This is a genomic window from Bradyrhizobium sp. dw_411 (genome assembly GCF_018449695.1).
GTDB lineage: Bacteria > Pseudomonadota > Alphaproteobacteria > Rhizobiales > Xanthobacteraceae > Bradyrhizobium.
Window position 1 is genome coordinate 173015 of sequence record NZ_JAAVUY010000008.1, and the last position, 57671, is coordinate 230685.

Below are 57671 nucleotides of genomic sequence, written 5' to 3' on the forward strand. Positions count from 1 at the left end.
TCTGCGTGATGCCGAGGCTCAGAACGAAATAGGAAATATTCCGATTGGGCACATCATAGAAGCGGCGGATCAGCACGAATTCGAGAGCATACGACAGCGGGACGCTAAGCCCGATGACGAGCACCGCAGCGATCGCCGGATGCAGCCCCCAACTCACGGTCATGGTCCAACCGAACAAAGCCGCCAGCAGGAAGAACTGGCCGTTGGCGGCGTTCGGCATCCAGATACTGCCGTAGACGATCGTCACCCCCACCGCGACCAGCGAGAAAATCGCGCCGAGGATCAGGCCGGTGGAAATGGTGGACAGCAAGATGATGAGATTAGCGTTCGACAAGCAGCACTCCCGGAAAACAGGAAGCCCGCCGCGACTATTCGCAGCGGGCTTCGGCGCTCACTTAACCAGCGTGTAGACAGGAATCACTTCCGGGTCCCATTCGGTATAGAAAGTCTGCTTGGCCTTGTACGCCTTTCCGACAATGTCGGTGATCTGCATGATGTAGATGTATTCCTTGCGCGCGCCGTTCTTGTCGAATTCGATCGGAATGTTCGACGTCGTCTCCTTGGTCTTCAAGGCCGACATCGCGTCGCGAAATTTTTCACGGTCGTCGGCAGCCTCGGGATTCTTGTCGAGCACTTCCCGGATGACATGCGCGGTGACGTAGCAGAAATTCTCGCCATAGGACGGCGGCCGTTCATATTGCGCAATGAACTGCTCGACGAATGATTTTCCTTCATCGGTCAATGCGTCGAGATTGGAGTCAAAGAACGTCCCGTAATATGAGCCGATACTGCGCTTGCCCCAATTCATGACCTGGGTAGTAAGCCCGAACGGATGGATGATTTGGTTGGGCTTGATACCCAGATCAAGCAACTGATTGGTAATGGTATTGTCGAACCCACCGGCGCCGATCACGACGACGTAATCGGGCGTAGCCGCCAGGACCTGCGCGGCTTGCACGGTGGCGTCGTTCGAGCCCTGCGGAAACGCGATATCCGCCACGATCTTGAGGCCGGACAGCGGCGCCTGATATTTGAGCCCGGCGGTGATCGCCCGCATCAGCGCATAATCCGAGTAGATCAGCGCAATGGTTCCACCCGGCTTTTGCTTCTCCACAAATTTGGAGATCGCATAGCCCCAGCCCACTGCGTCGGGCTCCAGGCGGAAAGTGTAGCGGCTGCCGGGCTTGGTCAGTTGCGGAAACGCGGCAACCGGCACCACGAACGGCACCTTGTTCTGTTCCGCATAACCATACACGGCCAGACCGGTGTCGGAACTGGTCGGGCCGCTCAAGGCCAGCACTTTGTCTTGCACATCGAGGCTTCGGGCGGCGGCGACTGATTGAGCAGGGCTGGTCTGGTTGTCCGCGATGACGAATTCGATCTTGCGCTTGCCCGGAGTGTTGATCTGTTTCTCCGCGAATTTAAGACCGGCGACACAACTGGTGCCGAAGAACGTCCACGCGCCGGTCAATTCGGTCACGAAACCAATCTTGACCGGCGGCTTTTCCTGCGCGCCGCCGATACCCGTAGACAATAACATCGCCACCGAAATCATGGCGGCACAAACTAACGACCTCGTCATTGCAGCTTCCTCTCCCGATTTCATTTTGATTCAGGCTTGCGGGTCGTCTCGCCCGCTTAAACCTCCTGCATAGCTTTGTATCAGGCTGCCTCGCGCCGTTTTCCGGATGCATCGAGCAACCCTGCCGCCACAAGTGCCTCGCGAATGCGCGCGATCTCGGGCTGCCCGATCTTGACCAGCGGCGGCCGGACCACGGCGCGCGGCAGGCGGCCAAGAAGCACAAGCGCTTCTTTCATGCGGTTATGCATGTCGACAAACGGGTCGGCATAGAACACGCTCGCCATTGGATGAATTCGATCGTTCAGCCGGCGCGCTTCGGCAAGATCGTTGGCGGTAACTGCCCGAAACAAGCGGGCTTGCAAATCGGCGATCACGCTGCCGCTTCCCGACAGCAATCCGTCGCACCCGAGTACAAGGGAGCTCAACAGCCACGCGCTGTTCGTGGTCAACACGTTGACCGGACGGCTACGCGAGCGCAGCGACCGAATCTGCGCTTCGTGCTGCGGGACGTTCGGCGTCCAATCCTTGATGGCACGAATGGTCGGGACTTCGTTGAACAAGCGATCCAGTGTTGCCTGAGGATAGCCCTGCCCGGTCGCGAGTGGATACTGGAACACGATCAGCGGCAGATCGGACGCCGAAGCAATCGTCTTGAAGTGCGCTAACGCCATCTCAGCGCTTTGCCCGAGCGTAAATGGCGCGGGCGGAAACACCAGCAGCGCGGAGGCGCCGCCGGCTTGCGCGCGCCTGGCGATCCGCGCCGCCTCGAGGCTGCCATCGGCCCAAATTCCGTGGATTAACGGAAGACGATCACCGACTTCATCGGCGGCAATTTCCATCACCCGGCTTTGCTCCTCCGCGGTGCATGAGGCGACTTCCGTGGAATGTGCATTGACCGTGATGGCCGACAGGCCTTCGACCGCCGCGACGTCCCGCAAATGACTGCGAAAGCTCGGCTCGTCGATCGACAGATCATCATGAAACGGCAACAAGACCGCGGGGATGACGCCCTGAGGAACAAATTGATTAAAGCGAGCCATGGCTTTCTCCCGTTCTATTGGTCATCGATCAAGCTGGTCTTTGCAGTCTCACGGGCGCGCGCTCATCAAGCGGCCACATGAGGGCAAGGCGATTGGCTACTTCGGCGGCGAGCGGCCCGCAGTTTTCGATTTCGGCCCGCGTCATACGGTTGGTGGGCGCAGCTACAGAGATAACGCCGACACATTCGGTGCCTCCCGATAACCGCGGCGCCATGATGGGTGCCGCGACTGCCCCGACGCCGATTTCATTTTCTTCGTAGGTCGTCGCGAAACCGCGGCGGCTCGCGGCGTCAAGTTCCTTGCGTAGAACCTTCGTATCAACATTCGTGTGCCGCGTCAGCGCGGCCATTCCATCGCGCTCCAATAATTCCGCGACACGCTCGGGTTTGAGCGTCATCAGCCACGCCTTGCCGGTTGCATGGCTGTGAATGCTGACCTCGAAATTGAAATTCGGATCGATCCGCAGGGTACGGCGGGTGCCGACCACCGCGTAGATCCAGGTGATCTTTTCGCCGCGTTCGACCACGGAAAGCCGGACCAGTTCACCGGTGCGCTCCGCAAGGTCTTCCAGCAGACTTGTACATTGTCCAAGCAAGCCTGATTGCTGCAATTGCCGGAGTCCGAGATTACTGACCCTGTAGGTCAGGTGATAGCGTTGCGCGATGTTGTCGCGCCAAACGTAACCGGCATGCTCGAGCGTTTCGAGGAGACGCGAGGCGATCGCCTTGTTGATGATGAGTTCGCGGGAAATCTCCGCAAGGCTGAGACCGTCAGCCGCGCCGGAAAGCATTTCAATCGCCTGAAGCGCGCGCTCGACCGCCAGCACAGTGGTTTCCACCGGCTTTGCAGCACGTCGGGAGCCACTGCGGTTTTCGATCATTTTGCCGATCCCCGCTTCAACAACAACGCCAAGCCCCGACGCCGCTGGCCGCAGCCTCGATCGCCATCGCCCGTCCTTCCGGATGCGGCTGAATTAGCTTGGTGCAATATGGACATCCACCCCAACCCGAATGATCCTCCGTCGAAAACGGCCGGTCCTTTGGCAGGCCGCGCCGTCGCATATCCGTCCGTCGCAGCGCCGTCGCTTGCCTGTCGATGCGGCCCTGCCCGTCAAATACCACACCATAGAACTCGTGCGCAGCGGCTTTCGATACATATCCCTGACGGACGTCATTCTCGATGTCATCGAGCTTGCGATCGAGAGGACTGCCGTAGCCGCCCCCGCCGCCCGAGCAAACGGTATATGCATCCCCCGCCTCGATCTTCTGGGACAGCACCTTGCCGGTCGGAAAGCGCTCCAGTTCGCCCCCCCGCTCCAGCCGAACCTCGTTGCCGAGCGCACTCAGCCCCCCGAAAAGACCCCAGGGGCGGCAATCGACCCGCTCGATCTGAGCATTGAACATGATGGGATGCCGCGCCCGCACGACCTGCTCGGTGCCGAGGCCGCCGCGGAATTTTCCGGCACCGCCGGAATCCTCGCGCAACGCATAGCGTTCGACAATCAACGGGAATTTGGCTTCCACCTGCTCGCTCGGACCATTGTGGGTATCGCCGTCGTTGATCGCGACCGTGGCGCTCATGCCGTCCTCGCCATGCTTGGCGCCCCAGCCGCCGCCGATAAGCCCGCCAAGATAGAGGTACAGCTTGTTGTCACGCGGCTGGCGGCCGTTGATCGACGCAATCACCAGATCCGCATGGTGTGCTGCAATCACTCGCGTCGGAACAGCCGATGCCAGAGCCTTGAAAATCGTGTCCACGATCGTCATGGGATAGGTCATCCACCACCGCATCGGCGCCGGGCGCTCGGCGCTGACTACAGTGCCAGATGGCAACACGATTTTCAGATTGCGAAACGCGCCGTCGTTGACGGGCAGCTCAAGTCCGGCGGTCAGGCATTTGAACGCGACCTGCGCCGCGGAAAGCCCCGCTGTCTGGCCCGAATTGTAGAAGCCTTTGACCTGGGTGCTGACATCTGTGAGGTCGATCGTCATCTGATCGCCCGCGACGATAATCTTCACGCGAATAGGAATACGCCGGCCGATATCAATGCCGTCGTCGTCCATGAACGATTCCGCCTGATAGGTTCCGTCCGGAATTTGCGCGACGCTGTCGCGCGAGACCGCTTCGGCATGGTCGAAAATCGATTCAATCGCGGTCTCCAGCGCGAATCGGCCATATTTGCGAACCAGCTCGAGAAACCGCTTCTCGCCCGTCCGAACCGCGGCGACCTGCGCCTTCAAATCACCCATCGCGCGCTCGGGCAACCGGACGTTCATGCGAATGACGGAGAGAATATCCTCATTCGGAACACCCGCTCGCCAGGCCTTGACGATCGGCAGTTGCAGACCTTCGGAGAAGATATCCGTGGTCATGCCGTCCAGAGTGCCACCAATGTCCTGCCAATGCGCCATGCAGGCGGAGAAGCCGATCAAATCGGCGCCGTCGAAGATCGGCACCGAAAACGTCATGTGATTGAGATGACTCCCGGTCGTGTAGGCATCGTTGGTGAGCAGCACGTCGCCGGGATGGATGCCGTCCGGACCGAAATGCCGCAGCTTCGCCTTGATCGTCTCGCTCATCCCGCGGATGAACATAGGCAACCCGAGCCCGATCGAAATGGTGTTGCCATGCTGATCGAACAAACCGACCGTGAAATCGAGGGCCTCGTAGATGATCATATTATACGCGGTCCGCATCAGGTTGGTCTTCATCTCCTCGGTAGCGGCGATGAATCCATTGCGGATGATTTCGGTAGTGACGGGATCTTGCGACGTGCGGCCGTGGGTCATGGTTGGACCTCTATCTTGATGTCCAGATTACCCATTTGATCAACCGTCAGGACGTCGCCGGGCAACAGGACAGTGGTGGACGCGTATTCCTGGATCAACGCGGGACCCGTCAGACGATGGCCGCGAAGCAGCCGCGCGCGATCGTAGAGCGGCGTCTCCAGCCGCCCGCCCATGACGCCAAACTCGACGGGACGAACGCCGATCAACGCTTCGTCCGCCGAGGCGCTCGCTGCGGCGTCGAGCGGCGCAAGACGAGGCTTGGCAATGACGCCGATAACCGACAGCCGAAGGTTCACGATCTCCGCGGATTCGTCATTCGATGCGTAACCGTAACGCTGGTTGTGCACGGCATCGAACGCAGCCTTGATCGCATCGATATCCCGCGCCTCGAAAGCCCCGCTATCGATCTCGACGGTGACGGCGTGCTCCTGGCCGATGTAACGCATGTCGACCGCATGTTTCACGATGATATCGAGACGCTCGGGCGCTGCTTCATCGATATCGTCACGGCCCCGCTGCTCCAATTCGCGGAAGATTGCGTTGAAGCTGTCAAATGGAGCATCGGCCAGCCGCGCAAACAGCGTGCGCACATAATCGCGCCTGAGATCGCTGACCAGCATGCCATAGGCCGAGAAATGGCCGGGCGCGTTGGGGATGATGACCCGCGGAATCTGCAATTCTCTCGCCACCAGAACCGCGTGCAACGGTCCCGCACCGCCATAGGCGACCATGGCGAAATCGCGGGCATCGAGGCCGCGCGCCGTGGTCACGCGCTTCACAACGTTGGCCATCTGGGTGACCGCGATACGGATAATTCCATCGGCAGCTTCGGCGACCGATAGTCCCAGCGGCCCGCTGATTTGATCGGTCATCGCGCGCGCTGCGCCGTCGACGTCGAGTTTCATCTCGCCGCCCAGGAACAGATCGGGCGCGAGCCGGCCGAGCAGAAGATTGGCATCGGTCACGGTCGGCTCGGTGCCGCCATTGCCGTAACATACCGGGCCGGGCACCGCGCCCGCACTCTCCGGCCCCACACGCAGCGACTTGCCTTGCGCGAGACGCGCGATCGAGCCGCCGCCGGTTCCGACTTCCTCGATGTCGATCATCGGAATCTGGATGGGTAAGCCTTCGGCGTAGCCGCCGACCATGACCTGGTTTGCCGTCAACTCGACGCCATCGAGGATGACGCCGGCTTTCGCGGTCGTGCCGCCCATGTCAAAGGCGATCGCGTTGCGCAAGCCGATCACCGCGCAGAGTTCACGCGTCCCGATCACGCCAGCCGCGGGTCCGGATTCCAGCATTCGAATACATTCACGGCGGGCTTGTGCGGCATCATAGAGACCGCCGGTCGACTGCACGATCAGGAGTTTTCCGTGAAACTTGACGCCACTGAGCACGCGATCGGCTTCAGAGAGGTAGCGGGTGACATGCGGTCCGATATAGGCGTTCGCCGCGACCGTGGAGGAGCGCTCGAACTCGCGATACTCCTGACTGAGCTCGTGCGACGCCGTCACGAACGCATTCGGCATCATCCGGCTGATGATGTTGCGGGCGCGAATTTCATGATCCGGATTGCGATAGGAGTGCAGGAAGAGAATAGCCACGGCCTCGACGCCCTCTTCCAGGAGGCGGCGCGCGATGGCTTCCACTTCCGTGTCGATCAGCGGACGCAGCACTTCGCCTGCCGCATCCATGCGCTCGTCGACCTCGACACGGAGCGCGCGCTCGACCAGCGGCTGATGCTTGCGAAAGAAGAGATTATAGGCTTCCGGCCGGTTGATGCGGCCGATCTCGTAGATATCGCGAAAGCCCTTGGTCGTGACCAGGGCCGTCCTGGCGCCCTTGCGTTCAAGCAGCGCATTGATCGCGACCGTCGTGCCATGCAGGAACAGCCGGGCATCGGCGAAATCCGCACCGGCCTTGCCGACACCGTGATTCATTCCCTCGATCAGGCTGCTCGGCGTGGTCAGGGTCTTGCCCAGCCGGATTCCACCGGAATCTTCGTCGAAAACGGCGACATCGGTGAACGTGCCGCCCACGTCGGCGGCAATGCGCAATCCAGGAGACGACGAACTCAGCGACGCCGAACTCACGACAGGCGCTCGTCGACGATCCGGTTGCTCAACAGACCGATGCCTTCGACTTCCACCTCGCAGACGTCGCCATCCTTCATGAACAGTGGCGGCTTTCGCGCGAACCCGACACCGGCCGGCGTGCCCGTCACCAGCACATCGCCGGGCCGCAGCGTCATCGCTTCAGAGACGCGCGCAATCAATTCAGGGATCTGGAATATCAGATCGTTGGTGTTGGCATCCTGAACCACCTGGCCGTTCAGGCGCGTCGTGATCCGCAGGCCAAGACCGCCGGCAGGTACTTCGTCGGCAGACACGAGAAACGGCCCGAACGGTCCCGTGTTGTCGAAATTCTTGCCCAGAGTCCATTGCGGACCCTTGAACTGCCAGTCCCGGATCGATCCGTCATTGAACACGGAATAGGCGACGACGTGATCCAGCGCATGGTCCATCGAAATGCGCCGACCGGCCTTGCCAATCACGGCGACCATTTCGCCTTCGAAGTCGAGATGTTCGGAAATCTGCGGCCGCACGATCGGCGCGCCATGACCGATCACGCCTTCTTCGGTGCGAAGAAAATACACCGGGAATTTCGGCTTTTCGTAGGGGCTTTCAGCAGCATGGTCGGCGTAATTGAGACCGACGCAAATGATCTTTCCGATTGTCGCCATCGGCGGCAGGAATTTCAGTGTCGCCGCATCGATCGCGGAAGCCTTCGCAATGGCGTTCTCAGCCGTGCCGCGCAACGCCGGATCAAGCAGAATGGCAAGGGGGTCGCTCGGCAGCGACGTATCCGCCAGTGACACGATTTCTTGCTTGCGCTGCGCAATCAAGATCTGACGGCCCGCGGCCTCAGCCAATCCGAGTCGCATGAATTCCTCCCTTTTATATTGTTACGTTCTTGGCGTAACGTTGTTACCTAAGCTATTTCCGATCGGGAAAGGATGTCAAGAGCGCTTCATGAGCAGTGGCAGGACCGGTCATGAAAGCGAAATTCTTTCTCGCAGTCCGCGATCGTTACCGATGCGCTTTGCTCACCTGCAAACGACGACCGCGTCAGGATGTCGAAGACGTTCCCGACCCGACCGTGCGCTGGAGTTATGATAACTCCACGCTCGACCGGTAGGTATCCAGCGTCGCCTGAAAATGCTTCTTGATGAGCGCGCAGGCTTCGTCGGTATTGCGGGCAAGAACCGCGGTGCGCAGCAATTGATGCTCGAGCGAGCTGTCGCGCCTCATGGCCCCTGTCGACAGGCTATAGCTGCGATACCGGGTGGAGTGATCGTACAGCAGCGCCCGAAGCCGCATCAGCCATTGCGAATCGCAAGCCCCGACCAGCGCATCGTGAAAGTCGCGATTTCTTGCCTCCCAATCGATAGCGGCTTCGATCTCCTGTCTGGCAACTCTCTTTTCGGCGAGTTCGAGACGATAATAGGCGGCGACGATTTCCGCTTCCCAATCCTCACCACCCAGCATGATCGCGCTGCGGATCGCCTGCATTTCAAGCATGATACGCAAATCGGTGATTTCCTGGAATTCGCGCACCGACATCGGCGCCGCGCGAAAGCCTTTCTGCACCTCCAGCGTGACAAGGCTCTCGGACACCAGGCGGGACAGCGCTTCACGCACCGCGCTGGCGCTGGTGCCGTGACGCTGGCTGAGATCGATGATCTGCATCTTGTTTTCGGGCTGAATGGACCCGGACAAGATATCGCTTCGAATCAGCCGATACGTCGATTCCGTCAGGCTCCTTGTATCGTCCGGCTGGGCTGCTTTGATCATCGAGGCGGTTTCCGTGAAGTCAGTGATTCCTGCATCTCATTGTATCTCAAACTTTCGAACCACTTCGCGGTCAATCTCCACGCCAAGGCCCGGCGCTTCCGGAATTTTGGCGACGCCATCTACCGGCCGCAGTGCATCGGTCAGGAGCGCGTCACGGATGCCATGCTCGGTGCAATCCCATTCCAGCAAGGGCGGGATCGGGTACAGCGCCGATGTCGTATTCGGAAGCAACGCCAGCCAGTGTAGCGAGGCGGATATTGCAATCGCAGTCCCCCAGGTGTGCGGGCTGCACCTGATGCCGAAGGCGTGAGCCATGTCCGCAATCTTCTTGCATTCGGAGAAGCCGCCTGCGGCGCAGATATCAGGCTGAATGATATCCATCGCGCGCCGTGCGAGAATGTCGCGAAAGCCGAAGCGCGTAAACTCGGCCTCGCCGCCGGCGACAGGAATCGGTTGCCGTGCCTTGACCTCGAGATAACCCTCAATGTCTTCGGGTGGGACCGGCTCTTCAAACCAGGCAACGTCGCAATCGTCGATGCGATGCGCGAGGCGGATGGCATTGACCGCGTCGTAGGCGCCGTTGGCATCGATCATCAGTGAAATGTCGGAGCCGATGGTCTTGCGCACCGTCTTGACAGCCTTTGCGTCGGCCTCGACGCCGAAACCTACCTTCATTTTCATCGCGCGAAATCCGCGCGCCAGATGCCGCTCCGCCTCTTTGACGAGATTGGTTTCGATGTCGCCATCGCGATAACGAAACAATCCGCTCGCGTAAGCCGGCACGCTGGTGCGTAAAGGCCCTCCCATCAGCCGATGCACCGGCAGCTTGAAATGCTTGCCCTTGATGTCCCACAGCGCAATGTCGATCGCACTCAACGCATCGATCAGCGGTCCCTTCGAACCATGATCGCGAAAGCGGCCGTAGAGATCGTCCCATATTTTTTCGATCGCGAGCGGATCGGCTCCGATCAGAAGCGGTCGAACCAGTTTCAATGCGCCGATGGCCATGCGACCGGGGCCGAAGGCTTCGCCCCAACCGATCAAACCATCGTCGGTCGATATTTCGACAAGCACCGCGCTTCGCCGATCGGCCCACCCTCTTGAATAGGCGAACGGCCGCTGAAGCGGACTCTCGAGCAGATACGTCCTGACGTCGGTGATTTTCATCGCACGGCCCCGTAAACCAACATAATTGACATTTATCACAAAAATCGACAATCTTACAAAAAATAAATATTATGGGAGGAATTCATGGAGCGGCGAACACTCCTCAAATCGTCTGTGGCGGGTGCGGCCTCCCTGTTTTTGGCCGCGCCCGCCGTGGCACAATCCAGACCGGTCGTGAAATGGCGAATGGCGGCCAGTTTTCCCAAGAATCTGGACATCCTGTACGGCGCGACGGTTCGGGTTTCGGAAAGGGTCGCCGCGCTGACCGACAACAACTTCCAGATCATGCCATTCGCGGCCGGCGAGCTGGTCCCTGCCCTTCAGGTGCTGGATGCCGTCCAGAACGCCACCGTCGAATGCGGGTACACGCCGAGCTTTTTCTATGTCGGCAAGGATCCGACGTTTGCTTTCGATACCGCGATGCCGTTTGGGCTGAACGCGCGGCAACAGGCCGCCTGGGTCAACGAGGGCGGCGGCTTCGATTTGATGCGCAACTTCTACAAGAAATACGGCGTGCTGCATTTTCCGGCCGGCAACACCGGCGCGCAGATGGGCGGATGGTTTCGCAAAGAGATCAACACCGTCGACGACCTGCGCGGATTGAAGATGCGGGTCGGAGGCCTCGGCGCGCAAATTCTTGCCAAGCTCGGCGTCGTACCGCAGCAGATCGCTCCGGGCGACCTCTACCCGTCGCTCGAACGCGGCGTGATCGATGCCGCCGAATGGATCGGCCCTTATGACGACGAGCGTTTGGGCTTCGTGCGGGTCGCCAAATATTACTACTATCCGGGCTGGTGGGATCCCTGCGCGCAGACAAATGTTTTCATCAATCAGCAGCACTGGGACAATCTGCCCAAGGCCTATCAGGTCGCGCTGGAAACCGCATGCGCCGAAGCCAACAACTGGATGGTGTCCGCCTACGATGCGCGCAATCCAGTCGCCCTCAAGCGCCTTGTGGCGGCCGGCGCAATTCTCAAACCTTTTCCGCAGGAAATCCTGGCGATCTGCGAGAAGACGACGTTCGACCATTACGAAGAGATCGCCAAAACAAACGAAGCTTTCCGCACGGTCTACGAGCCATGGAAGAAATTCCGGTCGGACATTCTGCTTTGGTTCAATGTCGCGGAATTTTCGCTGGATAGCTTCATCCTCAGAAGCGAGCAGAAACGGCGCCAAGGTTAATCAGCCGGACGTCGGGTCTTTCACAGTTACACATATTCAAATCGGAGCGACATAATGAAAATTGCGGTGATGGGAGCCGGAGCCATCGGCTCTTATTTTGGTGGACGTTTGGTCGCCGCAGGCGAAGAAGTGCACTTCATCGGGCGAGGCAGCCCTCATCTTCAGGCGATGGGCGAGAAAGGCCTGAAGATCATCAGCCATCACGGTGACGCCTTCATTGAAAAGATTCATATCGCGACCGACCCGAAAGCGGTCGGGCCGGTCGATATGATCCTGTTCTGCGTCAAGCTTTGGGATCTCGATAAGGCTGCCGAACAGATCAAGCCGATGCTCAAGGCCGATACCGCCGTCTATTCTTTTCAGAACGGAATCTATGCCGAAGGACGTCTGGCCGAATTGCTCGGCCCGCAGCACGTCATCGGCGGCTATGCCGCGACGCCTGTCACCGTCGTCGAACCGGGCGTGATCCGGCAATTCGGCGAATGGTGTACGCTCGGGTTCGGCGAACTCGATAACCGGCGCACGCCCCGCATCGAGAATTTTCTGGCGGTATGCCAGCGCGCGAAAATCGACAGCCTGATCGAAAAAGACGTGCTCGCCGCGCTCTGGATGAAATTCATCTTCATCACGACCCATAGCGGCGCAACATCCTTTTGCCGCTCGACCGAGGGACCGATCCGCAGCGACCTGTGGGGACGGCAGATGCTGGTCGGGCTCGCCAGCGAAGGCACGGCGATCGCGCGCGCCAAGGGCATCAACATCGCCGCGAGCAATGCCGAGCATGTGCTGGAGCAGATCGACGAACTGCCCGTGGAGGCGCAGGGGTCGATGTACACCGACTTGCAACGTGGCAACCGGCTGGAACTCGAATGGCTCAACGGCCTCATGGTCAAGCTCGGCGAAGAAACCGGCGTTCCGACACCCTGCCATCGCGCTGTCATGATGGCGCTTAACCTGCATGCCGTGGGCAATGGCCGCTAAACGCCAACCGGGTGATCCGAAGCATGAAGGATGACCGCAAACATATCGCGGTCCTATGCACGCTCGACACCAAGAGCGAGCATGCGGCTTGCGTCAAGACGCTGATCGAGGGCCGCGGGCATCGGGTTATTCTGATCGATATTGGCGTGCTGGGAGAACCGGGTCTCCCGGCCGACAGGACCCGCGCCGAGCTCGCCCGTGCGGCGGGCTCGGAGATCGGCGAACTGGCACTGGCCGCAGATCGCGGCAAGGCGCTGGCGATCATGTCGACCGGCGCTGAAGCCGTCGTGATGCAGATGTATCGCGCCGGAGAGCTGGACGGCATTCTCGGCCTCGGCGGCGGATCTGGAACCGCCGTGGCGACAGCGGCGATGCGAGCCCTTCCCGTAGGCCTGCCCAAGGTCATGATTTCGACGATGGCTGCGACGCCAAAGGCCGCGAGCTATGTCGGCACCCGTGACATCACGATGGTCAACACCGTCACCGATCTGGTCGGGATGAATCCGATTATCCGCGGTGTCTTGGCCAACGGCGCGGGAGCCATTTGTGGCATGGTGGAAATTGGCGCCAGCCAGGAACATCGGCAGAACGACAAAAGCCGCCCCACGGTGGCCATCACCGCGTTCGGCGTGACGACCGAAGCAGCGATGCGCTGCCACGCCCTGCTCACGCAGCATGGCTGCGAGACGATGATTTTTCATGCCAACGGCACCGGCGGCCGCACGATGGAAGAACTGATCGCACAAGGCGCCATCGACGCCGTGCTGGACCTGACCATCACCGAGCTGGCTGACGAGCTCTGCGGCGGCTTTCTCAGCGCCGGTCCCGGGCGGCTTGAAGCAGCCGGCAAGTTCGGCATTCCGCAAGTAGTGCTGCCGGGCGCCATCGACATGGTCAATTTCACAACGTCCGATACGGTGCCGGAACGATATCGTCATCGCAGGCTTCATGCCCATAGCCCCAATACGACACTGATGCGGACCACCGCCGAAGAAAATGCCACGCTCGGTCGTTGGGTCGGCGAAAAGCTCTCCCGGGCAAAGCGCCGGGCCGTGCTTATCCTGCCGTTGCGCGGATTTTCCGAATACGATCGAACAGGCGGCGTGTTTTATGAACCCGACAGCGACCGCGCATTCATCGACGCGGCGGCGACGGCGTTGAACGGACACGCAGACATCCTGCGCCTCGACGCCAATATCAACGACCTGATTTGTGCCGAGACCGCCGTCGCACAATTGCTGACGTTACTGCAAGATGGCCGGTCTGAAGCGCTCGCATCGGATCAACCGTCTAACTAAGCACGAAACCGCATACAGGATATGAGGCAGCCCATGGGACATCAGTTCACGAGAGAGCAAGTCGAAGAAAGGCTGCGTGCGTCGTTGTCCAAGGGCAGCCCGATCATTGCCGGCGGAGCCGGCAATGGCCTGTCGGCCAAATGCGCCGAGCTTGGAGGCATCGATCTTATCATCATCTACAACAGCGGAAAATTTCGCATGGACGGATTGCCGTCCATCAGCGGGTTGATGCCGTATGGCAACGCCAACGACATCGTTCTCGAACTGGGCGAAAGGCATGTGCTGCCCGCCGTGGCACACACACCGGTGATCGCGGGTGTCTGTGGCACCGACCCGACCCGCGACATGCGGCGTTTTCTCGCGCAAATCAAGGATGTCGGGTTTTCCGGCGTGATCAACTATCCAACGGTTTCACGGTTCGATGGGGCTATTCGGCGCGATTTCGAGGCCGTTGGCCTCGGCTTTGCCCGTGAGGTCGAAATGATCGGAATGGCGCGCGAGGCAGGTCTCTACACCTGCTGTTACGTCCGCTCTGTTGACGAGAGCCGGGACATGGCAGCCGCCGGCGTCGATGTCGTCGTACCGCATGTGGGTCTCACCAGCGGTGGAACGATCGGCGCAGAGGCTGCCATGTCACTGGACGACGCCGCCCGGACGACGCAGGAGATCATCGACGCAGCACGGTCCGTGAACCCGCATGTCATCGCGCTCGCCCATGGCGGCCCGATGGAAAGTCCTGACGACGTCAACTACGTGATGGAACGCACCTCGGCGCAGGGTTTTGTGGGAGCGTCGAGCATCGAACGGCTGCCAGTGGAAACGGCTATCGCAGGCACCGTTCGCGCGTTCAAGGCGATTTCATTCCGAAACAAATAACCGCACCAAAACGGCCCTGCTCCCCATTAAGAGGCTCGCCCTTTCGCTTTCATCGACTGCGCGTGCTCGATGTCGTTTAATTCCGGCGTTACAGCAGGAACGAGAGAGCCTCCTCGCAGCGATCTTCCACCTTGAGCGCCAGCAGATCATCGGCTCGCGTCCTGCCCAAATTGACGGCCGCTATAGGTATGCCGCGGCGGGCGGCAGCCTGGGCGAAACGAAAGCCGGAATAGACCATGAGAGACGAACCCACGACGAGCATGGCGTCGGCGTTCTCGAGGTGCTCATGCGCCAGGGCGACCTGATCACGCGGGACGTTTTCGCCGAAGAAAACAACGTCCGGCTTCAAGACGCCACCGCAGAACGCGCAAGGCGGCACGACAAAGTCCGAGAAGTCCAGATGGTCCAGGTCGGCATCACCATCCGGCAACGCGATCGCGTCGAGGTCGCTCCAAGAGGCGTTGAGGCGGGTCAGCCGATCCTGGAAACGGGCACGTGGGTCGGCCGCCAAACATGCCATGCAACGGACAAGGTCGAGGCGCCCATGCAGGTCTATCACCTCCCTGCTCCCGGCCGACTGATGCAGCCGATCCACGTTTTGGGTAAGGAGGATCTCGCATTGACCCTTGGCCTCCAATCGGGCCAAGGCGTGATGCGCCCCGTTAGGTCGGGCTTGTCCGAACCGCCGCCAGCCGATCATGCTGCGCGCCCAATAACGGCGACGGGTCGCTTCGTCGGCGACGAATGCCTGGAAGCGGACAGGCGGCGTACGCTTCCACTCGCCGTGTGCATCGCGGTAGTCGGGAATACCTGAATTAACGCTGCAGCCGGCGCCGGTCAGGACGAACAGTCGCCGGTGCCGGTCGATGAAGGCTTTGAGTTCGTCGTACATGTTCGGAATTTAGTGTGTCTCTGAACCAGTTGCCACCATCGGCTGCGAGATGCAGGTATTCTGCGCAAGCACCACGATTCTAACAGCGTATTGCATACTGCATACTAATCAGGTGACTATCCATTTTAAGATAAAAGCCTTGACCCAAGCCAACGATAAAAGGCGAAAACGACATGCCTAACTTAGCAAGCGAGATAACGTCGATCGACTGCTATCCGGCCCGCCTGCCGCTTCGCAAGCCGCTGGTGATGTCAACCTACCGGATCGATGACGGGCCGGTGCTGTTTATACGCTTACGTTCCGCCAATGGCGAAGAGGGTTGGGGTGAGGCACCTGCGAATCCCATCATGTCCGGTGAAACGCTTCAGGGCATGCAAGCGATCATTGAAAACTATATAGAGCCGCGCCTGATCGGCCGCTCCGCGCTGGATCGGAAAGCAATTCTGCAGGAAATTCGCGCCGGCTTGTACGGCAATACGGGGGCGCTGACAGCCGTTGATCTTGCGCTGCTCGATCTCGCGGGCCGAATTCTCAACGTGAGCGCCGTCGATCTGCTCGGCGGGGCCATCAGGCGCCGCGTTCGTCCGCTCTGGCTGATCGGCGGTTCAGGCGACCCTGAACAGGACGTCGATGAAGCGACCAGGCTTCGCCAGCAGGGTTTTACCGCCTTCAAATTGAAAGTCGGTGTCGCGCCGCTCGAAGCTGAAATCAGGTGCTTGAAAATGCTGCGCGAGTCACTGGGGCCTGACGCATTGATCGCGGCCGACGCAAACATGGGTTGGGATGTCGAGACGTCGATTCGCTTTACACGATCGGTCGCGCCCTACGGCATCGCATTTCTCGAGCAACCGACCAGGAACGGCGACGTATCGCGGATCGCAGCCGTATCGGCGGCCTCCCCGATACCGATCGGAGCGGATGAAAGTATTCACAGTACCGGCGACCTGCTCGCCCATGTCAAAGCCAAGGCCATCGGCGGCGCCAGCCTGAAGTCCATCAAGCTCGGAGGCGTATCGGCGGTCGTCAATGCCGGCCATCTTTGCGACGCGCTGGGGCTTTCGGTCAATTTAGCGATGCTGATGGAGTCCAGCCTGGCAACGGCCGCCATGGTGCATGCCGCCTGCGCCATTCCCCAGGTCGATTGGGGCCTCAGCCTTGGGCATCTATGGCTGGCTGAAGATCCCGTGCATCATCCTCTGGTTTGCGTGGATGGCATGATCGACTGCCCGTCAGGCCCGGGCCTCGGCGTAACCGTCGACGAGCGCCGGATTGCGGCGCTCGCCTGCTGATGGTTACTTCGCAGCGGTGAAGGTGACGGAATCGGGACGGACCTGTTTGAGGTAATCGGAGTCGATGAACTGCTTGAAGTCGATCGGCTTGGCCAGCTTCCCGAGACCTTTCAATTGCTCCTGAATCGTCACAAAATTTGTCAGCGAGTCGTCATCGAGCCGAACGTCGAACCGCAGCTTTTTCATCAGGCTATCCGTTAGTTCCTTGTCCAGCTTGAGAAAGCTCGCGACCATCGCCGAGGCCTTGGCGGGATCCTTGTTGATGAGATCGGTTGCCTCCACCATCGAGCGCATGAACGCTTCCGCGGCAGCCGGATTCTTCTCGGCCCATCCCCGGTTCAGGTAGATATAAACCCGCGGGCTCATGATGCCTTCGTTGCTTTGCAGCAGCCTGGTATTTTGAATTGAATCGACAGCACGCGTAAGCCACGGTTCCCACGACGTAAATGCATCGATGTCATGGCGCTCCAGCGCGGCTACCATCTCGGGTGCCTCAACCTGAATGATCTTGAAATCACTGGGGTTGAGCTTGAGCTTCTCGACCATGGCCAGCCAGAATACTTCGCTGCCCGATCCCTTCGCCACTCCGATCTTCTTGCCTTTCAACTGATCCAGCGACGTATAATCCCGCGCGACCAGACCGTACCACTTCAACATCAGGACGCCTTCGGCAGCGACGACGACATTCGGATCGATGTTGTGATTTTGAATGCCGGCAGCCTCGGCACCGAAGGCAGACTGAACCTGGTTTTGAATCACATACGCGACCATGGCCGATCCGCTGGGCCCCGTATTCACCTGCACGTCGAGGCCGTTTTTCTCGAAAATGCCGGCACTCTTGGCGACGTAATAAGCGGAGAAACTGGGATCGACGCCGGTGGCGATCGTCATCTTGGTGGATGCAGCGAAACAGCCCTGCGTCTGCACGGCAATGGCGAGACAAAACGCCAGAAACGAAGTGTACCTCATTTGATCTCTCCTGTTTTCCGGCCAGCGCCGGTGTTAGCTGGAGGCAGGCAGCCCAGCGATAACCCCATCAAGCTGCCGGCGAAAACCGCCGCGCGAAACGAAAAATGCCCCACCGGAACAGGCGATCCGCGCCGAATCCCAGAAGGCCCAGACAAACCAGCGAGACAAATATCTCATCGACGAGCATATACATTCGCCCGTTCCAAAGCATGACGCCGAGTCCCTCATTCGCCGATATCATTTCGGCCGCGACGATCGTCGTAAAGGAATTTGCCATGGCGAGGCGCATGCCCGTTAAAATGAACGGCACGGTCGCAGGCAGGCCGACATAAGCGAAAATCTGCCAGCGGCTCGCGCCGAGAACCTGCGCGGCGCGAATCTTGTTTGGCGCGATTGCGCTGACGCCGGCCGCCGTGTTGAGAATGACGATGAATATCGTTGTGTAGATGATCAGGAATATCTTGGATTCTTCCCCGATGCCGAACCAGATGACCGCGATCGTGATCATCGCGACTGACGGAATGAATCTGAGAAACTCGGTCCAGGGCTCGAGAAGCTTGCGCACGAGCGGAAAACTCCCGATCGCGAGCCCGACCGGGATGCCGATGGCCGATCCCGCAAAAAACCCGATGGCGATACGCCGAAGGCTGGCAAAGATATTCTCAAACAGCGATCCATCGGCTGCCAATTTCATCGCCTTGGAAAAAACGACCAAAGGCGCCGGAAAAAGCACGGAGCGGACCAGATAGGTCGAAGCGACATGCCAGGCCAGGAACAACGTCGCAAATCCGATCAAATGCGGAACGAACGAGCCGAGATTCCGCAATGCCCGACGGGACCGGCTTGTAACGTTCACAGCCGCCGGCTGCACCACCTGACCTGGATGTATCAGCGTCATGCTGCCGCTCCGGCGGAAACCCGGGATGCCTTGGCTACTTCTTCCCGTATCATGTCATGCACTGTCGAATAAATTTCGGTGTAGGCCGGATCCTTGCGATTACGGTCGCCGGCAAGATTCACCGGAACGATGCCTTTGAGCGTGCCGCCGGGCCCCGCCGTCATCACACCGATTTTGCTGCCCAGGATGATCGCCTCATCGACGTCATGCGTGATGAAGAGAATTGAAGTATTTGTCGCGAGCCATATCCGGCGCAATTCCTGCTGCATGATGGAACGTGTTTGCGCGTCGAGGGCACCGAAAGGCTCATCCATCAGGAGCATTTTGGGTTCGTTCGCCAACGCACGGGCGATCTGAATGCGTTGCTTCATTCCGCCAGAAAGCTCGGAAGGATACTTGTCACCCTGCCCCGACAAGCCAACCATATTAAGGAATTCCAGGGAACGCGCGCGCCATTCACGCGTCGGCCGGCCCGACATGCGAGGCCCAAAGGCTATATTGTCGAGGGCCGTCAGCCAGGGATACAGAGAATCCTCACCTTGAAAGACCACGCCGCGATCACGCGCGGGACCTCGCACCGGCTTGCCGTCGAGCAGAATTTCGCCGGCCGTCGGTTGCTCGAAGCCTGCAAGCATGCCGAGTACCGTGGTCTTGCCGCAGCCTGAGGGGCCCAACAGGCACAGGAAGTCCCCACGCTCCATATCGAGCGAGAAATTGGCGATAGCGGTTGACGTGCGTCCCTTTTGACCCACGAAAGACTTGGTCACATCTTGCAGACTGATAAACGGCAACGCCATCCTCAACCTCGAATATTCGCAAACCTGTCACATCAACGGGTCAGGACCCCCTGGATGGCAAGTCAAACAGAAACTCAGCCTCGATGCACCAGCAACCTGCGTGCCAGATTCTGGACGATGTGCCGAAAATCGTTCAACCCAGCACAAAACCTCCATCGGCAATCAACGTCTCGCCCGTCACATAACCGGCGGCGTCGGAGGCGAGAAAAACCGCCAGCTTGGCGATCTCTTCGGGCGTTCCCCAACGCCCAAGCGGCACGCGGGCGATCCCGCGATCGCTCTTATTATCCGCTTTGACCGTTTCAATCGTCATTCGTGTCAGCGATCGGCCGGGCGCCAGGCAAACCACCCGCACATTGTGCGGCCCCCACTCTACCGCAGCGGCGCGCGTCAATTGCGAAACAGCCGATTTGGCGGCAGCATAAAGCCCTCTGCCTTCGGCGCCGCAAAAAGCCGTTTGGGAGCCGATTGACACCACGACGCCGCGACGCCGCTTCACCATGCCGCTTCCGATACCCTTCATGAGCTGGAATACGCCAAGAAAATCCACGTCGAACAATTTGCGAACTTCGTCGACCGACGTTTCGAGCACCGGCTTCGCCACCAGGATGCCCGCGCAATTCATCAGGATGTCGATCGCACCGGCGTTCGCGATCAGGCGATCAACCGAGGCTGCGTCACCTTGATCATAGACGTGGCACTCGGCATTCAGACGGCCGGCGATGGCCTTTAGCGTGTCCTCCTCGCAATCGGCGAGCACCAGCGAGGCGCCGTGTTCGGCCAAAAGTGTAGCGATGGCGGCGCCAAAGCCGTTGGCTGCTCCGGTCACGAGCGCACGTTGACCTTTGAAATCAAAATCCTTGGCAAGGCTCATGTCAGATTTCGCTGCTCCAGCCAGAGGCGGGTTTGCTGCGCCCCATGGGCTATGGTTGTTCGAGGTTCAAAACCGAGATGGTTGCGGGCCGCATCGACCTTCATCGGTCCGATGCCAAACGTATTCCAAGCCAATCCGTCATCATGCAGTTCCACTTTCGCCGCCGGCACGACCTCGCATATGCCTGCAACGATCTCGTCAAGGCTCTGCATTCGGCCCGGGCCGATGTTGAATACACGCTGCGACAAGGTTTTCTTGTCCAGCGCCGCAATCACCGCATCGGCCACGTCCTCGATGAAGATATGCTGGCGGCTCTCCCGGGTTTGCCTCACTCTTGTGGTGCGACCGGCCAGCGCATCCTCCACGATCGTTCGGATCAGGCAAGCGCTGGTGCGTCCCGGACCGTAACACGAGGCGACCCGAAGCGCGACGCTGTCGACCCCGTACTCGTGAAAATAGCCCGCGAGCAATGCTTCCCCCGCAGCTTTTGTCGCCGCATAGATCGTGGTCGGATGCAACGGCGTTTCCTCATCGACGGGCGCGAGGTCCGGGCGATTGCCGTAAGCCGTAATGGAAGAAAACCAGACAATGCGTGCGAGACCGCGAACCCGCGCGGCCTCAAGAAGGCCGGTGAGGCCCTGCAGGTTGATTTCGCAAATCCGCGCCGGCTGCCCCTGTAATAACATCGGGCCCGATATGCCCCCGGCATGCACGACTTTTGAAACACCGAACCGGTCGATGATATCAAGCCACCGCGCTTGATCCCCCAGATCATGTTCGACCACCGGATAATCGCGCTCGGTCAAAGGGACTATGTCGCTTGCGACAATCCGGCGTCCCGCCAAGGAGAGCCGCCGGGCGACCGCGCCGCCGATCAATCCGCTCACCCCCGTGACAAGGATTGTATCGCCGGTCATTCCGCGGCATCCGCGAACAGGACGCGCGGACGAACCGAACTTAATATCCGGCGCAGTTCCACCTTGTCGCCAACCTTGATCTTCATGATCGCGCACGCTCGCTCATCGATCGGGAGACATCCTTTTGGAACATTCGAATCGATCCGGACCCATCCCCGCAAGGAAGCAGCAACGCCCGCATCCATCTCGATCAACTCGTCCTCAATAACGCCAATCGCCGCTGCATCACGGGGATTCAGCCTGATGACACGGCGGCGGCTTACCGCGCCGGCTTCGAACGAATCCGCCGCCGCAACCGTCGCGATGTGAAAGCGAAGTCCCCGCAGGCGTTGCCGGGCGCGGTCACTGGCGGCCGCATCGGCGCTTCCGTCAGGTCTTAAAACCACGCCATACAATTGACGGGCGGCCTGTTCGGAGACATATCCCTCTTCGACATCGGCCGCGACGCGTTCGGGATCTCGCTCGAGCGGATCGCCGTATCCGCCCCCACCTGCGGAACGGATCATCACCATGGCGCGCTCTTCGACGTGGTGGCCCGAAATTTTTCCGGGGCTGTCGAAGTCTTCGATCTCGCCGTCCCGGTCGATCCAGGCGCCGACGGGAAAACCCGACATGCCGCCGAGCACGCCAAACGCCGGCACCACAGCGCCATCCGCCAGCAACGAGTAACGCGCCTCCGGCGCGAGCACCCGCAATCCGCGCTGCATCGCCAGCCCGCCACGCGTGCGCCCGGCGCCGCCTGAATCGATTGCCAGACGCGAACTTTCGACCAGCAGCGGCATACGCAATTCCATGACTTCCGTCGACTGCACAGTCACGAGATCGCCCCAGTCGATCGGCGCCATCACGCTTGGCCCGTCATCTTCGGCAAACGCACCGTTGCCGCCGGCCGACCATTCGTAATGGACCCATTCGCGCTTTGCCCGGGTATCGAAGCCACCGAGAAGGTTATGAAACGAGGTGCGGCAGAGATCTCCGGCCACCTGCGACGGAGCGACCTGCGACAGCGCGCCGATCATGGTGGCGATCACGCGTTTGCGGATCTCGCCATGCGATCCGGCGGGCGCGGGACGCTGGACATTCACAATGGTACCGGGCGGCGTAATCACCTCGATAGGCCGGAACGAGCCCTGGTTAAGCGGGGCGGCAGGATCGAATACCGATTTGACGGCGATGAAGACCGAAGCCGCGGAAACAGCCGCCGTCGAGTTGACGGGAAACGGTACTTGCGTGGAGGCGCCGGTGAAATCGGCAATCATGCGATCGTCTCGTATCGTCAATGCGAGCGGCAGCAGCAGCGGCTCAAACTTTCCGCCCATGAACGTCTCGAGATAGTCCTCGTAATAATAGGTCCCGTTCGGAAGCCGATCGATGCTGGCCCGCATCCGGGCTTCAGCACGATCCATATCCAGGCGAACGGCCTCCATAAGCTGATCGATGCCGTAACGGTCGCAGATCTCAAGGATGCGTTTCTCGGCCACCCGGCACGATGCGAAACTGGCGTTGAGATCGCCGAGCCGCTCCTCGGGCACGCGCATATTGGACATCATCAATTCGAGTGCGGCTTCGTTGGTTTTTCCGCCTTCGATGATCTTGATCGGCGGAATACGGATACCTTCCTGGTAGATATCCGTCGCCTTGCCCGACATACTGCCGGGAACCATGCCACCCACATCCGCCCAATGCGCGCGCACCGCCGGGAAAAATATCAATTTCCCATCCTTGAAGATCGGATATATCACCGTGACGTCGTTGAGATGGGTGCCTCCGGAATAGGGATCGTTGACGAGAATCACGTCGCCCGGCGCAAGCCCGGATCCCAGTTTCTCCATCGCCGAACGTACCGACCAGGGCAGCGGCACGACGTGAGATCCGATATCCTCGGACTGCGCCACCACCTGGCTATCAGGGGCGAACAGCCCGCACGAGAAATCCTTTGCGTCATAAATCGCAACCGAACTTGCTGTCCGGCACACTGTCGCGCGCATTTCCCTGACCGTCGAGATCAGCGCCTGGCTCAGCACTTCGAGTGTAATGGGATCAATCACCACGATCTAAAAACTCCCTACGCCCGGTTCAGAACCAAACAGCCGACGTGATCCAGCATCGCGTCCCAGCCCGGCGGGACGACCGTCGACGAACCGTCTTCTTCCACCAATGCAGGCCCCGGAAACCTTGTTGCGGGCGGAAGCAGTTCGCGCTGATAAATAGGCACGTCATGAGAGATACCGCCAAAGATAACGGCAGCCTGTCCCGTGATCGCGGTCTCGATCGAACGCCCGCTGCTTTCCGGTGGCGATAAAACAGGCTTTTCTGAAATCTGCCAGATCGCGATCCGGTAACTGACGATCTCAATCGGCGCTTTCGTGGTCGCGCCATATCGCGCCGCATATACTTCGCCGAATTTTTTCTCGATCGTTTCCATGTCGGCAACGTCGAGCGGGCAGGAAACCGACAATTCGAACGATTGCCCGGAGTAACGCATATCGAGACTCGCCAGATATTGCCGCCCCTGCGACCCGGCAGATCCCTCGGATAATTCCTTCTCGCCCGCGGATATCAGTTCCTTGAAGCGCTGGCGGACGTCCTGAACACCGGTTTCGCTGGTGCGCGAAAGATGAGTCTTGACGAAATCCCGGCGGGAATCTGCAAGGAGAAGTCCCAGGGCCGAGAAATTGCCTGGCAAGGGTGGGACGACGACGGTTCGCATGCCCAATTCGTCCGCTACCTCGGCAGCGTGAAGCGAGCCCGCGCCACCGAACGGCAACAGCGCGAAATCCCGGGGATCAATCCCGCGCATGACCGAAACCTCCTTGATCGCACCGGCGAGCGAAACCGCAGCGATGCGCAGAATGCCTTCGGCCATCTCAATGGTCGTAATGCCGATCGCCTCCGCGAGTTCGCCAATCGATTTTAACGCGGCCTGTTTATCGAGCCTGATTTCGCCACCGAGAGGGCGATCCAGACGCAAGCGTCCCAGTACGACATTGGCGTCACTCAGCGTGGGTTCAGTCCCGCCCCGGCCGAAACTGGCCGGCCCTGGAAACGCACCGGCTGAGCGCGGCCCGACGGTCAGGAAGCCGCCGGATGAACGCGATGCAATGCTGCCGCCGCCGACGCCGATGGTATTGATGTCGATCTGGCGGATCTTGATCGGAAAGGCACCTACCCTGCCCTCCGTCGTCATGCCATATTCGCCGCCGCGGACCAGACAAACATCCGTCGACGTCCCGCCCATGTCGCATGTGATGAGATCAGGATAGCGCGCCATGGCTCCAATATGCCCGGCTGCGATCACGCCGGCGGCAGGACCGGATAGCATGGACAGAACCGGAAGCGCCTCGACGAGCGGCGCCGGCAACGCCCCGCCATTCGATGTCATGATCGAGAGCGGAGCCAGCGAACCTGCCTGCAAAAGCCGGGTACGCAAATCTCCGATGTATTTCTTCATCCGGGGCGCCACATAGGCATTCAGCGCCGTGGTGGAAAATCGCTCATATTCGCGATACTCGGACAGCACTTCGGCCGAAGTCGTCACGACCGCGTTTGGCATTCGCCGGGCAATAATGGCGGCACACCGCCGTTCATGATCGGGATTGGCGTAAGCGTGGAGAAAACAGATCGCGACGGCTTCGACGCCGGCCTTGATCAGATCATCGGCGACACGCTCGACTTGCGCCTCGTCCAGCGGCCTGAGCACCGTTCCATCCGCCATTATGCGCTCGTCGATCTCGAAACAACGAGACCTGGGCAGCAACGGGCGGATCGGCGGCGCCTTTATATTATACATCGCCATGCGGTTGCCGCGGCCGACGATCAGCACATCCTTGTGGCCTGTCGTCGTCAGGACCGCCAGTGACGCCCCGTCGCGTTCCAGCGCGGTGTTGGTCGCAACCGTGGTGCCGTGAACGAACCGTTCCAGCCCCGACATGTCGATGCCGAGCAATCCCATGCCGGTGAGGATTCCGTCGGACTGGTTGCGCGGCGTCGATGGTGTCTTCAGGATTCTCAAGCTGCCGGAAACACGGTCAAACAGAACGAGATCCGTAAACGTTCCGCCGACGTCTACCCCGAGCCAGCTCATGCAAAATACCCCTCAGCGCCCAACGAACACGGGCGAACGCTTTTCCAGAAAAGCCCGCGCGCCCTCCCGGTAGTCTGCACTTTCCAGGGCACTATCGATAAGGGCGTGGATCTCGGCCTCTTTCTCATCGATCCGGTGCGCATCCAGCGCTTCAAGCACCAGCTTGGACCCGCGCAGCGACAGCGGAGCGTTGGTCCGCAACTCCTGGGCTATCTCGCGCGCGCCGGTCAGCGCGTCCTGTGCATGCACGTTATTGATCAGGCCCATGCCAACGCACGCGTCGAGCGGGAAAAAACGGCCGGTGAACAGAACGCGCTTGGCGTTGGCAAGACCAACCGCGCGATAAAGCAGACCACAATCCAGTGCCGAATAGATGATACCCAGCCGCGCTGCGGGAATACCCATTCGCGTGCTTGAATCGCCCACGCGAAAATCACACGCGAGCGCAAGGCCGCATCCGCCTCCGACACCATAGCCGGACACGGCGGCGATCGTCGGAAGCGGAAAATCGCGAATGGCAATCGTCGCCGCCTCGGTCGCGTCCTCGTAGACACGGCCGGATGCGACATCCGAGCGAACCTCGCCAAATTCCGAAATATCAGCGCCGGCGCAGAAATTTCCACCGGTGCCCGTCAGGATCACGGCGCGAACGCCGGAATTTTTTTGGAGGTCGATGAAAATACGTTCGATGCGCCGCCACATCGCAAGGCTGACGGCATTTCTTTTTTGCGGGCGATTGAGCGTGACGGTCGCAACTCCATCTTCCAGCGTAACCAGAACGTCGTCAGACACGCAGCAAATCTCTCTTTTCAGCCGTGATCAAAGATAATCTTGCCTTGGCAGTCGCATTATGAAACATTCTCATTTGGTGTACAATGTACAAAATTGAATCCGATCGACCCAAATATGGCAGGCGCACTGGACGGGCTTAAAGTTCTCGATCTATCGAGCCATTTGTCGGGACCTTATTGCGGAATGCTGCTGGCCGATCATGGCGCCGATGTCGTCAAGATCGAAAAACCGAATGGTGGCGATGAGGCGCGCGGCATGCCGCCTTACGTTTCGGGCGAGAGCGCACCGTTCATGCTCTGGAACCGAAACAAGCGTTCGATCGTCCTCGATCTGAAATCCGAATTCGGCAAGGCCGCGATCCTGGAGTTGATCGACCAGGCCGACATCTTGATCGAGAATTATCGCCCGGGAACGCTGGCACGGCTTGGCTTGTCCTACGAAGTATTGTCGGAACGCAATCCACGCCTGATCCTGGGCTCGATCTCCGGTTTCGGGCAGACCGGACCATATAGCCCCAAAGGGGGGTTCGATCTCATCACGCAAGGAATGTCCGGACTGATGAGTTCGTGCGGGCCCAAGGACGGTCCACCCTTTCGGCTTCCAATCGCGATTTCCGATGTCGCCGCGGGCGTGCATCTGGCGTTCGGGATTTTATGTGCGGTCCAGGCGCGGCATCAGTCCGGCAAGGGACAGCAGGTTGACGTCGCACTGCTCGATTCCGCGATTTCATTCGGCGTTTACGAAGCTGCGCACGTCTTCGCCACGGATGAACGGCCTCCTCGTCTCGGACAGTCACACCGCGGCAGTTCACCCTACGAAGTATTCCAGACACGCGACGGATGGATCACGATTGGAGCGGCGCAGCAGAATTTCTGGGAAACGCTGTGTGATCTCGTCAATTTGCCGCAGTTGAAAACCGATCCCCGCTTTATCACCAATGCCGACAGGGTACTGAACAATGCCCTGCTCGTCGGAATCCTCGGGGAAAAAGTACGGCAGCAGGCTTCATCCTACTGGCTTGAAGCCATGGACCGAGCCGGCATACCCTGCGGCCCGGTACTTGCATCGGACGAGATACTGACGGACCCTCATGTGCTGGCGCGCGAAATGGTAGCAGAAGTTGATCATCCAACGGCCGGACGCATGAAAACCCTTGGTGTCGTCGCCAAACTATCTGAAACTCCCGGTGCGGTGCTTGGCGCAGCACCGCGTCTTGGTGAACATTCCGACGAAATTCTTGCTGCCTTGAATACTGGCGTTGCTTCCAAGCTGGATCGCTAGGTCAAACCCGGGAACATCACACCATGAAGATAAATTTGAGCAAGACGTCGGCATGCTGGTTGGCGGCCGCGATGATCTTTTCTCCCTGCGCCCTGGCACAGCAGCAACCCGGTCTGACCGCGACTTCGATCCGCATCGGGTCATTCGGAGCCTTGACCGGTCCGGGTTACCTGTATGGCAAGCTCGCGATGAACGGCGTGGAGGTGGTTTTTGATCAGGTCAACGCTGCCGGCGGCATTAACGGCCGCAAGCTGGAACTGGTGCGCGAAGACGATCGCTGCGATCCCGCGGGAGCCATCGGAGCGGTACAAAAGCTGATTTTTCAGGAGCAGGTCTTCGCTCTGATCGGCGGAGGATGCAGTAATGCAACCTTCGCCGCGCGCGAGACAATCGAAAAAGCCGATGTCCCGTTTCTCGTGGTGTCGTCGGTGCATGACGGCATCACGACGCCGCCGGCCCGTACCATTTTCAGCACCGCATTGACCTCAACCATCGAAAGCAAGGCCCAGGTTGAATTCGCACTGGATACCGGCGCCAAAAAGATTGCGGTTGTCTCCATGCGCGACTCCTGGGGACGCGCACGTTACACACCCTTGCTGGAAGAGTTGAAAGCAAAGGGCGTCAAGATCGTTGCCGACGAAGAAATGTCGCCCGACGCCAACGACGCCACGGCACAAGTCCTGCGGTTGAAGCAGGCTGACGCCGATGCCGTCATCATGGTGCTTTTTCCGAAGCCTGCCGCCGTCTTCACGCGCGACGCCCAGAAACTCGGTTTCAAACCGCTTCTGATCGGTCAAACCGGCATCGGCGATCCCGCCGCCTTCGAAGATCAGGTGGGGGTTCCCGGCGCGACTGCGAAGTTCAGAACCATTTCAATGGTGAAATATACGCCGGACGATCCGGCCGTGGAAAAATGGCGCAAGCTCGTGGAAGCAAAATTTCCGGGGGATCGTCTGTCGGTCTTCAACCTGTTCGGAATCGGAAGTGCGCAGGTTCTGGTCGAAGCTTTGAAACGCGCCGGCCCCGATCTCACGCGGGAAAAACTTGTGACTGAACTCGCCAACATCCGGGAATTCCCGGTCGACGTTTATGGCGCTCCCATCACCTGCACCGTGGAAGACCATCGGTGCAACAAGGCGCCCGCCTGGCTCGCCAAGGAGCCCGCGGGTCCGGTCAAGGTCCTTAGCATTACTCGCGTCAACTGAGGTTTACTTGCTGCTGTTCAGTTATCTGCTGCTGGGTGGAATTACGACGGGGGCGCTGTACGCCCTTGTCGCGATAGGTCTTGTGGTCGTCAATAAATCCACCGGGATCATCAACTTCGCCCAGGGCGAACTCTTCATGTTCTGCGGATTTCTCGCCTGGATGACCCACGTTCAGTTCGGGCTGGCCTATCCACTGGCTTTTATCGCCGCCACGGTCGGAGGCTTTCTCCTTGGTATCGTGACCGACAGACTGGCTTTCAGGGCGTTGGCCAAGACGGACATCGTGGGTTTGGTGCTGGCGACAGTTGGCCTGGCTTTCGTGCTGCGAGGTACCGCCCGGATGATCTGGGGCGGCAAGGGCGACTATCTTTCATTCCCGCCGATTACGTCTCCGGAGCCGGTGATGATCGGCGACATCATGGTCGTCCCCCAGCAGATGGCTGCCCTGGCTGGCGCCATCGCGATCATGCTGGTGTTCGCGGCGTTCTTCCGGTTTACCCGGATTGGCAAGATCATGCGCGCTACCGCCGATAACGCCAAGGCCGCGACGCTGGTCGGAATTTCCATTCAGAATGTTTACACGCTGGCATTCGGTGCGGGCGCTGCGATCGCAGGAGCCGCAGCCGTTCTGGCTGCACCCCTGACGCTATTGTATCCCGACATGGGCTTTTCGTTTTTCATTAAAGGTTTCGCAGCCGCCGTGCTCGGTGGACTGACCAGTCTGAGCGGCGCCGTCGTCGGTGGATTGCTGGTCGGCGTCATCGAGTCGATGGCGGGCGGTTACATAGATTCCAGCATGATGGAAGTCGCGCCGTTTCTGCTGATCATGCTGGTGCTGATTATTTGTCCCACCGGCCTCCTCAGTCTGCACAAGACGAGGGACGTCTGATGCCGATGTTTTGCCGCCGGAACGTCCTTTCGGGCCTGTTCATTCTTGCCCTTGGCGTTCCGGCATTTTCAAATGCCTATCAGCTTTTTGTAGCCAACCTGATCCTGATATATGTGCTGCTCGCGATCGGTCTGAATGTTCTGGTCGGCTATGCCGGCCAGCTCGCTTTCGCAAATGCGGCGATGTTCGGCATCGGAGCCTATGCTACGGCTCTCCTGCAGGTTCATCTGTCCTGGCCATTCTATTTTGCATTTCCGGCCGGCACGCTGATTGCCATGGCCGTTGGCTTGCTGATTTCATTGCCGGCCCTTCGTCTGAGCGGGTTGTATTTGGCGCTATCGACGCTGGCTTTCGCTCAGTTCACACAATGGGTGTTTTCGCATTGGGACAATCTGACGTTCGGCGCGGGGGGATTCAAATCGCCGCCGATTTCCTTTGCTCCCCTGCCCGTCAGCAAGCCGGTCGGGCTTTATTATCTCAGCCTGATCGTCGCAACCTGCGTCACGCTTTTCGCGCAGAATGTGGTGGCTTCCCGGATTGGACGAGCTTTTGTGTCCATTCGTGACGGCGATGTCGCGGCGCAGTCGCTCGGGATCGATCTGCTCGGACACAAAGCCCTCGCCTTCGGCATCAGCGGCTTTACGGCGGGTCTGGCCGGCGGGCTCTACTCGCAATTGCTCAATTTCGTGTCGCCGGAAGGCTTCGACCTTTTCCAGATGGTCATCCAAAAGGCGACCATCGTGGTCGGCGGGCTTGGGTCAATCACCGGCTCGGTCCTCGGGGCCGGCGCGATCATCATCATCCTGGAACTGCTGCGCGAAGCGAAGGGCGCCCAGGAGATTGTGTTTGGCGGCGTCCTGATATTGTTCGTGACTTTTTTTCGGCGCGGCATCGTGGGCTCGCTTCAACAGCACTTTCGCGGGTGGGACGAGCCGCTGCACAGCGCCCGCCCCATCGGTTCCGCCCTGCCGTCTCAGGTTCGACTCGGCGAAAAGGAAAGCTTGTCGTGACGGATCTGGCGCTGGCGGTTCGTGGCGTTTCCGTACAATTCGGCGGCGTGCACGTTCTCGACAGCGTCGATCTCAGTGTCCGGTCGGGAGAAATTCGGGGGCTGATCGGTCCCAACGGCGCCGGCAAGACAACACTGCTCAACGTCGTCAGCGGCATTCATGCGCCCGGGCGAGGAGACATCCTGCTGGATGGCACGTCCATCCGCGGCCACAAGCCAAGCGAAATCGCGCGACGCGGTCTTGGACGCACGTTCCAGACGTCGCGACTGTTTCGAGGCATGACGGTGCTCGAGAACATGATGACCGGTCTGCATCGGCGCACCGACTCGAACATATTCAGCGCCGGCTTCCGATCTCGACGCGCCATGGCCGAGGAGCGGGAAGCCGAGCACGCTGCACGAAAATCCCTCGACTTTGTCGGGATGGCGCAATTTGCGGATCGGCGCGGCACCGAGTTGTCCTTTGGCCAGCAACGCGTTGTTGAAATTGCACGTACGCTGATCAGTGAGCCAAAAGTCGTGCTGCTCGACGAGCCTGCCGTCGGGCTGAGCATGAACCGGCTCGCGGAGTTCGATCTGCTGCTGCGCCGGATTCGCGACGAAAAAGGCGTTACGCTGATCCTGATCGAGCACGTCATCCGTCTGGTCATGGAAGTCTGCGACAAGGTCACGGTGCTGAGTTCAGGACGCGTCATTGCCGATGGCGATCCAAACCAGGTTCGCAATGACCCGCAAGTCATAGAAGCCTATCTCGGGAAAGAACTACGTGCTCGATATTCAGCATCTTAGAGTCGTCTACGGGATTACCGAGGTGTTGCGGGACGTTACCTTCGACGTTCCGCAAGGTTCAATCGTGGCACTGCTCGGAGGGAATGGATCCGGAAAGACGACGATGCTCAACACGCTCACCGGCATGGTGAAGCCTGCGGCAGGATCCATCCGTTTCGAGGGCATCGAATGTGCCGGATTGCCCGCAAAAGGCTTTGTCCAACGGGGGATCGTTCAGGTTCCGCAGGGACGTGAAGTATGGCCCAGCATGAGCGTGCACGAAAATCTCGAGCTCGGTGCGGTCACCCGCAAGGACTGGCCCGGAATCCGCAGCGACATGGAAGAAATGTTCGAGATTTTCCCGAAATTGAAGCCACATCAACGCAAACGCGCCGGCGCCTTGAGTGGCGGAGAGCAGCAGATGGTTGCGATCGGCCGCGCATTGATGGCCAGACCGAAATGCCTTTTGATGGATGAGCCTTCAGCGGGCTTGGCTCCGGCGATCGTATCGGACATGGTCGACACGATCCTTGCGCTCAATCGGAGAGGACTGACCATCCTGCTCGTCGAACAAAATATCGGGGTGGCCGCCGCCGTGGCGGAATATGCGCATATTCTACAAAATGGTGAAATCGCATTTTCCGGCGCCGCGGCGGGACTGGTAGACAACCCCGCCGTGCTTGGTGCTTATCTCGGTCGCTAGCGCATGGTGAGGTTGGATTGATCTGTCACAGCAACGGAAATGCGTTCCCGAGCTTGACGCTGGATTTGTATACAGTCGACATAACCTGTCAAATGGACGTTTGGTTTTAACGGCGGCGCGGCGATAATGCGCCAAGCCTGCAGATCGAGTTGAGAAGATGCGAAAGATCAAGACCGTGACGAAGCGGACCAGCGCCAGGCCCAGACTGCTCGCCGAGCACACCTCGCGCAGCAATGTCAGCGCATCTCCCGCGCGACCGCAGATCAGTTCGCGGATCAAATTGCCCGACGCATTGGGCTTTGAACTGGCCGCAGCGATTGAACAACAGATTATTTATCTCGAACTCAAGCCGGGCGCGCATCTGATAGAGCAGGATGTCTGTGACGCTTTCGGTGTCAGCCGCTCGCCGGTTCGCGAGGCCTTTCGGCAACTTGAGGCGGGCGGTCTGGTCGTCCGGTATCAGCGTCGCGGAATTCGCATCACGCCCATGACAGAGACCGATCTGGAGGAACTATATACGTGCCGCGCACCGCTCGAGGCGATTGCGGCCGCGGCTGCGGCACGGCATGCAACAGATCAGGATATCGCCGAAATGCGCGACGCTATTGACCGAATGAAAATAGCATTTTCCGAAAAAAACGTTCGCGATTTCTTCCGTTTCAATATTGCCTTTTTTGAAACCATGCACAGAGCGGCAAACAACAAGACATTGCTTCGAATCTTGTCGGTGATCGAACGACAGGCCTCCCGATATCGCTACCTGGCACACAGCCAGAGCAATTCCATGGTTCCTTTCGTGCTGAGGGGAAACAACGAAATTTTCCAGGCCATTTCGTCCCGGATGCCGCAACAGGCTCGTTCTGCGGCCCTGCTGGTTATCGAAGAAGCGCGAGAAATTATCCTTCGCGCTCTACGCGAATATGCAGGCAAAGCCGAACGCAAGACCAAAGGCAAGCGAAGCTGACCGACAGGGCAGCAGCTTATGCCTGGGCTTGCGCTGAACAACGATCCGCAGGCAAACGCGGCGAACCGAAACCGATCATGCAAATTCAAATTATGTAACGAGGTATGATATAACGAGGCGTGTTCGCATAGCCTCGCTACCGTCCATCCTTAAAGAGAAATCGGTTCCTCGAGATATCGCTTATAGCTTTGGGATTTCGGCTTTTCCTTATCCTCAGCCTTGACATACGTGATCGTCGAACGCCCTTTGTACTCTTCCGGCACGATCATCACGCGCACAAAACTCGAAAGCTGATGTTCGGACGCTTTGGCATAGACGCTATCCGGGCCATGCTCCACCCAGGGATCCCCCGGCCACACCCGATATCGATGCCCTACCGAATCCACGAGTAGATTTCCCTCCAGGAGGCAGCGAACGCCGGCGGCCGCGTGAGTATGCGTCAAGGCTTCGCCGCCGAGCGGGAAGCTCACCCGATCGAGCCGCATCAGCCGTTTTATCGAGGTATCGATCTCGATCGCATAGTCGCCGGCGATGCGGCTTTTGATTCCCTCGCTCTTTATCTCGCCAGACGCAGTATCAGGCGCTACCAACTCCCACCGCCAAATGCAGGCGCCCTCGTCCTTACCTCGAACCTTCGTTTTGTGAGTTGAGAACCAGGCGTCGTCGCCTTTAATGGTCTCGTTCTTTTTCGCGTCACTGATCTCCGCGCACCCTGCAACGCAATACATGATGCGGCGTCCGGGCGGCAGTTCGGCTTCCGCTTCTTCCGTGAAATGATCATGATAAATTCGTAGCTGGAATTTCGATATCGTGGCCATGGGATCCTTCCTGTCTATTTTTCGTTGGATTGGTTCGGTGAAGCCCGTCTGTCAGAACGGAACGCGGCAATGACTTCGAGTTCGACGGCTGAATTCCGGGGTAACGCCGAGACGCCGAGCGCGGATCGCGCATGTCGTCCGGCTTCGCCGAAGACCTGCACCATTAACTCACTGGCTGCATCGATCACCGACGGCTGCTGATAGAAATCAAAGCCGCTGGCGACAAAGCCGGAGAGTCTGACGATCTGTGTCACATGATCAATTGAGCCAAGTGCCTGAGCCAGGCAGGCGAGAGCCTGAAGCGCGCAGATTCTCGCAGCCTCCTGCGCCAATTCTATGCTTACGGTATCGCCGACGCGGCCTTTGATCCGCACCTCACCGTCCTGTTTCGGCAACTGCCCGCTGACATAGGCAAGATCGCCATGAAGGACGACCGGAACATAATTGAACTGCGGCTGAGCGGCGTCAGGAAGAACCAGTCCCATCTTCAACAATCGCGACGACGGAAGCATTGCCTTATCATCATGAGGCGCAATCATTTGGCATCTCCAGTTTCGGGCAGGGTGTCGCTTTCGCCGAGATAGGCCGCAATCAGGTCCGCCTTCTGCATTAGTTCCTGCGGCGTTCCAGAACTCACGACGCGCCCTTCTGCAAGTACATACGCCCGATGCGTCGCTCCAAGCGCCAGTCGCGCGTTTTGCTCCGACAAGAGCACCGTCAATCCATCGCGATTCAGCGCGACGATGATTTCCTTCACCCTTTGGACGATGACCGGAGCGAGTCCAAGCGACGGCTCGTCCAGCATCAGCAGCTTTGGTGAACTCATGAGCCCGCGACCAATCGCCAGCATCTGCTGTTCACCGCCGGACAGCGTGCCGGCCTTTTGATGCAAGCGACCACTGAGTTCCGGAAAAGACGCCAGGATCTCGTCTAGCCGGCTTGCCGTCGAGGCTTTGCCGGGAGCGGCGACCCCTCCAAGGACCAGATTCTCCTCGACGGTCATATCCGGCCATACGTGCCGGCCCTCGGGAACGTGCGCGATCCCTGCCCTGACAATCTTCCTCGTCGCAATAGAATGGATATCTTCGCCCAAAAAGCGAATGCTGCCGCTAAGCGCGTCGACCAGTCCCGAGATCGTGCGCAGCAAACTGGTCTTGCCGGCGCCGTTGGCGCCGATCAATCCGACGATTTCGCCGGCATTGACGGTGATATCCAGATCGCGCAACGCCTGAACAGGCCCATACGCGACATTGAGCTTGGCGACATCCAACATCGTCATGCTTCAACGCCCAAATAGGCTTCCACGACATCGGGATGCTCGCGGATGAACCGGGGCGTGCCTTCCGCCAGTTTCTTCCCCTGTTTGAGCACAATGATATGTGCCGATATCGACATCACCAGTGACATGTTGTGCTCGATCAAGAGAACAGTAATGCCCTGGCCGTTAATGATGCGAATAAGACGACCCATCAGCTTCGTCTCATCAGGACTTAAGCCGGCCGCAGGTTCGTCGAGCAACAGAAGCTTCGGTTGCGTCATTAACGCAATACCAAGACCGAGAACACGCTGCTCGCCGTATGGGAGTGCCCCGGCAATGACGTCCCTTCGATGCCGAAGACGAAGCAGGTCAAGCACCCGGTCGACCTGATCGCGGGTCTCATTCCGCTCCAGTCTGAAGCCTGGCGTTCGCAGCAGCGTTTGCCAGATTCCCGTCTTGCTCGTCAAAAATTGGCCCGTTGCGAGATTGTCGGCAACCGACATGCTGGCGAACATCGCGGCGTTCTGAAATGTCCTGACCATACCCGCCTTCGCGATGCGCTCCGGCCGCCAACCGGCGATATTCTCGCCGGCAAACTGAACAGTGCCGCTGCTTGCCGCAACGAAACCGGTAATGGCGTTGGCCGTCGTGGTCTTGCCGGCTCCGTTCGGACCAATCAAACTGACTATCTGACCGGCGCGAACCTGAAAGCTGACGTTATCCACGGCCGCAACGCCGCCGAAACGAACGCCGAGTCCATCGGCCGTCAACAGAGGTTGCGCCTCGTTGCTCATCGCGCACCATCTCCGATGCGAAGCGATTTCTTCGTTTTGCCGATGACAACAAGCGCCAGCGAGATCAACCCCTGGGGCGCGAGCATGACCAGAACGACCAGAAGGATGCCGAAGATCGGAAGCCGCCACTCCTGCGCGACCCGCAAATATTCCGGAGCAAACGCGAATATGAATGCCCCAAAAATGGGGCCGGAAATCGTACCTCGGCCGCCCAACACCACGGAAACCAGCATTGTAATGACGAGCCCGAAAGAAAACACGTCATCCGGTGCGACAACGGACGTGTAGAACGCATAGACCGCTCCCGCGACACCGCACATGGCCGCGCCGATCATCAGTGACAGAAGATCGACTGGAAATGCGGGAATTCCAATCGCCGCCGCAAGATCCTCGTGATCGCGTAGCGCTCGCCAGGCACGGCCGTATCGGGATTCACGAAGCGCGTAAGTCACCATGCCGGCCAGGCAAACAAGGCCGACCAAAATCTCGTAACAGACAACTTCCGTTTTCAAGGATGTCGTCCAGCCAAGCAAACTGTTCGCTTGCGATCCGATATTGGAAATTCCCATCGGGCCGTTGGTGATATCAACCAGATTTACGGCCAGGATTTCCGCGATCACGCCAAAGCTCAGCGTAACAATCGCAAAATAGGGGCCCCTCATACGTAACGCGACAAGCCCCACTGCAAATCCAACAATCGACGTCAGGAGCGCAGCGACAGGCAGCACCAAAAGCAGCGAGAAATTCAAGGAGGTTGCCAAAATCGCGGCTACATATGCGCCAAATCCAAAAAAAGTTTGATGCCCCAGCGATATCTCGCCTCGAAAACCAAGGGATAAATTCAGGGCCAGAGCGAGCAGAGAATAAATCAGTCCGAAGATCACCAGCCGCATGAAGTATGGACCAATGACATTCGGCAGCACGAAACCGACCGCAAGGACGGAAATGACAACGATGATAACCGCAAGGGATTTCATCGGATCCGTACCTGCTTGATGCCGAAAATGCCTTGTGGCCGCACTGCAAGAACGAGAATGATGAAGACAAATCCAATGATGTCCTTGAATCCGGGCGGCATCCACGCGCCGCTGAGCGATTCCGTCACGCCAAGAAGAATGCCGCCGGCAACCGCGCCGCCCAGACTCCCCATTCCGCCGATCACGACGACGACAAATGCTTTCAGAACTGCGGCAAGTCCCATGGAAGGATAGACAAGGAACATCGACCCAAGCAGGCCGCCTGACAGCGCGGCCAGTCCGCAGCCAACCGCAAAGGTTGTCGTATAGATGCGGTCCACGTCCAGCCCCACAAGCGCTGCCGCATCGCGATCCTGAACGACGGCGCGGATCTGCCGGCCGGCGGACGTTCGCTGCAACACAAGATGAAGTCCGACAATCGCTACAAGCGTGAGAGCCGCCGTAAACAACTCAAATCTGCTGAGATACACGCTGCCCGGCAATATCAGCGGCGTCGTGGAAAAAGAGGTCGGAATGTTGTGCGGGACCGGTCCCCACAATACCAAGCCGGTGTTCGCCAGAAAAATGGATATCCCAAGCGTGGCGAGAGCGATGGTCGCGTCGTCTTTCCGCCTCAGCGGCTTGAGTACCAGCCGGTCGATGACGGCGGCGAGGAGCATGGTGCCCAGCACGGCTCCGGCGAGAGCGGGAAAGAAGCTGATACCCCCATTGGTCAATGAATACAGGATCAGGCCACCCAGCATATAAAATTCGCCATGCGCGAAGTTGATAATTCGAAGAACACCGAAAATCAGACTGAGCCCAACGGCGATAGAGGCATAGGCAAGCCCCATAATGAGGCCACTGGCGAGATCCTGGAGCACTGCTTAATCCCGCGAGGTGTCGTAGGTTTTCTGAACGACGCCTTTGCCTCCCTCGTTTTTCGTCACGAACATCAGCGTATGGGCCTGATGGTTGGCGTCGAATTTCACCATCCCGATCGGACTTTCCCAATCGAGGCTCTCAAGTGCGGTCTTGATCTTCTCTTGACCGGCGTCACCCGCCTTTGCCACGGCCTCAAGAATGGCGGTCATTTCCACATAACCCGACAAAGCGTAGAGGCCGGGGTATGCCCCCTTCGATTTTTGCCATGCGCCGATGAAATCCTGCGCGCCTGGATAATCCACGCCCGAGCCCCAGATCTCCGCGTTGTACACGCCGTCGGCATCCGCGCCGGCCATATTGAAAAACTCAGGCGTGTTGAACGATCCAACACCCAGGACCGGCAGATCCAGGCCGAGCTGTTTGTATTGTTTCATGATCAGCGCGCCGTCCTGAGCTTCTCCGACCAGAAAAATGCCATCCGCTCCCGCACTCTTCACAGAGTTGAGCATCGAAATGTAATTGACCTCTCCATGCTTGAAGTATCGAACGAGCACGAATTCGGTGCCCAATTGCTTGAGGACCGGGGTAAAGGATGTGACTGCGGATCGCCCGAAATCATCGTCTACGGCGAGCGCGACGAGCTTTTTCAGATGCAGGCCTTCGCCGATGAACTTTGCATAATAATTGGCTCTCAACCCGTTGTGGATTTTCGTGCGGAAGAACCATGGACGCACCGGATTCGTCAGAGACGGATCTGCGGAGATTCCGTTGACGAATGACACCCCGTATTTTTCGGAGATCGGCTGCACCGATTTCGTTGCGGAACTGCAGAACGCGCCTGCAAGCGCCACAACCTTGTTCTGTGTGATCAGCTTCTCGGCGGCAGCCGTTGATGAGGCTGGCTTGCATTCCCCGTCCTCGACAAAAAGCTGCACTCTTTTGCCGCCCAATCGCCCGGCCTTGTTGAACTGGTCAACGGCGAATTGTGCGCCGGCGACCTCTTGCTGACCGTCCAGGGCGACGGACCCTGATGTTGGCGCAACCAGGCCAATTGGGATTATTTCTTCTGCCGCAGCGGGCGCGATACTCAGCAGGACTGCAAGCGAAGCGAGCTTAAACAATGTGTTTTTCACGTTCATCGTTTATTTCTCCTGGTACTGCCGATTATCTGAAAGCAATCTTCCTGGCTGGATGATCCAAATTCGCAAACACCGCTTCCCGTGGCCAGGTCTCGCCAATTCGCGACGCCGCGCGCTGAAGCATGGCGTGCAACTCGGTTATGCGATCGAACGGAAAGCGAAATGTCGGAGCGGCGATAGCAAGCGATCCGAGAGCCTCCGGACTGGCGGAAATTCGAACAGGAACCGCAATGCCCGACATCTGCTCCATAAGCTCTTCGCGCTGAGTTGCGAAACCCGCAGCCCTCGCTTCCTCGATCTCCTGTTCGAGAACGGAGATATCCGTGATGGTCTGCGTTGTGAGTTTGACGAGTTCAACACCGCCGAGAACTCGCAGAAGTCTCTCGCGGGACAATCCACTCAACCATGCCTTGCCTGTTGAACTCGCATGAAGCGCAATTTGCTGCCCCAGAAGGGACTCAACGCGAATGCGATTGGCGCCTTCCGCTTTGGCGATAACGTAAAGGCGATCGTTATCAGCGGCCGCAAGCTGCGCGAGCTCTCCAGTAGCGTCGGAAAGGTCGTTGAGAACAGGTTGAATGAGTTCGGGGAAACCCAGCCTGTCCATATGCCGGTTTGCAAGCGAAACCGTCTGAAGCGAAAGATGATATCGCTCGGTCCCGGCGTCCTGAAGGACGTGGCCCGTGCTTTCCAACGTGATGAGTACCCGAGCAATCGAACCTTTGTTCAAGCCGGTCAGCGCGCTGAGATCGCTGACAGACATGCCCGCGGGGCGATCTGCCAAAGCCTCCAGCACTGCCATCGCGTGAATGATGGAACTTACGAGCATTTTTGCAACCCAGTTGCAATTCGCAACCTTGTTGCAGTAACCGCTACAGGTGCCTCCGTCAAGAGTGTGCGCTGATGAATGCCTATCCAGCGGAGTTCGTCACCGGCTGGCGATCGCGAAAGCTGGCCACAGGTGTCTTGCCGCCGAATTCTGCAACGCGCGTTTCTTGACCAGCGAATTCTCGGGCTTGTCCTGGCCGCCGTCTTCCGGCCGTCGGGGGATCAGGACCCCGGTTTGACTGCAAACGTCACAGACGCGCACCAAATCGAAATACGATTGAGCGATTTCCAAAATACGCGTGAAAAGACCAAGCAACATATCAAAGACCTCAGAGTCCCGTCGCAAAGGTGCTCTCACAATACTAAGAAATGTTACCGCTGCAATCTGCGGATTAAAACCAACGCGAACGACCATTCGGAAAAAAGCAGTCGAGCCGCGTAGCTGCCCAAGAGTGGTAGCTGCCCAGGAGTGAAAGTGAATCGGCGAAACTAAAACTGCATTCCGAGCGACGGCTTTGACAATGAGAGCACATCAATAGCCGAAACTTCTTTCGGCACTGCCACGCGGCGAGAGACCAAGTTCTCGCCGATACAGAGCTTACAGCGAGGGTGGCGTATTGACCCAGACGACTTCCGTGACCGTCGATCCCGGATTCAAAAAGCTATGAAGCGAGGCCGAGGAAAAGAAAAAAGAGTCGCCCTCACTGAGCTGATAGGAAACTCCGGAAACAGTCAGCAGCAGTTGGCCGCTTTTGACAAAACCGACCTCCTCTCCCTCATGTTGCAGGTTTCCGTCGCTGCCCGCGCCCGGCTGAAGCCGGACCAGAAACGCTTGCAGCATTGAACTCGATCCGAAGGGAATCATCACTTCGGCTTCGGTGCCGCCGGACGACACGCTTCCAGCATCTGCCGCCGGAATGATCTGACGCTCGTTCTTCCGGATAACCACTTGTCCGTCCGTCGACCGATCCTGCAAAAGTGTGGCGACAGATGTCCCGAGCGCCTTGGCGATGCGATGCAGCGTGTTGAGCGACGGCGCGGTTTTGTTGTTCTCGATCTTCGAGATCATGCTCTCGGAACAATTGGACAGATCGGCAACATCCTTCAGCCGCAGCCCTTTGACCAGCCGGGCATGTCTTAATTGAACGCCCATCGAGACGTTGGTCTCCAACGCGTCGGTGCCAGTGCTCGGCGAAACATTGCTCAGATTCAAAGGCATAGGATCCGCTTTTGCATGCAAATGGCCCGTTGGGGACAGCACGCGCCGAATAACCTGTTTAAGTTGAAATATCCAGTCCGCGATGCAAGTGCTTGAATTATACGCAATCTGCTGCGACGCGTGATGGCATATTATGCAATTTACCCGACCTTTTGCTCATTCAAGTTCTTGACTATTAGGAAATTTAACTGAACATTTGCCCCGACGCCAAGACCGGGGAGAGAGTTCAATGACCATCCGCAACGGTAGAGATTATCTGGCAGCGCTCGGCGATAGCCGGAGCATCTATTTTGAGGGCCAGCGGATCGACGACGTTCGAACCCACCCGGCCTTTGCAAAGGCCACCGCATCGTTCGCCAAGCTGTATGACTTCCAGGCGAGCCCGGGCAATCTGGAACTCATGTCGTTCGACGTCGGCAATGGCCGTCGCGCCAACCGCGCCTGGCAGATGCCCCGCAGCTACGACGATCTGGTCAAGCGCCGTGCGGCGCTGGAGGCTTGGTCGGAACTTAATTTCGGCATGCTGGGCCGCTCACCGGATCATGTCGCGTCCACCATCACAGGCATGGCGATGGGCGTCGATGTATTCGAACGCTTCAGCGCCAAGAGCGCCAAGGCAGTGCGCGATTACTACCACTATGCGCGCGAACATGACCTGTTCATCAGCTACGTGCTGCAAAGTCCAACGATCGACCGCACCAAGCGCGCGGACCAGCAATCCGCGCTGGATATCGCCTGCGCTGTCGTCGACGAAGACTCCTCGGGCATAACCGTCCGGGGAGCGAAGACGCTGGGCACTTCCGCGGTCATGTCCGATGAAATTTTCGTCGGCGCGATCGCGCCGCTCGCCAAGGAAGAAGAGAATTTTGCCGTCAGCTTCGCGATTCCGCTTGCGACCAAGGGCGTTCAGCTCTTGTCGCGTAAATCGTATGAAGCTGAAGCGCGCAGCGAATTCGATTATCCGTTGTCGACGCGCTACGACGAAAACGACGCGGTGGTTTATTTTCACGACGTGAAGATTCCCTGGGACCGCGTCTTCGTCAGCCGGAATATCGCCGCGGCGCGTGCCCAATGGCATGAAACGCCAACCCATGTATTCCAGAACTACCAATCCCAGGTGCGCCTGATGGTGAAGATGCGCTTCCTGGCCGGGATCGCGCGCCGGATTACCGAAACGCTTGGAACGTTCGACATGCCTCCGGTCAAGTCGAAGCTCGGCTATATCTCCGCCCACGCCACCATGGTCGAATCGATGGTCAACGGCATGGAAGCCGCCGGCCGCTGGCACGGCGACTATTACATTCCCTGCCGCGAACATCTCTACGCGGCGCAGGTTTTGACCCAGGAGATGTATCCAAAGATCATCAGCGCCATCCGCGAACTCGCCGGCGGCGCGGTGATCATGCTGCCGTCCTCGATCGAGGATTTCGCGAATCCGGAGCTGACGAAAATCATTGAATCGACGCAAGGTTCGATGACGCGCAGCGCCGAGGAACGCGTCAAGATATTTCGCCTGGTCTGGGATGCAACCGGTTCGGAATTCGCATCGCGCCATCTTCAGTACGAGATGTTTTATGGCGGCGGCGCTCACATCACTTCGGGACACGCCTTCAGAACGTTCAACTGGGATCGCGCCGTCGGAATGGTCGACAGGCTGGAGCGAACATATGACCTGAAAGGATCAACCGACCCGGAAAATATCGCGGCCGGCCTCTCCCTCGCGAGTTGAGGCGCCGGTTGAGAAATGTGGACCGATTCTTGCTGGAACGATGATGCCTGGCAAGTACGGCGAACCTCTCACGGATGGCTTGGGGCGTTCCGGAAAACAGCAGCGTGGACACGGAATTGACGACAAGGTTGGCGTTCGGGGAATAGAAGCATGCGCGTTCTGATCGTCGGTGCCGGAATTGGCGGATTGACAACCGCTCTCATTCTCCATCGGCTCGGCATCGACGTCACCATAGCGGAAGCCGCATCGGAAATCACCGAGATCGGAACCGGGATCAATTTGCTTCCCCATGGCGCCGGTGTGCTTCACGAATTGGGATTGGGTCCGCAACTCGCCGCCGTCAGTCTTCAGACCCGGGCCATCGAATACAGAACACAATACGGACAATTGATCCTTCGCGATCCCCGCGGCCTTCATGCCGGATCGCCCTGGCCTCAATACTCCATTCACCGCGGCAAACTTCAGGCAGTTGTGCTCGAAAAGGTCAGGCAGACGCTCGCGCCCGACGACATACTTGTCGGACACAGCTTCGAGCGGTTTGAGCAGACCAAAAAAGGCGTAACGGCAACGCTTCTGCGCCGCGCCGACGGACAATATGTTGATTTCGAAGCCGACCTGCTGATCGGGGCAGACGGCATTCATTCTGCCGTATGCCGGCAAATCCACCCGGACGTCGCGCCGCTGAAATTCTCCGGAACGATGATGTGGCGCGGCGTCGTGGAGGCCGAACCGTTTCTCGACGGCGAAACAATGATCGTCGCCGGTCATCACGATACCAAAACGGTCATCTATCCGATCGCAACCAGAGCGGCGAACCAGGAAACCGTGCTTACGAACTGGGTCGCCGAGATCAACATCGGAAAGGACGCCTCCTATCAACAGGAGGACTGGAGCCGGATCGCGAAGCTCGAAGAGTTCGCCCATGCGTTCGAAGGTTTTCGTTTCGGGTTCGTGGATGTGCCGCGATTGATTCACGCCACCAAGCGCATTTTTGTCTATCCGATGGTGGACCGGGACGCGTTGCCTTACTGGAATGACAAGCGCGTCACCCTGCTGGGTGATGCCGCGCATCCGATGTATCCGATCGGCGCCAATGGAGCTTCGCAAGCCATTCTTGATGCGGCCGCGCTCGGCCAGGCACTGGGCGAAGAGCACGATGTGGAAGCCGCACTGGCGCTCTACGAAAAGCGCCGGCTGCCCGTTACCGCCCAGGTCGTTACCAGCAACCGGGGCAAGGGACCGGAAGCCGTTCTCGAATTGGCCCGGCAACGCATTCATGGTCCGAATGACGACGTCGATGCACTGATCTCGCGCGCCGAGATCGACGCAATCACCAGGAACTACCAGAAGGTTGCCGGATTCGATGCGGCAACACTCACCCATCGCGCCCAGTCGGCGCAATGACCGCCGTAAAACAATGGCAGCAGACCATGGCGGTAAGACAATGGCAGTGGGTCGACGTATGAGCCAAACGTCGGCCTCCGAAAAGCGGCTCCCAACTCCGAAGATCGCGAAACTATCCCGCGATCCCACATCAACAGGCGGCTGAGATGGACCAACAAGCGGCGGTAATCGAGGTCGATAGCGTTATCGATAACGGGAAGTGGACATCATTCCAGACGGCGACCGTTCTGATTTGCGGCGTGGTCACATTGGTCGACGGTTTCGACGCCCAATCGATCGGCTTTGTCGCACCGGTTCTGGCGAAAGAATGGGGTGTCACGCCGGCGTCGTTCGGTCCGGTGTTCAGTGCCAGCCTGGTGGGCATGATGACGGGAGCCCTCAGCCTCGGCCCTGTCGCGGACCGTTTCGGACGTAAACTGGCCGCGATACTTGCCGTATCATTCATGGGAGTGTTCACGCTGGCCACGATGGCGAGCACATCCATCGACAATCTTCTGATCATACGTTTTTTAACAGGCGTCGGGCTGGGTGGCGCGCTCCCCAACTGCGTCGCGCTGAGCGGGGAATACGCACCCGCGCGCTGGCGCGCGACGGCTATCGGCGCGATGTTTTGTGGATTCCCATTGGGAGCGATGCTGGGTGGCCTGCTGGCTGCCCGGATCATTCCGGCATTTGGCTGGAAATCGGTGTTCCTGGTCGGCGGCATTGTCCCCCTTATTCTGATTCCGGTCCTTGCGATCCTGTTGCCGGAATCGATCCGGTATTTGGTTGCACGTCAGAAAGAGCCGGCGCGGATCATGACGTTGCTCCGGAAGATCGCACCGGACATTCAGGCCACGGAATCCAGCAGGTTCACGATTCGTGAGAAAACCACCGGCGGCGTTGCCATCGGAGAGCTGTTCTCGCACGGCCGATTACCCGGAACATTGCTGCTTTGGGTTTCGTTTTTCGCGAACCTCCTGCTCTATTACTTCCTCATCAACTGGCTGCCGTTGCTGCTTCAGCAGGCCGGGCTTTCGCTCAGCAACGCGATCCTGCTGACCGCGCTCCTGAACTTCGGCGGCATTATTGGCACCATCGTATTTGCCCGCAGTCTTGACCGAACCGGAAACAGCCGCATTCTCGTCTGGGCCTTCCTCGGCTGCACGATCTTTACGGTCGCGCTCGGCTATGCCGGGGCCAACATTCCCGCGCTGATCGGGTCGGTTTTCGTCGTTGGTTTCTGTACCAATGGAGCGCTCAACAATCTGAGCGCTGTTGCGGCGAACCTTTATCCGACCAATATCCGCGCCACCGGTATCGGCTGGGGGCTCGGCTTCGGACGTATCGGCTCGATCGCTGGTCCGATGATCGGAAGTTGGCTGCTGCTGGCCAAGGTGGATCTCGCTCACCTGTTCTCGATCATCGCACTCCCATCCCTATGTGCCGCGGTAGCGATGTTTTTCCTCAACCGTCGAACATCATCCATATCGACAGCCGGGTCGCCGGGCGTGGAGGCAGCCATTGCCGATATTTGATCGAACAAATCAGGTAGCCGGGCGATTGGACAGCGTATCTACGCCCGCGCAACCGCTTGGTTGTATGCCCCGCATGGCATGGCTTGTGCATCACTTTTGCATCGAGCGCCGCAAGCCTTCAATATGCGTCTAGGCCTGCATGGCCCCGACACCACGCCCGGCTTTTGAATATTTCCAGCAAGGAGATGCACGATGAATTTCCGTCAAATCTTGCCGCGAATGCTGATCGTCCTGGCCGCGTCTGTCGGAATGCTCAGAACCGCACCGGCCGCCGAGAGCGTCAAAATCATGATGGACTGGCAGTTCGGCGGAACGCACGCTCCTTACGTTTTCGCTGAATCCCGAGGCTACTTCAAGGAAGCCGGAATAGACGCGACGATCGATCAGGGCCAGGGCTCGACGAACGTTGCCGTGAGCGTTGCGAGCGGTGCATATCAGTTCGGCCTTCTCGATCTGCCGACATTGATCAAGTTCAACGCGCTGAATCCCGAGACGCCTCTCGTCGCGGTTTATGCGGCCTTTGACGAAACCCCGATTGTGATCGTGACGCCTGTCAGCAAAGGCATCAAGGAGCCGGCGGATCTCGACGGAAAAAAGATTTCGGGCGCTCCCGGCAACGCAGCCAGGGAGATTGCCGGCATACTGCTCCGGCATGCCCATGCCGAAAAGGCCCAGATCAACTGGATGCCGATCCAGGGCAATCTGGTTGGGGCAATGCTGGCAAAGGGTGAGGTGGATGGGCTTGGTGGACAGACGACCTCCCAAATTCCGTCAGCGGTTCAAGCCGGATTCAAGCTCTCGGAACTTCGTGTCATCCGTTATGCGGACTATGCCCCTGACCTGTACGGCCTCGCTTTCGCCGTGACCAAAAAATATGCCGAGAGCAAGCCCGAGATCGTCAAGGCGGTCGTTCGTGCACTCAACCGCGGCACGATAGACGCGATCGCGTCTCCCGATCAGGCCCTGGCTGCCTTTCTCGCCAGATTCCCGATGATGCAGGAAGATACCGAAGCCATGCGCTTGAAGCTCGCGATCGGGCACGCCCTCACGGCGAACACCCGTGCCAATGGGTTGAGTTCGGTATCCATCGACCGTCTGCAAAAGAACATCGATGAGGTCGCTGCGACGTTCCAGATCAGCAATCCTCCGAAGGTCGGCGACCTTTATACCGATCGCTTCCTGCCTCCGAAAGAGGAGCGTCTGCCGAAGGCCGGTGGCTAACGGGATCGTGCGCAGAGCCTTGCGGGAGACGTCCGACAAGCCAATGCCGGTGCGAGCAGTAACAATATGTCAGGACGGGCAGCTTCGGTGACTGGTCTCAAACTTCCGCACCATCATCGCTACGATTATCATCCGATCGATCGTCGGCAGGACTATTCGTGGCCCGGCGGAAAGCGCCTGGCTTTCTACATCGCTTTCAACATCGAACATTTTGCCTTTGGTGCGGGCCTGGGGCTCGATCCGCAACACACCGATGGACGGCAGACGCACCGGAACTGGGCCTGGCGCGATTATGGCAACCGTGTCGGCATCTGGAATTTGCTCGATGTCCTGGAGGAGCTTGGACTTCCGGCGACGATGCTGATGAACAGCACGGTCTGCGATCACTATCCCGAACTGATTGAAAAAATGATCGGCCGCGGCGACGATATTCTCGGCCATGGCCGCACCGGCGGCGAGGTATTGAGTTCGTTTTGGGAATCGGACGAAGCGCGCATCATCCAGGAGACGACGGACTCGCTCGCCGCAAGTTTCGGCGCGGCTCCGACCGGCTGGATGGGCCCTGGCTGCAACGAATCGCGCGTGACGCCGGATCTTCTGAAAGAGGCGGGATACGAATATCTGCTGGATTGGCCGATGGACGATCAGCCGGTGTGGATGCGAACCAGATCGGGACAAATTCTCTCGGTTCCCTATCCAATGGAATTGAACGACGCCGGCTCCCTTGCCATCCGCGACCACACCGGGCGCGAATTCGGCGATATGATCGTCGATCAGTTCGAGGAGTTGTTGCAAGGATCGGCAAAACGTCCGCTGGTCTTTGCCCTGTCGCTGCACGCGTTTATCGTCGGTCAGCCTTTCCGGTTGAAGCCGTTGCGAGAGGCGCTGCGTCACTGTGTCAATCACCCCGAAGCCGGTTCGGTCTGGTTTACGACGGCCGGCGCGATCGCCAAGCACTGTTTTGACCTGCCCGCCGGCACTATCGCCGGCGATTCCCGCAGGCACGAACCAACGAACGAATAGTCACGGCGCCCGGCAAAGTGCAGGGTTGACGACGGTTGGAAACGTCGCCGCGATCTGGAGATGTAAACGATGTCGGCCTTTGTGTCGGTCAACGGTGTGTCCTTGCAATATGGCGGTGCGGAGGGGACGCTTGCCTTGCAAGATACGACATTCAGCGTGGCCCAGGGTGAGTTCGTATCGGTGGTGGGTCCGTCGGGGTGTGGAAAGTCCACCTTGATGAAAGTCCTGAGCGGTCTATGGCCAGTGAGTGCGGGGCATGCCGTCGTCAATGGGCGCGAGGTAACAAAGCCGCTCGACTTCGTCGGCATGGCCTTTCAGAATCCCAATCTGCTGCCTTGGCGAACGGTTCTCGATAATCTCATGTTGCCCTTTGAGATCGTCGAACAACACCGAAACAAGCTCAGAAGGCAACGCGCCGCCTATGAACAGAAGGCTTTGGACTTGCTGTCGCTGGTCGGATTGGCGGGCTCCGAGCGCAGAATGCCCTGGCAGTTGTCGGGAGGAATGCAGCAACGCGTTCAGCTCTGCCGGGCCATTATCCATGACCCGCTTCTCCTTATGCTGGACGAACCGTTTGGCGCACTGGATATGTTCACCCGGGAAGAGCTTTGGCTCGTTCTTCAAGATCTATGGATAGAGCGTAAGCCGACAGTCATCCTGGTGACGCACGATCTGCGTGAGGCCGCTTTCCTGTCGGACCGCGTCGTCGTCATGAGTTCAAGGCCCGGCCGGATTATCGCGGAATGCACTGTCGATGTGCCCAGACCGCGGCGCACCGAGCAAATCTACGAGCCGACCATCAGCGAAATTGTGCTGAAGCTTCGCGCACAGATAGGCGCCGCGCGCCATACCTCATCGGGGCGCCCGGAAAATCGCCAAATCGCCGGGCCAGCAAGCGCATGACCAACAAAGCCAGACGTGGGATCGGCCGCAGGTTGCTGCCGTGGATCGTGATTGCGGCCATATTCGCAATATGGGAACTCGTGGTTCGTAGTTTCGGCATTCCACAGTTTGTGTTGCCTGCGCCCAGCGCTATTTTTGCCGCCGGCTGGAAATTCAGGGTCGGAATCCTCGACAACTCGTTGCAGACATTGATGACCACTCTCATCGGTTTCGCACTTGCCGTCGCATTCGGATTGATCGCCGGAATTATGATCGGTTCATCGTCGCTGGTCTACGAAGCCTTTTACCCGGCGTTGATCGGGTTTAACGCTATTCCGAAAGTTGCGATCGTCCCGCTTCTCGTGATCTGGTTCGGCATCGGTACCGTACCGGCCGTTCTAACGGCGTTTTTGATCTCGTTCTTTCCTATTCTGGTAAATGTCGCCACCGGCATTGCGACGACGGAGCCGGAACTGAGGGACGTTCTCAGGGCTCTCGGCGCCTCACCGGCGCAAATCGTCCGCAAAGTGGGTTTGCCCCGCGCCATGCCGTATTTCTTTGCCTCGCTAAAAATCGCGATGCCCGTGGCCTTTGTCGGTTCGATCCTTGCGGAAACTGTCGCGGCCAATAAAGGCATCGGCAGCTTGATGCTGGTTGCGACGGCCCGCTTCGATGTCGCACTTGCCTTCGCCGCACTCCTGGTAACGGGATTGATGGGAATGGCGCTCTACTGGATCGCCAACCTGTTGGAGAGACGTGTAACAGGCTGGAGCATCAGAGGCGCGTCGGACGCCGTTGTACTTCATCCGCAGGGTTGACAGGTCTGAAATGCCGCGGCTTCGGACCCGGGGTCACATACGCAAGAGGTGAAAAATGAGCGAAGCCATCGCTGTCGTTGGGCTCGGGATCATGGGTGGAGCGATTGCCAACAACCTGAAATTGGCAGGAAGGTCGGTCCGGGGGTTTGATATCGATCCGGCCGCGCGACAGCGCGCCACGGAAAATGGAATCGAAGTGACGGATAGTATCCGGTCGCTCGCGACGGGATCATCGATCATACTGACAAGCCTTCCCAGTTTCGGCGCCGCCCGGACCGTCGTTGGCGAGATCGTTGACGCGGTCAGTCCAGGCTGCGCCATCGTTGAACTCTCAACCTTCTCGTTGGCCGAAAAAACGCTCCTGCGCGATGAAGCCACCAAAGCCGGTTCTATCTTGATTGATTGTCCGCTTAGCGGCACCGGCGCCCAGGCCAAGACCCGGGATCTCGTCGTCTATGCCAGCGGCGATGACGCCACGGTTGATCGATGTAAGCCAGTGTTTGGTGAATTTGCGAAGAAGTTCTTCCACCTCGGCGCGTTCGGTAATGGAACAAAGCTGAAATTCATCGCGAACCATCTCGTCGCGATCCACAATGTGGCTTCCGCAGAGGCGATGGTACTGGCCATGAAAGCCGGACTCGACCTCAACCAGGTGGTAGAAGTGGTCGGTGCAGGAGCAGGCTCCTCGCGCGTTTTCGAAATGCGCGCGCCGCTGATGGCTCGAAATGAATACGAGCCCCCAACCATGCAGGTTGAAACGTGGTTCAAGGATATGGATGTGATCACGGCATTCGCCCGCACTCTGAAAGCGCCGACCCCACTGTTCGACTCCACGCATGCGTTTTATGCCGCTGCAAGCTCGATGGGATATGGCGAAGTTGACACGGCGTCGGTTTGTGCCGTGCTCGAACGCATGGCGGGCATCGTTCGACCTTCGTCCGCGACCTCGGCAAAATCTTCTTCGAAGTGTTAGCCAGCGCACCGGCTTTCGTCAGATGAACCAGGACCGGTCGCGATTTCGACTTCCTGCTCCTGCCGGCGATCGAGAAGGACGGCAAGGGCACGGAGCGGCTGCTATGCGCGGCTTCCAGCTTGCTAACTACTTGAAAGGCTTGGTGGGCGCACCAGGGCTCGAACCTGGGACCCGATGATTAAGAGTCATCTGCTCTACCAACTGAGCTATGCGCCCGGAACTTGCCCGGAAAAGCCTTCGCAAGAGGGCGTCGTTTAGCAAAGCGATTTGGCGATGTCCAGCAAACCGACAGGGTTTTCCCGGCCCTCGATACAGGGCCTAAATATCGAGAAAGCCGCCGGAATCCGGCGGCTTTCTGCAAGATTTTGAGGGGACCGGCAGGCCCCGCCAACAAAGGCTGGGCCTAAAGCCGCTCGGGTCCGCCCCGGCCCCCGTCCCGGCCGCCGCCGAAGCCGCGATCGGAGCCGCGATCACCATGGCCAAAGCCACGATCGCCGTCCTCGCCGCCGCGATCCATGCCGCGCTGCCGCCAGCCCTCATGATGGCCTCCCCGATGGGTCAGGAAGGCGAGCCGGCGCTTCTGGCCCTCATCGAGGGTCTTGTAGAGGGGATCGGCCGCATCCGCGATCTTCTTCATCGCGGCCGCCGTCGCCGCCATATTGTCGGCGCGCAGGCGCAGGCGCGCCACCGGATCATCCGGCTTCTGCGGATCATCCGGCTTGGCGTTCATCCGCGCATTGGCGCGGTCGATCCGCAGCTTGGCGAAATCCCGCGCCGCGCTCTCGACCGCCGGCCACAGCTTTTCCTGATCCGCCGTCAGCTTCAGCCCGGCATGAATCGCCGCGATCCGCGCATCGGCAAACGCCGCCCGGTCCTCGGGGCTCACATGCATGTGCTCATGAAACCACTGACGGTTCTGGGCATAAGCCACGGTTGAACCGGCAATGGCGAGCGCCGCGATGCCGGCCAGAAAAAACTTCTTCATAACAACCTCCCTTGGGTGACGGCCCGAAGATGAGCGCAGCCACTCCGGCAATCAACTTACAGTTTGGCAACAGAGCCTGATTTTACCAAGATGTAATCGGTTAAAATGCTTCCAAATATTTCAAATCATAGCAACGCCAGATTTGGCATCAGATCATCCCGAGCAATCGCGGCAGCCACAGCGAAATTTCGGGGATGTAGGTGATGAGTCCGAGAAACACCAGCATCGCGCACAGCCATGGCAGCACCGCCACGGTGATTTCGCTGATGCCCATCTTGGCGATGCCGCTGGCGATATAGAGATTGAGGCCGACCGGCGGATGGCACAGCCCCACTTCGGTATTCACGATCATCAATACGCCGAGATGAACCGGGTTGACGCCGATCTTGGTCGCGAGCGGAAAAAGAATCGGCGCCATGATCAACAGGATCGACGAGGGATCCATCACGTTGCCGGCCAGCAGCAGCAACACGTTGACCACCAGCAGGAACGCCCACAGGCTGAAATTCTTGTCGATAATCCAGGCCGCCATCTCCTGCGGGATCTGTTCGTGCGTCATCAGGAACGAGAACAGGACCGCGTTGGTGATGATGTACAGCAGCATCGAGCTCATGCTCGCGGCCTGCAGCAACACCTTGCCGACCTCGCGCAGCTTCAATTCCTTGTAGACGAACACCGTGATGAAGAAGGCGTAGACCGCGGCGACCGCAGCGGCCTCGGTCGGCGTGAAGATGCCGCCATAGATGCCGCCGAGCACGATCCCGATCAGCAGCAGACCCCACATGCTCTCGCGAAACGCGGTCCATTGCTGCATCAGGCTTGCACGCGGCATCCGCGGATAGCCGTTGCGCCAGGCGATGAACCAGGTCACGGCGGCGAGCATCAGCGCCAGCATGATGCCGGGCACGATGCCGGCCATGAACAGCGCGCCGATCGAGGTATTGGTCGACACGCCGTACAGAACCAGAATGATCGAGGGTGGCACCAGGATGCCGAGCGCACCTGAGGTCGAGATCACGCCGACGCCGAACCGCTTGGGATAACCATGCTCGACCATCGCCGGCATCATGATCGAGCCGATCGCCACCACCGTGGCGACGCTGGAGCCGGAAATCGCCGCGAACATCGCGCAGGCCGCGACGCCGGCGAGCCCAAGCCCGCCCGGCAGATGGCCGACCAGCGAGGTGGTAAAGGCGATCATGCGCCGCGCCACGCCGCCACGGGTCAGGAAGGTGCCGGCCAGAATAAAGAACGGAATCGCCATGATGCCGAAATTGTCGAGGCCGGAGAACAGTTTCAGGCCGACGCTTTCGATCGGCACTTCCGTCATCGTGAACAGGAAGGTCAGCACCGTGAGGCCGAGCGAAATCGAGATCGGCATGCCCGTCAGCATCAGGGCGAACAGCAGTCCGAAAATAAGCGCGGCGCTCATTACGCTTCTCCCAGCGCGACCGGCGCCTTGGGGCTGACCTCGATGCCATCGACATTGGTCGCGTCATGGTGCGGCAGATCGCCGGTTTTCAGGAAGTGCCAGGACACCTGCAGGAAGCGGAAGCACATCAGATACGAGCCGAGCGGGATGCAGGCATAGACGATCCAGCTTGGCAGTTCGAGATCGGGCGAAACCTGATCGGTGTTCATCAATTCGTAAACGAATTTCGCACCCATGGTGCCGACGATCGCGGTGAACAGCGCGCCGCCGAGCAGGCCGAACAGGATGACGCCCTTCTGCCATTCCGGATTGAGCCGCTTGATCAGCACGTCGACGCCGACATGGATGCCGGTGCGCACGCCGTAAGCCGCGCCGAACTTCGCCATCCAGATGAACATGTAGATGCACAGCTCCTGCGCCCAGGAGATGTGGATGCCTATCAGATAGGGATACAGCAACGGCACGCCGGTGCCGAACCGGTGTACCACCGACAGAAAGATCAGAAGCGTCGCCGCCGCCATCAGCGAACTGATCAGAATTTCCTCGAGCCTATCAAGGATACGAAGCATCCCACCCCCACATGCGCCCCAACCCCGGCGCGTCGTCATTATTCAATATTCACTTACAAAAACGAGCTCTCGCGTTTTATCGCGAGAGCTCGCCGGTATTTTTCCTCAGTGGGTGACGCCACCGGTTTCCTTGATGAATTCATCGATCAGGGGCTGGCCGACCCGGGTCGCAACGTCCTTGTAGACCGGATCCATCGCTTCACGCATCGCCTTGTCCTGCTCCGGCGTCAGCTTGATGATCTCGGTCTTGCCGGTCTTGATGATCTCCGCCAGCGCGTCGTCGTTTTCCTTGGCCGACTGGTTGTTGCCGTAGGCGGTGGCTTCCTTCATCGCCTTTTCAAGCTGCTCGCGAATATCGGCGGGCAGACCGTCCCAGAACTTCTTGTTCACGACCACGACATAGCCGATGTAGCCATGGTTGGTCATGGTCATGTACTTCTGCACCTCGTGCATCTTCTGGGAATAGACGTTGGAGGTGGTGTTCTCCTGGCCGTCGACCACGCCGGTCTGCAGCGCCTGATAGACCTCGCCGAACGCCATCACCTGCGGGATCGCGCCGAGCGAGCGGAATTGCGCTTCCAGCACCTTCGACGACTGGATGCGGAATTTCACACCCTTGTAGTCGGCGGGCGCGATCAGCTTCTTGTTGGCGGTCATTTCCTTGAAGCCATTGTCCCAGTAAGCCAGACCGGTCATGCCCTTGGGATCGAGCTTCTTCAGGAGTCTCGCGCCGAGCGGTCCGTCGGTGACTTTGCGCAAGGTGGCGAGATCGGGAAGGATGTAGGGAAGATCGAACACCTCGAATTCCCGCACGCCGATCGGGCCGAACTTGGAATTCGAGGGCGCCAGCATCTGGACCGCGCCGAGCTGCAACGCTTCCAGCTCTTCCTTGTCCTTGTAGAGCGTCGAGTTCGGATAGACTTCGACCTTGACCTTGCCGGCGGTGTATTTCTCGGCGAGCTCCTTGAATTTCTCGGCCGCCGCGCCCTTGGGCGTGTTCGATGCCACGACGTGGCTGAATTTGATGATGATCGGCGCTTGCGCCGAGGCCGGCCCGGCCAAAACCGCTACCCCAACCAATGCCGCGACCGATGCCGCCGCCAAGATCAATTTACGCATGTATCCCCTCCCGCTGCCTTTTTACGGAGCGCGCGCCGTGCGCGGCTCCGGAAGCCTTGTATGCCAGCCGAACGTATAGAGAGAAGCCCGGCGAAAGGCCATTGCCCGTTAGCAGGGGGCGTTTGGAAAGGGTCTTTGGGCGAAAATTGCTGCAGTGCGAAAACGCGGACGCACCTTCTTGTTTTCCTCAGCCGTCATTCCGGGGCGCGCGTTAGCGCGAACCCGGAATCTCGAGATTCCGGGTTCGATGCTTCGCATCGCCCCGGAATGACATCAGTGGATGCTCAGCTCGCCGCCGCGGCCGGCACGTCCCGCTGGCGCTTCATGACGATCTTGTTGAGGGCGCCGAGATAGGCCTTGGCCGAGGCCACCAAGGTATCCGGGTCGGACGCCTTGGAGGTCATCGAGCGGCCCTCATGGGCCAGCCGCACCGACACTTCGGCCTGCGCGTCGGTGCCCTCGGTGACGGCATGGACCTGGTAGAGTTCCAGCTTGGCGTCATGCGGCACCAGCGCCTTGATGCAGTTGAACACCGCATCGACCGGGCCATTGCCTTCGGCTTCCTCGATCTTGATCTGGCCGTCGACATCGAGCTTCATGGTCGCACGCTGCGGTCCATGGGTGCCCGCGATCACGGTCAGCGAGGTCAGCTTGATCCGGTCATGGGCGGCGGCGATCTCCTGATCCACCAGCGCCTCGATATCCTCGTCGTAAATATCCTTCTTGCGGTCGGCCAGTTCCTTCATCCGGTCGAACGCATCCTGCATCTGGTTGGCGCCGAGCTTGTAGCCCATCTCCTCCAGCTTATGGATAAACGCGTGACGTCCGGAATGCTTGCCGAGCACCAGCGAGGACTTCTTCAGGCCGACCATCTCCGGCCGCATGATCTCATAGGTCGAGGCATCCTTGAGCACGCCGTCCTGATGGATACCGCTTTCATGGGCGAAGGCGTTCCGGCCGACGATCGCCTTGTTGTACTGCACCGGGAACGAGGTCGCCGCCGAGACCAGCTTGGAGGCCCGGGTCAGCATCGTGGTGTCGATCTTGTTCCAGTACGGAAACCTGTCGTTGCGGATATTGATCGCCATCACGACTTCCTCGAGCGCGGCATTGCCTGCCCGCTCGCCAATGCCGTTAACGGTACATTCGATCTGCCGCGCGCCGCCGGCGAGGCCGGCCAGCGAATTCGCCACCGCCATGCCGAGATCGTTATGGCAATGGACTGAAAATACCGCCTTGTCGGAGTTCGGCACCCGCTCGATCAGCGTGCGCATGAAATGCGTGTATTCCTCCGGCACGGTATAGCCGACGGTGTCGGGGATGTTCACCGTGGTGGCGCCGGCCTTGATCACGGCCTCGACCACGCGGCACAGGAACTCCATTTCGCTGCGGGTGCCGTCCTCGGCCGACCATTCGACATCGTCGATCTGGTTGCGCGCACGGGTGACGTTGGTAACTGAAGTTTCGATCACCTGCTCCGGCGTCATGTTGAGCTTGACGCGCATGTGCAGCGGCGAGGTCGCGATGACAGTGTGGACGCGGCCGCGTTTGGCGAATTTCACGGCTTCCGCGCAGCGGTCGATGTCCTTGGGATGGGCGCGCGCGAGGCCCGCGATGACCGAATTCTTCGAGCGCCGGGCGATCTCGCTGACCGCTTGAAAATCGCCTTCGGAGGTGATGGGAAAGCCGGCTTCGATGATATCGACGCCCATATCGTCGAGCATCTCGGCGACCTCGAGCTTTTCCTCGAAGGTCATGGTGGCGCCGGGGCATTGCTCGCCGTCGCGCAGGGTGGTGTCGAATATAACGACGCGGTCCTTGTCGGACTTGTTCACGGTGGTCATGACGAAAATTCCTTTAAGCAGTGCGCTGTGTTCCGAGCGCTGAAGGGGTCTGGTGATCTCGCGCAACCCCTGAGTGCCCAGGCGCAACCGCCCAGACGGCCCTCAGGGGCCGATAAGAAGCAGAAGCCCGCCAATAAGCAGGGTGGGCATGGACGCAGCCGGAATCGCGGGGGTACGCACGGCACTGGCCGCTCCACCCCGAACTCCATACTTTTCGCTGCGAATCAGCATTGCCAGACCCTTTGAGACCATATCCTGGGGCAAAACCGTTGACGGTTGGTTGCCCGGAGAGGCCTGCCCGACCGTTCTAAACGAGAAAACCAGCCCGCCGCAATGCCAAAAGATAGTCAGCCGGGCTGACCTAATCAGCGCCCAAGAGCCGGACGCTATCCTGCTTTCCCTCCTCCCGCGAAGCGGCGGGGAGGGATCAAGGGTGGGGGGTGGCGCCGCGAATGCCGCTGTCAGCGAATTTGCCGATAGACCCCCCACCCCCGGCCCCTCCCCGCCACGCGCTGACGCGCGCGGAGGGAGGGGAGAAGAAGGACCGTCATTGCGAGCGAAGCGAAGCAATCCATAGCGCAACACATGCCCCAAGATGGATTGCTTCGTCGCTTCGCTCGCAATGACGTTGAGACACACCTCCACACTCCCGCGGCGCGATGCGTCCGAGTGATGCCAGGAATTTTGGCCCTCGAAAGACAGAGGGCGCGGGGAAAGCCGGGTGTCCGATGCACCCGCAGCCGCGCGTGGTGTGGGTAGTAAACACGCGCGTTAGTCACCACGAGTTCACCGGCAACATCCGGCTTTCCCCGCGCAATGGTTTTAACGGCTTATTTCGCGCTCTCCCCGGCGACCGGGCTCTCTTGCCACCGTCGCCCCTGAGAAGCTTGCTTCTCAAGAACTTGACACCAGCGTCGGGGTGTCAGGACCATACGACTTCGCCGTCCGCGCCAAGTGCTCTCGTCAACAGCACCATCCGCGTCCATCGCATCCCGCACCCAACGTCCGTGACGACCGCGAAGCGCCCCTCTTGTGAGGCGGGATGGCGATGGATATAGACTGATTTGCCATTTCTGAAAATCAGAATATTTTCACCAAGGGGGGCTGGACTCTGATTTGGTGGATGCGCGCTTGATTTGCCCGTCGGGTAAAATCCCA

The 57671-nt window shown here is 59.2% G+C and carries 52 protein-coding genes and 1 tRNA gene (1 of these 53 cut by a window edge); 20 read left to right on the forward strand and 33 right to left on the reverse strand.

What is annotated here, in order from left to right:
- From HB676_RS15825 to HB676_RS15865, 9 genes are all read right to left on the reverse strand, one after another.
- Positions 1–334 carry the 5' end (the start) of a branched-chain amino acid ABC transporter permease gene (locus tag HB676_RS15825; protein WP_213738759.1) on the reverse strand. 548 nt of this gene lie to the left of the window's left edge, so only the first 334 of its 882 coding nucleotides appear in the window; it begins with the start codon at positions 332–334; its stop codon lies off the left edge, out of view.
- 57 nt (positions 335–391) lie between these two features.
- Complete coding sequence (locus tag HB676_RS15830) at positions 392–1582, reverse strand: ABC transporter substrate-binding protein (RefSeq protein ID WP_213738760.1); 1191 nt, start codon at positions 1580–1582, stop codon at positions 392–394.
- Between the two features lie 80 nt (positions 1583–1662).
- Positions 1663–2622, reverse strand: a complete 960-nt coding sequence (locus tag HB676_RS15835) for a dihydrodipicolinate synthase family protein (RefSeq protein WP_213738761.1) — start codon at positions 2620–2622, stop codon at positions 1663–1665.
- A gap of 28 nt (positions 2623–2650) precedes the next feature.
- Positions 2651–3502, reverse strand: a complete 852-nt coding sequence (locus tag HB676_RS15840; protein ID WP_213738762.1) for an IclR family transcriptional regulator — start codon at positions 3500–3502, stop codon at positions 2651–2653.
- A 16-nt stretch (positions 3503–3518) separates the two neighbouring features.
- Positions 3519–5411, reverse strand: a complete 1893-nt coding sequence (locus HB676_RS15845; protein ID WP_213738763.1) for a hydantoinase B/oxoprolinase family protein — start codon at positions 5409–5411, stop codon at positions 3519–3521.
- The gene (locus HB676_RS15850) at positions 5408–7504 is read right to left on the reverse strand and encodes a hydantoinase/oxoprolinase family protein (RefSeq protein ID WP_213738764.1); all 2097 of its coding nucleotides are present in this window, start codon (positions 7502–7504) and stop codon (positions 5408–5410) included. The genes HB676_RS15845 and HB676_RS15850 overlap by 4 nt, the downstream gene beginning before the upstream one ends.
- Positions 7501–8355: a fumarylacetoacetate hydrolase family protein gene (locus tag HB676_RS15855; RefSeq protein ID WP_213738765.1), complete on the reverse strand. Its 855-nt coding sequence runs from the start codon at positions 8353–8355 to the stop codon at positions 7501–7503. The genes HB676_RS15850 and HB676_RS15855 overlap by 4 nt, the downstream gene beginning before the upstream one ends.
- 226 nt (positions 8356–8581) lie before the next feature.
- Positions 8582–9265 carry an FCD domain-containing protein gene (locus tag HB676_RS15860; protein ID WP_213738766.1) on the reverse strand — a complete coding sequence of 228 codons (684 nt, stop codon included), beginning with the start codon at positions 9263–9265 and terminating at the stop codon, positions 8582–8584.
- A 36-nt stretch (positions 9266–9301) separates the two neighbouring features.
- Entirely contained in the window at positions 9302–10432 is a 1131-nt protein-coding gene (locus tag HB676_RS15865) for a mandelate racemase/muconate lactonizing enzyme family protein (protein ID WP_213738767.1), read from the reverse strand.
- Between the two features lie 84 nt (positions 10433–10516).
- On the opposite strand from HB676_RS15865, the gene dctP reads away from it, so the two are divergent.
- The 4 genes from dctP to HB676_RS15885 are packed head-to-tail and all read left to right on the forward strand — an operon-like array spanning position 10517 to position 14769.
- On the forward strand, positions 10517–11614 hold the full coding sequence (gene dctP, locus HB676_RS15870) for a TRAP transporter substrate-binding protein DctP (RefSeq protein WP_213738768.1): 1098 nt from the start codon (positions 10517–10519) through the stop codon (positions 11612–11614).
- A 54-nt stretch (positions 11615–11668) separates the two neighbouring features.
- Complete coding sequence (locus HB676_RS15875; RefSeq protein WP_213738769.1) at positions 11669–12595, forward strand: 2-dehydropantoate 2-reductase; 927 nt, start codon at positions 11669–11671, stop codon at positions 12593–12595.
- 23 nt (positions 12596–12618) lie between these two features.
- Entirely contained in the window at positions 12619–13893 is a 1275-nt protein-coding gene (locus tag HB676_RS15880) for a Tm-1-like ATP-binding domain-containing protein (protein ID WP_213738770.1), read from the forward strand.
- A 33-nt stretch (positions 13894–13926) separates the two neighbouring features.
- The gene (locus tag HB676_RS15885) at positions 13927–14769 is read left to right on the forward strand and encodes a phosphoenolpyruvate hydrolase family protein (protein ID WP_213738771.1); all 843 of its coding nucleotides are present in this window, start codon (positions 13927–13929) and stop codon (positions 14767–14769) included.
- 88 nt (positions 14770–14857) lie between these two features.
- On the opposite strand, the gene HB676_RS15890 is transcribed toward HB676_RS15885, so the two are convergent.
- Positions 14858–15661 carry an NAD-dependent protein deacetylase gene (locus HB676_RS15890; RefSeq protein WP_213738772.1) on the reverse strand — a complete coding sequence of 268 codons (804 nt, stop codon included), beginning with the start codon at positions 15659–15661 and terminating at the stop codon, positions 14858–14860.
- 173 nt (positions 15662–15834) lie between these two features.
- Between HB676_RS15890 and HB676_RS15895 the strand changes: the two genes are divergently transcribed.
- Positions 15835–16950, forward strand: coding sequence for an enolase C-terminal domain-like protein (locus HB676_RS15895; RefSeq protein ID WP_213738773.1), 1116 nt, complete (start codon positions 15835–15837; stop codon positions 16948–16950).
- A gap of 3 nt (positions 16951–16953) precedes the next feature.
- On the opposite strand, the gene HB676_RS15900 is transcribed toward HB676_RS15895, so the two are convergent.
- The 8 genes from HB676_RS15900 to HB676_RS15935 form a co-directional block, all read right to left on the reverse strand.
- Positions 16954–17919, reverse strand: a complete 966-nt coding sequence (locus HB676_RS15900; protein ID WP_213738774.1) for an ABC transporter substrate-binding protein — start codon at positions 17917–17919, stop codon at positions 16954–16956.
- A 67-nt stretch (positions 17920–17986) separates the two neighbouring features.
- Entirely contained in the window at positions 17987–18817 is an 831-nt protein-coding gene (locus tag HB676_RS15905) for an ABC transporter permease (RefSeq protein ID WP_213738775.1), read from the reverse strand.
- The gene (locus tag HB676_RS15910) at positions 18814–19614 is read right to left on the reverse strand and encodes an ABC transporter ATP-binding protein (RefSeq protein WP_213738776.1); all 801 of its coding nucleotides are present in this window, start codon (positions 19612–19614) and stop codon (positions 18814–18816) included. The genes HB676_RS15905 and HB676_RS15910 overlap by 4 nt, the downstream gene beginning before the upstream one ends.
- A 133-nt stretch (positions 19615–19747) precedes the next feature.
- Positions 19748–20488, reverse strand: a complete 741-nt coding sequence (locus HB676_RS15915) for an SDR family oxidoreductase (protein WP_213738777.1) — start codon at positions 20486–20488, stop codon at positions 19748–19750.
- Complete coding sequence (locus HB676_RS15920; RefSeq protein WP_213738778.1) at positions 20485–21405, reverse strand: NAD(P)-dependent oxidoreductase; 921 nt, start codon at positions 21403–21405, stop codon at positions 20485–20487. The genes HB676_RS15915 and HB676_RS15920 overlap by 4 nt, the downstream gene beginning before the upstream one ends.
- Entirely contained in the window at positions 21402–23456 is a 2055-nt protein-coding gene (locus tag HB676_RS15925) for a hydantoinase B/oxoprolinase family protein (protein WP_213738779.1), read from the reverse strand. Before HB676_RS15925 ends, HB676_RS15920 begins: the two co-directional genes overlap by 4 nt.
- 14 nt (positions 23457–23470) lie before the next feature.
- Positions 23471–25489 carry a hydantoinase/oxoprolinase family protein gene (locus HB676_RS15930; protein ID WP_213738780.1) on the reverse strand — a complete coding sequence of 673 codons (2019 nt, stop codon included), beginning with the start codon at positions 25487–25489 and terminating at the stop codon, positions 23471–23473.
- A 12-nt stretch (positions 25490–25501) separates the two neighbouring features.
- On the reverse strand, positions 25502–26281 hold the full coding sequence (locus tag HB676_RS15935; protein ID WP_213738781.1) for an enoyl-CoA hydratase-related protein: 780 nt from the start codon (positions 26279–26281) through the stop codon (positions 25502–25504).
- A gap of 114 nt (positions 26282–26395) precedes the next feature.
- Between HB676_RS15935 and HB676_RS15940 the strand changes: the two genes are divergently transcribed.
- From HB676_RS15940 to HB676_RS15970, 7 genes are all read left to right on the forward strand, one after another.
- Positions 26396–27562 carry a CoA transferase gene (locus HB676_RS15940; RefSeq protein WP_213738782.1) on the forward strand — a complete coding sequence of 389 codons (1167 nt, stop codon included), beginning with the start codon at positions 26396–26398 and terminating at the stop codon, positions 27560–27562.
- Between the two features lie 23 nt (positions 27563–27585).
- Positions 27586–28767: an ABC transporter substrate-binding protein gene (locus tag HB676_RS15945; RefSeq protein WP_213738783.1), complete on the forward strand. Its 1182-nt coding sequence runs from the start codon at positions 27586–27588 to the stop codon at positions 28765–28767.
- Positions 28768–28774: 7 nt separating this feature from the next.
- Positions 28775–29656, forward strand: a complete 882-nt coding sequence (locus tag HB676_RS15950) for a branched-chain amino acid ABC transporter permease (RefSeq protein ID WP_213738784.1) — start codon at positions 28775–28777, stop codon at positions 29654–29656.
- Positions 29656–30666, forward strand: a complete 1011-nt coding sequence (locus tag HB676_RS15955; protein ID WP_213738785.1) for a branched-chain amino acid ABC transporter permease — start codon at positions 29656–29658, stop codon at positions 30664–30666. Before HB676_RS15950 ends, HB676_RS15955 begins: the two co-directional genes overlap by 1 nt.
- The gene (locus tag HB676_RS15960) at positions 30663–31454 is read left to right on the forward strand and encodes an ATP-binding cassette domain-containing protein (protein ID WP_213738786.1); all 792 of its coding nucleotides are present in this window, start codon (positions 30663–30665) and stop codon (positions 31452–31454) included. Before HB676_RS15955 ends, HB676_RS15960 begins: the two co-directional genes overlap by 4 nt.
- Positions 31432–32136: an ABC transporter ATP-binding protein gene (locus HB676_RS15965; protein WP_213738787.1), complete on the forward strand. Its 705-nt coding sequence runs from the start codon at positions 31432–31434 to the stop codon at positions 32134–32136. Before HB676_RS15960 ends, HB676_RS15965 begins: the two co-directional genes overlap by 23 nt.
- Before the next feature lie 157 nt (positions 32137–32293).
- Positions 32294–33100 carry a GntR family transcriptional regulator gene (locus HB676_RS15970; protein WP_213738788.1) on the forward strand — a complete coding sequence of 269 codons (807 nt, stop codon included), beginning with the start codon at positions 32294–32296 and terminating at the stop codon, positions 33098–33100.
- Between the two features lie 149 nt (positions 33101–33249).
- On the opposite strand, the gene HB676_RS15975 is transcribed toward HB676_RS15970, so the two are convergent.
- The 9 genes from HB676_RS15975 to HB676_RS16015 all read right to left on the reverse strand — a co-directional run bounded on the left by HB676_RS15975 (position 33250) and on the right by HB676_RS16015 (position 40997).
- Positions 33250–33918, reverse strand: coding sequence for a hypothetical protein (locus HB676_RS15975; RefSeq protein ID WP_213738789.1), 669 nt, complete (start codon positions 33916–33918; stop codon positions 33250–33252).
- A gap of 14 nt (positions 33919–33932) precedes the next feature.
- Positions 33933–34457, reverse strand: coding sequence for a RidA family protein (locus HB676_RS15980; RefSeq protein ID WP_249780269.1), 525 nt, complete (start codon positions 34455–34457; stop codon positions 33933–33935).
- Complete coding sequence (locus tag HB676_RS15985; RefSeq protein ID WP_213738924.1) at positions 34454–35191, reverse strand: ABC transporter ATP-binding protein; 738 nt, start codon at positions 35189–35191, stop codon at positions 34454–34456. Before HB676_RS15985 ends, HB676_RS15980 begins: the two co-directional genes overlap by 4 nt.
- Positions 35192–35193: 2 nt before the next feature.
- Positions 35194–35970, reverse strand: a complete 777-nt coding sequence (locus HB676_RS15990; protein ID WP_213738790.1) for an ABC transporter ATP-binding protein — start codon at positions 35968–35970, stop codon at positions 35194–35196.
- Positions 35967–37052, reverse strand: a complete 1086-nt coding sequence (locus tag HB676_RS15995) for a branched-chain amino acid ABC transporter permease (RefSeq protein ID WP_213738791.1) — start codon at positions 37050–37052, stop codon at positions 35967–35969. Before HB676_RS15995 ends, HB676_RS15990 begins: the two co-directional genes overlap by 4 nt.
- Positions 36944–37810, reverse strand: a complete 867-nt coding sequence (locus tag HB676_RS16000) for a branched-chain amino acid ABC transporter permease (protein WP_213738792.1) — start codon at positions 37808–37810, stop codon at positions 36944–36946. The genes HB676_RS15995 and HB676_RS16000 overlap by 109 nt, the downstream gene beginning before the upstream one ends.
- 3 nt (positions 37811–37813) lie before the next feature.
- Positions 37814–38950 (reverse strand): ABC transporter substrate-binding protein, encoded by a 1137-nt coding sequence (locus HB676_RS16005; RefSeq protein WP_213738793.1) that lies wholly within the window; start codon positions 38948–38950, stop codon positions 37814–37816.
- Positions 38951–38975: 25 nt separating this feature from the next.
- Positions 38976–39752 carry an IclR family transcriptional regulator gene (locus HB676_RS16010; protein ID WP_213738794.1) on the reverse strand — a complete coding sequence of 259 codons (777 nt, stop codon included), beginning with the start codon at positions 39750–39752 and terminating at the stop codon, positions 38976–38978.
- A gap of 624 nt (positions 39753–40376) precedes the next feature.
- Positions 40377–40997, reverse strand: a complete 621-nt coding sequence (locus HB676_RS16015; protein ID WP_213738795.1) for a cupin domain-containing protein — start codon at positions 40995–40997, stop codon at positions 40377–40379.
- A gap of 229 nt (positions 40998–41226) precedes the next feature.
- On the opposite strand from HB676_RS16015, the gene HB676_RS16020 reads away from it, so the two are divergent.
- The 8 genes from HB676_RS16020 to HB676_RS16055 all read left to right on the forward strand — a co-directional run bounded on the left by HB676_RS16020 (position 41227) and on the right by HB676_RS16055 (position 50564).
- Positions 41227–42726 (forward strand): 4-hydroxyphenylacetate 3-hydroxylase N-terminal domain-containing protein, encoded by a 1500-nt coding sequence (locus tag HB676_RS16020; RefSeq protein WP_213738796.1) that lies wholly within the window; start codon positions 41227–41229, stop codon positions 42724–42726.
- Between the two features lie 150 nt (positions 42727–42876).
- Positions 42877–44130 carry a flavin-dependent oxidoreductase gene (locus tag HB676_RS16025; protein ID WP_213738797.1) on the forward strand — a complete coding sequence of 418 codons (1254 nt, stop codon included), beginning with the start codon at positions 42877–42879 and terminating at the stop codon, positions 44128–44130.
- 146 nt (positions 44131–44276) lie between these two features.
- Positions 44277–45647 carry an MFS transporter gene (locus HB676_RS16030; protein ID WP_213738798.1) on the forward strand — a complete coding sequence of 457 codons (1371 nt, stop codon included), beginning with the start codon at positions 44277–44279 and terminating at the stop codon, positions 45645–45647.
- Positions 45648–45839: 192 nt separating this feature from the next.
- Positions 45840–46868 (forward strand): ABC transporter substrate-binding protein, encoded by a 1029-nt coding sequence (locus tag HB676_RS16035; RefSeq protein ID WP_213738799.1) that lies wholly within the window; start codon positions 45840–45842, stop codon positions 46866–46868.
- 87 nt (positions 46869–46955) lie between these two features.
- Positions 46956–47891, forward strand: coding sequence for a polysaccharide deacetylase family protein (locus tag HB676_RS16040; protein ID WP_346347348.1), 936 nt, complete (start codon positions 46956–46958; stop codon positions 47889–47891).
- A 69-nt stretch (positions 47892–47960) separates the two neighbouring features.
- Positions 47961–48794: an ABC transporter ATP-binding protein gene (locus tag HB676_RS16045; RefSeq protein ID WP_213738801.1), complete on the forward strand. Its 834-nt coding sequence runs from the start codon at positions 47961–47963 to the stop codon at positions 48792–48794.
- The gene (locus tag HB676_RS16050; protein ID WP_213738802.1) at positions 48791–49591 is read left to right on the forward strand and encodes an ABC transporter permease; all 801 of its coding nucleotides are present in this window, start codon (positions 48791–48793) and stop codon (positions 49589–49591) included. Before HB676_RS16045 ends, HB676_RS16050 begins: the two co-directional genes overlap by 4 nt.
- Positions 49592–49646: 55 nt before the next feature.
- On the forward strand, positions 49647–50564 hold the full coding sequence (locus tag HB676_RS16055) for an NAD(P)-dependent oxidoreductase (protein ID WP_213738803.1): 918 nt from the start codon (positions 49647–49649) through the stop codon (positions 50562–50564).
- Positions 50565–50704: 140 nt separating this feature from the next.
- On the opposite strand, the gene HB676_RS16060 is transcribed toward HB676_RS16055, so the two are convergent.
- The 6 genes from HB676_RS16060 to HB676_RS16085 form a co-directional block, all read right to left on the reverse strand.
- Positions 50705–50780, reverse strand: a tRNA-Lys gene (locus HB676_RS16060).
- A gap of 187 nt (positions 50781–50967) precedes the next feature.
- On the reverse strand, positions 50968–51549 hold the full coding sequence (locus HB676_RS16065) for a Spy/CpxP family protein refolding chaperone (RefSeq protein WP_213738804.1): 582 nt from the start codon (positions 51547–51549) through the stop codon (positions 50968–50970).
- A gap of 148 nt (positions 51550–51697) precedes the next feature.
- Positions 51698–52981, reverse strand: coding sequence for a TRAP transporter large permease subunit (locus HB676_RS16070; protein WP_213738805.1), 1284 nt, complete (start codon positions 52979–52981; stop codon positions 51698–51700).
- The gene (locus HB676_RS16075) at positions 52981–53550 is read right to left on the reverse strand and encodes a TRAP transporter small permease (RefSeq protein WP_213738806.1); all 570 of its coding nucleotides are present in this window, start codon (positions 53548–53550) and stop codon (positions 52981–52983) included. The genes HB676_RS16070 and HB676_RS16075 overlap by 1 nt, the downstream gene beginning before the upstream one ends.
- Positions 53551–53655: 105 nt before the next feature.
- Positions 53656–54669 (reverse strand): TRAP transporter substrate-binding protein, encoded by a 1014-nt coding sequence (locus HB676_RS16080; protein ID WP_213738807.1) that lies wholly within the window; start codon positions 54667–54669, stop codon positions 53656–53658.
- 284 nt (positions 54670–54953) lie between these two features.
- Positions 54954–56513, reverse strand: coding sequence for a 2-isopropylmalate synthase (locus HB676_RS16085; protein ID WP_213738808.1), 1560 nt, complete (start codon positions 56511–56513; stop codon positions 54954–54956).
- Positions 56514–57671: the final 1158 nt, after the last annotated feature.

What these genes read in the sequence shown, in the direction of transcription:
- HB676_RS16005 (WP_213738793.1), bottom strand. Translation starts at nt 38,950, where the DNA reads ATGAACGTGAAAAACACATTGTTTAAGCTCGCTTCGCTTGCAGTCCTG.
- HB676_RS16045 (WP_213738801.1), top strand. Translation starts at nt 47,961, where the DNA reads ATGTCGGCCTTTGTGTCGGTCAACGGTGTGTCCTTGCAATATGGCGGT.
- HB676_RS15880 (WP_213738770.1), top strand. Translation starts at nt 12,619, where the DNA reads ATGAAGGATGACCGCAAACATATCGCGGTCCTATGCACGCTCGACACC.
- HB676_RS16080 (WP_213738807.1), bottom strand. Translation starts at nt 54,669, where the DNA reads ATGCGTAAATTGATCTTGGCGGCGGCATCGGTCGCGGCATTGGTTGGG.
- HB676_RS15855 (WP_213738765.1), bottom strand. Translation starts at nt 8,355, where the DNA reads ATGCGACTCGGATTGGCTGAGGCCGCGGGCCGTCAGATCTTGATTGCG.
- HB676_RS15895 (WP_213738773.1), top strand. Translation starts at nt 15,835, where the DNA reads ATGCCTAACTTAGCAAGCGAGATAACGTCGATCGACTGCTATCCGGCC.
- HB676_RS15845 (WP_213738763.1), bottom strand. Translation starts at nt 5,411, where the DNA reads ATGACCCACGGCCGCACGTCGCAAGATCCCGTCACTACCGAAATCATC.
- HB676_RS15990 (WP_213738790.1), bottom strand. Translation starts at nt 35,970, where the DNA reads ATGAGCAACGAGGCGCAACCTCTGTTGACGGCCGATGGACTCGGCGTT.
- HB676_RS16085 (WP_213738808.1), bottom strand. Translation starts at nt 56,513, where the DNA reads ATGACCACCGTGAACAAGTCCGACAAGGACCGCGTCGTTATATTCGAC.
- HB676_RS16035 (WP_213738799.1), top strand. Translation starts at nt 45,840, where the DNA reads ATGAATTTCCGTCAAATCTTGCCGCGAATGCTGATCGTCCTGGCCGCG.
- HB676_RS16010 (WP_213738794.1), bottom strand. Translation starts at nt 39,752, where the DNA reads ATGGCAGTGCTGGAGGCTTTGGCAGATCGCCCCGCGGGCATGTCTGTC.
- HB676_RS15915 (WP_213738777.1), bottom strand. Translation starts at nt 20,488, where the DNA reads ATGAGCCTTGCCAAGGATTTTGATTTCAAAGGTCAACGTGCGCTCGTG.
- HB676_RS16030 (WP_213738798.1), top strand. Translation starts at nt 44,277, where the DNA reads ATGGACCAACAAGCGGCGGTAATCGAGGTCGATAGCGTTATCGATAAC.
- HB676_RS15945 (WP_213738783.1), top strand. Translation starts at nt 27,586, where the DNA reads ATGAAGATAAATTTGAGCAAGACGTCGGCATGCTGGTTGGCGGCCGCG.
- HB676_RS15900 (WP_213738774.1), bottom strand. Translation starts at nt 17,919, where the DNA reads ATGAGGTACACTTCGTTTCTGGCGTTTTGTCTCGCCATTGCCGTGCAG.
- HB676_RS15940 (WP_213738782.1), top strand. Translation starts at nt 26,396, where the DNA reads ATGGCAGGCGCACTGGACGGGCTTAAAGTTCTCGATCTATCGAGCCAT.
- HB676_RS15985 (WP_213738924.1), bottom strand. Translation starts at nt 35,191, where the DNA reads ATGTTGGATGTCGCCAAGCTCAATGTCGCGTATGGGCCTGTTCAGGCG.
- dctP (WP_213738768.1), top strand. Translation starts at nt 10,517, where the DNA reads ATGGAGCGGCGAACACTCCTCAAATCGTCTGTGGCGGGTGCGGCCTCC.
- HB676_RS15860 (WP_213738766.1), bottom strand. Translation starts at nt 9,265, where the DNA reads ATGATCAAAGCAGCCCAGCCGGACGATACAAGGAGCCTGACGGAATCG.
- HB676_RS15975 (WP_213738789.1), bottom strand. Translation starts at nt 33,918, where the DNA reads ATGGCCACGATATCGAAATTCCAGCTACGAATTTATCATGATCATTTC.
- HB676_RS16050 (WP_213738802.1), top strand. Translation starts at nt 48,791, where the DNA reads ATGACCAACAAAGCCAGACGTGGGATCGGCCGCAGGTTGCTGCCGTGG.
- HB676_RS15930 (WP_213738780.1), bottom strand. Translation starts at nt 25,489, where the DNA reads ATGAGCTGGCTCGGGGTAGACGTCGGCGGAACGTTTACGGATCTCGTT.
- HB676_RS16020 (WP_213738796.1), top strand. Translation starts at nt 41,227, where the DNA reads ATGACCATCCGCAACGGTAGAGATTATCTGGCAGCGCTCGGCGATAGC.
- HB676_RS16070 (WP_213738805.1), bottom strand. Translation starts at nt 52,981, where the DNA reads ATGAGCGCCGCGCTTATTTTCGGACTGCTGTTCGCCCTGATGCTGACG.
- HB676_RS15955 (WP_213738785.1), top strand. Translation starts at nt 29,656, where the DNA reads ATGCCGATGTTTTGCCGCCGGAACGTCCTTTCGGGCCTGTTCATTCTT.
- HB676_RS16065 (WP_213738804.1), bottom strand. Translation starts at nt 51,549, where the DNA reads ATGAAGAAGTTTTTTCTGGCCGGCATCGCGGCGCTCGCCATTGCCGGT.
- HB676_RS15890 (WP_213738772.1), bottom strand. Translation starts at nt 15,661, where the DNA reads ATGTACGACGAACTCAAAGCCTTCATCGACCGGCACCGGCGACTGTTC.
- HB676_RS15920 (WP_213738778.1), bottom strand. Translation starts at nt 21,405, where the DNA reads ATGACCGGCGATACAATCCTTGTCACGGGGGTGAGCGGATTGATCGGC.
- HB676_RS15885 (WP_213738771.1), top strand. Translation starts at nt 13,927, where the DNA reads ATGGGACATCAGTTCACGAGAGAGCAAGTCGAAGAAAGGCTGCGTGCG.
- HB676_RS15835 (WP_213738761.1), bottom strand. Translation starts at nt 2,622, where the DNA reads ATGGCTCGCTTTAATCAATTTGTTCCTCAGGGCGTCATCCCCGCGGTC.
- HB676_RS15910 (WP_213738776.1), bottom strand. Translation starts at nt 19,614, where the DNA reads ATGGCGTTGCCGTTTATCAGTCTGCAAGATGTGACCAAGTCTTTCGTG.
- HB676_RS16055 (WP_213738803.1), top strand. Translation starts at nt 49,647, where the DNA reads ATGAGCGAAGCCATCGCTGTCGTTGGGCTCGGGATCATGGGTGGAGCG.
- HB676_RS15980 (WP_249780269.1), bottom strand. Translation starts at nt 34,457, where the DNA reads ATGATTGCGCCTCATGATGATAAGGCAATGCTTCCGTCGTCGCGATTG.
- HB676_RS15875 (WP_213738769.1), top strand. Translation starts at nt 11,669, where the DNA reads ATGAAAATTGCGGTGATGGGAGCCGGAGCCATCGGCTCTTATTTTGGT.
- HB676_RS15905 (WP_213738775.1), bottom strand. Translation starts at nt 18,817, where the DNA reads ATGACGCTGATACATCCAGGTCAGGTGGTGCAGCCGGCGGCTGTGAAC.
- HB676_RS16075 (WP_213738806.1), bottom strand. Translation starts at nt 53,550, where the DNA reads ATGCTTCGTATCCTTGATAGGCTCGAGGAAATTCTGATCAGTTCGCTG.
- HB676_RS15865 (WP_213738767.1), bottom strand. Translation starts at nt 10,432, where the DNA reads ATGAAAATCACCGACGTCAGGACGTATCTGCTCGAGAGTCCGCTTCAG.
- HB676_RS15840 (WP_213738762.1), bottom strand. Translation starts at nt 3,502, where the DNA reads ATGATCGAAAACCGCAGTGGCTCCCGACGTGCTGCAAAGCCGGTGGAA.
- HB676_RS15970 (WP_213738788.1), top strand. Translation starts at nt 32,294, where the DNA reads ATGCGAAAGATCAAGACCGTGACGAAGCGGACCAGCGCCAGGCCCAGA.
- HB676_RS16025 (WP_213738797.1), top strand. Translation starts at nt 42,877, where the DNA reads ATGCGCGTTCTGATCGTCGGTGCCGGAATTGGCGGATTGACAACCGCT.
- HB676_RS15830 (WP_213738760.1), bottom strand. Translation starts at nt 1,582, where the DNA reads ATGACGAGGTCGTTAGTTTGTGCCGCCATGATTTCGGTGGCGATGTTA.
- HB676_RS16015 (WP_213738795.1), bottom strand. Translation starts at nt 40,997, where the DNA reads ATGCCTTTGAATCTGAGCAATGTTTCGCCGAGCACTGGCACCGACGCG.